Here is a 57,671-nt window from a genome sequence, read left to right on the forward strand (position 1 = left end):
TGATTTTAAAGCTAACATTAGCCATCAAATACAATGAAACAAAATCTGGTATTACATTAAAATTATGGCTTGCTCTAAAAAATCTGACGGCAAAAAACATAAGGTGGGTACTCCACTACAGTTGTAGTGGCAGCAGTATCTTTTGAATGGGGTCAGTATATGTCCAACAGGTCGCCTTTTGTTTTCATTTTTTCTCTGGTGCTAGTGGCACTTACTGGTTCGCATTCAGTTGCTAAGTCTTTGCCTGAAGGTTTTGTTGATATTCAGCAAGTCAATTCAACCATTGTGGTCGATATCCGGTATTTCAGTAGCGATAATTTTGTTGGTGAACGAATTAATGGTTACACAGCCGCAAAGGCGATAAGCACCCTGAAAACAGCAGAAGCGCTGGCTGAGGTGCAGCAAGAGTTAAGTGTTTTTGGTCTTGGGTTGAAAGTGTTTGATGCGTATCGCCCGCAGCCTGCCGTCGACCATTTTGTTCGTTGGGCTGAAGATTTATCCGATACGCGTATGAAGGAGAAATACTACCCAACGGTTAAGAAGAAAAATTTATTCCGCGATGGTTATATTGCCGCAAAATCTGGTCACTCAAGGGGAAGTACGGTTGATCTTACTTTGATTGATCTTGCTAGTGGCGAAGAGCTGGATATGGGAACCGGCTGGGATTACTTTGGAAAAGCCTCTTGGCCCAGTTCGCCTAAAAGCACTGCTCAGCAAAGAGCTAATAGAATGCTATTGCAAGCAATGATGCTTAAGAATGGCTTTAAACCGTTAAAAGAAGAGTGGTGGCATTTCACATTGATTGATGAGCCGCACCCTAAAACGTATTTTTCTTTTGCTGTGCAGTAAAAAAAGGGCACCTTCCTGGTGCCCGTAAAAAAATAACTCGTCAAATCAATTCGACACAATGAACACAATTTAGCGAAACAGAGTTGAGCGATTAAAAGTTGTAGCGAACAAGTAGTGCTAGTTCGTCATCTAGGCCTGCGTCAGAGCCAAATGCATTTTTGCTGTTTGCATCAATTTGGTATTCAGCGGCAAGAATTACTGGACCTGTGAAGTAAGCTACACCTAAAGTGGCATAAGCATGCTTAGCAGAGGAATTATCATCTTCAAGTTGGTTATAGCCAGCTAGAAGTTGGAATTGGTTGATGTCATAAGTTGCGGCAAGTTCAAGCCCCGTTGCTTCTTTAATGGTATCGTTGCTACCACCAGCTGTTTTAGCATCGGCAAATACATCGCCAGAAGCTTTTTGATGGTTACGGAACTGACCGTAGTTTGCCGCTAGGAATAGTGCGTCGTTTTCATAAGAAACAACTGCGTTAGCAACTTTGGCGTCTGCACGATCGTCAAATTTCGTTTCACCATATACACCGCTTACGCCAAGGATACCCATACCGGTATCGAAGTCATAACCCGCCATTGCCTGATAGCCGTAATCGCGATCGTAACCGCCAACCACATTACCCGCCTCGTTGCGATCTAGATTTGAATCCTGGAATTGGTATTGAAGACCAACTTGAACACCGTAGAAGTTATTGCGGTATTGGATTACATCATCCGCACGACCGGTACCATGTACACCACCATCGCCAGAGATACCATCGTAGTTACCCGCCGTGTCACCACCGTAAACCCAGAAAATATCAGTCTTACCGGTTACGTCGTAGTGAACTGACCATGCTTTACCAAGAGTGAAGTTACCAAAATCTTCGTTATCAGCGGTGATGTAGCCAAGACGGTTTGAAATATGGCTACCTTCCGAGCTGTTTGCCAGCGCATCGTATGCCCATTCGGCACGAGTACCGATATCCCAGCCACTTTCTAACGCATGAGTATAGCCAAAGTTAATACGTGATGATTGGTTACGAAGATCAGAGTCACCATCAGAGAAACGAGCACTTGCCGCCAAACGACCACCTACAGAGAAGGTGTTAGTACCATCATTATAAACTTCCAATGCATGTACAGAAGATGATGCTGCCGCGGCTGCTACTGCTAGGGCAATTAGCTTTTTGTTCATTTCATAATTCCTAATTTTATTGTGTGTAGCACCTCGTAAGTGCTTGTTTTATGTTTTATTACTTAGTTCCGTGTAGTAATAGTGAAATGATCTTAAGGAGGCGGGATTAAAGAAATATTTATGGTTAAGTTATTGAAACTTAGTGGTTTGTTTTTTGAATTTTTACATTTGTTACACTGGTTCTGGTGTGTTCGTATGGAATGAATGTAAATACACGCTCAGTGGATAAAGCTATTTTTTCAGGAATTGAGCTTTAGAATTTTTTGCCATTGAATAAGGTGATTAATCAGCCGAAATAAGAGCAGTTTAAGGTATGAAAGATGACTGTATTCTGCTTATAGAGGTTTGCGAAAGGAGTATAGTGGTGATTGGATTATCTGTAGAGCGAATCGCGTAGGTGGAGTAACCAGTTAGAAAGGCTGATGATTGAAGGGCCCTAAAACGGTCTCACTAGGTTGATTACGAGGTTAATTGGTGGGTGGTTGTTTTAAGGAAGGGGGATGTATTGAAGAGAATAGGCCGAGTTCGAAATTAAAGGGCTAACGGATTCGCTAGCCCTTTTGTGTCTGTTTATTGCTTTTCGGATAGGAAACGGATGGTGTTTGCTAAATCTTCCAAGCTGTCGTGTGCACCATTTTCTACCAGATATTTACCTTTTACCAAGAAAGCTGGCACACCCGTGATTTTTGCGTTCTGCTCAAGTTGATTGGCATTGGTCATTTGCTGGTAAACTTGCTCTTTTTGCTCATCGCTTAGATCAAATGGGCTCACAAGATCATATTGGCTGAATATTTCATCCAACTTGTTCTTGCGACTCTCTTCATCTAAATCAGCAGCTTGATCTTGGACAAAAGCAAAGAGTGCTTCCTTTAACTCAGCTGCTGGCTTACCGTTGCTCTGGATAGCGGCAGTGTAGTAAAGATAAGCAGCGTACTGGGCACTTTCGTTAAACGTGACGTGTACTTGGTCGATATCAACGTCAGCCAGTTTTTTGATTTCAGGTAGCATCAACTCCATGTTACGGCAGTGGCCACATCCGAGGGAAAACACTTCAACAACGTCGGCAATGCCTTCAGTTGGCGTTGCGACAACAGTGTATTTTTCCCCTTCTTTAGGTATTTCACTTTCACTACATCCTGTAAGGGCCACTAGAAGGAAGAGGGTAGAGGCTAAGATTTTAGTTAGCGTATTCATACTGATATTTGTATTGGAGATTAAAAAAGTAATTATGGATGAAAATGACAGGTAGGTCGCTATCTGGTGTCAATTTTGTTGTCTCTTGAGTGAAAATAATGTTGTTACAGTTGATCTTTCGTGTTCGCAGATAGGGATTTTTTTCCGAACACCTCGTTATTGACCCAACTTGAAAATAGTTTGTAGCTTGCCCTGTGCTCCATTCCCTTTACCGAAACTAGCCAATAGTGCTTGTTTGTCAGAATTGCCTGATAAGGCGCAATCAATTCGCCTGATTGGATCAAATCTTTGACCAAGCTCCAGCGGGCAATTGCCAAGCCGATACCCGAGCTCGCTGCTGACAGGGCGCTATGAAAGTCATCTACCAAGAACCGATTGTTGTCGGTGGAGGTATACTCGCCGTCGTTAAGCCACTGCATCCAATTCGAAGAATTGACGTTGTCTATCAAGGTCAAACCAGACAAGGTTTTGATCCCGGAGGACAGGTTGTGCTTGTCGGCATAGTCTGGGCTACAGATGGGAAGGATACTTTCGCGTATTACCGGCTCGGTGTGAAAGTCACTGATCCTGTCCGCATAGACAATAGCTACATCCATCGATTCATCATTAAATGTTTGCGAAATGCTTGAAGTCACTACTCGAATATTCATTTGGGGATATTGCTCGAGAAAGCTTGGTAGGGCGGGTATGAGTACTCGCGATGAGAATGAAGGAGAGGCTCCGATACGCAATTCACCACATGGCGTAGGATCTTTCAGGTCAGAGATCACATTGTCGATAACTTGATAAGACTGGCTAACGGCATCGTAAAGCTGTTTGCCTTCGGGAGTCAGCGCGATACGCCTGACACGCCGGATGAATAGCTTACAACCTATTTCATCTTCGAGTTGTTTTATCCGATAGCTCACAGCCCCTTGAGTTATACCGAATTTTTGTCCGGCTTCGGTAAAACTTAGTGTCTCAGCAGTGGCTAAGAAAAGGTAAATATTATTGTGGTTGGCACTGGCTCTGAGCATAGTCTTACGCTTCTATGGATTAATTGTATTAATTTATAGCGTACTTCTTATGATTTGTTAACCACCTAAGCATTTGAAAAACTGATGCATGTAATCACTAGATGGTAATCAAACATGCAAAAGTTATTGAAAGTTGCCGTAATCGGCGCAGGCTCAAGTTACACACCTGAATTGGTAGAAGGTCTGCTAAAGCGCGTTGAAACGATGCCAATCGGCGAGTTGTGGTTGGTCGATATCGAAGAGAGCTGGTGGAAAGCGGAAATTATTTACGGCCTGACTAAGCGTATGGTTAACAAAGTCGGTAGCAAGATGCAGATCCACCTGACATCCAATCGTGCCGATGCGTTGAAAGATGCGGATTTTGTGTGTTCACAATTTAGAGCGGGTTGTCTGGAAAGCCGTATCCGCGATGAACGCATTGCTGCCGAGCATGGCATGATTGCCCAGGAAACCAACGGGATTGTCGGTTATGCCAACGCCTGCCGTACTATTCCTGTAGCGCTAGAAATTGCTTACGAAATGGAAGAGCTTTGCCCTAATGCATGGCTACTTAATTTCACTAATCCATCGGGCATGGTGACCGAGGCCATTTTGCGCAACAGCACCACCAAAACCATCGGCCTGTGTAATGTACCGGTCAATATGGAGCGCGGTGCGATGGAATTGCTGGACGCCGACAGTGATGATTTCTTTATTCAAATTGCTGGTTTGAATCACTTGGTCTGGGCTCGTCAAATTATCCACAAAAACCAAGACAAAATGCAGTTTGTTATCGACGAGGTGCTGGCGGGCAACGACAAGATGCGCCCACAAAATATCGCACAGTTCAGCTGGTCAAAAGCCCTGCTGAAGAATATGAACATGCTGCCTTGCTCGTATCTTCGTTACTACTATGCGAGCGAAGATATTCTCGAAAAGGAAATTGCCAAAAATAGCGAAGCGGTAAACCGCGCCGATGTCGTCAAGCAGATCGAAGAAAAGCTGTTCGATGTTTATAAAGACGAAAACCTGAACGAAAAGCCGAAAGAACTCGAGCTTCGTGGTGGCCAGTATTATTCAGAGTCGGCATGTAAAATAATGAATGCCATCTACAACAACACCGGCGAAATCATGCATGTCAACACCATGAACAAGGGGGCAATCAGCGGCCTTCCGGATGATTGTGCGGTTGAAGTCAGTGCGATTATTCGTTCGTCAGGTGCACATCCACTCAGCGTCGCGGCTTTCCCAGAAGACACGCTTCGCCTGCTTCAGAGTATGAAGACGTTTGAAAGGCTGACTATCGAATCGGCGATGAAGGGCGATGTCGAAATTGGCCTGCGTGCCCTTACGATCAACCCGATTGTCGGGACAGGCGTGAAGCTAGAACGCGCACTCAAAGATACGCTAATTAAAAATGCCCACCAGTTACCGCAATTTAAACCTGAAAACTTCGAGATTTTACAGGGGTAAACATGAAACTGATCATTAATGCCGATGACTTTGGCTTAACCAAAGGGGTTAATGCTGCCATTGTTGAAGCCATAAATAACGGGGTCGTGATGTCGACGACCCTGATGGTGAATCAGCTTGGCACGGCCGATGCGATTGATCTAATCCACACACACAAGTTAGAAAGTATCGGTCTGCACGTTAATTTGACATTGGGTAAGCCCGTATCTGAACCGGGAGAAGTTAGCAGTCTGGTTGATGGCAACGGTGAGTTTCATAGCCGCAAATACCTAACGGACCATGCCGAGCAAATTAATGCCGAGCACGTTTATATCGAGGCCATGAATCAATATCTGAATGCAAAGTCTTACGGTGTCGAAATTGATCATTTCGATTCCCATCACTTTGCCGCGTTTTTGCCCAACTTGAGAGATGGCTTTATTAAGTTTGCCAACGAAGTGGGGTTGGCATCTCGCAGAGCTGATTATTATATCGATGATATACAGGCGCTTGCTGTCAAAACAACAGATAAATTCAGTGCTCAATTTTATGGTGAGCGAGCAAATATTAAAGGCTTGAAAGATACCATCCTCGAATTAAAAGGTAGCGACAAAGAGACTACCGTCGAAATTATGGCCCACCCAGGCTATTCAGACGATGAGCTTGCCAGCCTATCGTCTTATACAACACAACGTGAACATGAACTGAGTGTCCTGTTATCAGAAGAAATCAAAATCTGGTTGCAGGCACAAGAAATAGAACTCATCGATTTCAAAGGAATCAAATAATGAAAATCAACGTTTTTGGATATTTACAAAAAGTTGGACAAGCCTTGATGATCCCGATTGCAGCCCTACCTGCAGCGGCGATCTTAATGGGTATTGGTTACTGGGTTGACCCAGTAAGCTGGGGCCATGATAGCCAAATCGCAGCCTTCTTAATAAAATCCGGCGGTGCGATTCTCAAGAATATTCCAATTCTGTTTGCTGTCGGTATTGCTTTCGGTATGTCGAAGGACCGTGATGGCGCGGCGGCATTGTCTGGTTTGGTCTGTTGGCTGGTGGTGATGGCGCTGCTTGACCCGTCAACAATGGCCATGATCAAAGGTATGGATGTCGCTGATATTCCTGCTGCATTTAATAAAGTCGATAATCAGTTTGTAGCGATTATCGTGGGTGTTGTGGTCGCAGCTATCTATAACCGATTCTCTGAGACGCAACTGCCCAAGGCTCTGTCATTTTTCAGCGGTAAACGACTAGTACCTATCCTGTCGGCTGTAGCCGGTATCGTTATCGCCGGTGTATTGATGGAAATCTGGAACGGCATGTTCTCAGGCATGACCAACTTCGGCGCTTGGATGTATGCGCAAGACTCTATCGGTGCAGGCCTATTTGGCTTCTTCAACCGATTGCTGATCCCAACCGGTCTTCACCACGCGTTGAACCCTGTATTTTGGTATGACGTAGCCGGTATCAACGACATGCCAACCTTCCTAGGTGGTGCCCAATCTATTGCTGAAGGTTCGGCGCAACCGGGTGTGACGGGGCGTTACATGGCGGGCTTCTTCCCGGTACTGATGTTCGGTCTACCTGCTGCTGGTCTGGCAATGTACGTCACGGCCCACAAAAAGAATAAAACCCGTGTTGCTTCACTGGTTATCGCGGCGTCTTTTGCCTCTTTCTTTACCGGTGTTAGTGAGCCGCTTGAGTTTGCGTTCATGTTCACCGCACCGATGCTATTTGCTTTACATGCATTCTTGATGGGGCTGTCGCTGTATATCGCATCATCAATGGAGTGGATTTCCGGCTTCGGCTTTTCTGCCGGCCTGGTTGACCTGGTGCTGCAAGCGCAAAACCCACTGGCAACCAGCTGGTATATGCTGGTACCGCAGGGCTTAGTATTCGGTTTGATTTACTTTGTCACATTCCGCTTTGCGATTCTTAAATTCAACCTAAAAACACTGGGCCGTGAAGACGAGTCGGAGTTGCAGGCGGAAGCAACGCCAGTTTCTGATATGGGCGAACTTGCTAATGCTTATGTTGAGGCGCTTGGTGGTAAAGATAACCTAACGGAAATCAATGCCTGTATTACACGCCTGCGACTTTCCGTGAATGACAAGTCGCTAGTATGTGACAACAAAATCAAGGCGCTGGGCTCACTTGGCATAGTCCACGTGGGTGAAAAGAACCTGCAGATTATTGTTGGCACCCAAGCTGAGTCTATCAGCCTGCTAATGAAAAAAGCATAAGGTAGATGATGTCTAGTAACACATTTCTCCGATTACCGGTCACTCTGATGTCATCAGTGATGGGTGTTGCTGGACTGGCTACCGCAGCTAAAGCTTCTGGGATCAACGCTCTCGCACCTACCGTTTCTGCGGTAGCGGTAGGTGCCATCGTCATGCTGCTGATCTTTACTTTGAGTTTATTCGCAAGGTATAGGAAAAAAACGACGCAATATTTTGATGAAATGGCGAACATGGTAAGTCGCAATTTCCTCTCATGCGGTACGATTTCCCTGTTCTTACTTTCTGGGCTGTTTAACAGCCCAGCTCTTTGGATGCTTGGCGCGGTAATTCAAGTTCCGCTTTTTATTTTTGTCCTAGCACGCTGGGTATATGGTTGCGAAAACCTGCTAGCAACCTTTAATCCAACATTTTTGATCCCGCCATTGGCAAATGTAGTCTGCTCTATCTTTGTTCCCGAATGGTTTAAAGGGTTCGGCTACTTTATGTTTTTACTGGGTATGCTGGTTGGGGGAGGTGTTTATCTGGCATTATTGTCGCGATTAGTGAAAAAAGCATTTATCGCTAAACCTTTATATCCGACCTATTTTATTATGATGGCGACGCCGTCAATGTTTTTCTTAGGGCAGCAAACCTACGCGATTAGATTATCAGCCGTAAGTGTGGGCTACTATATCTGGGCGGTTATTGCATCGATAGCAATATTACTCAATATAAGAAAATTCATTGGGACCAACTTTAGTTTGGCCTTCTGGGCTTTTACTTTTCCGATGGCGGCATTCACGACAGCAACATACCAGTATATTTATTTAACAGGCGCTCCGCTCTGGATTGGACATTGCCTATTGGCAATAACATTTTTAATCCTGCTGAATGTTATTACGAGAACGGTTTTAAACCGAAAAGACCTCTTATTGCCGCAGTAATTATTTATTATCACTAATTATTAGTACATGGCGATAAAGCCATGTTAGAAAACCATATCAGGAGAGCACAATGCGATTGATACCACTACAAAACTGCAGCCAGGTTGGCAAGTGGGCGGCAAGACATATTGCCAAGCGCATCAATGACTATCAACCAACCGCAGAGCGTCCGTTTGTTCTCGGCCTACCGACCGGCGGCACGCCGTTGGCGACTTATCGTGAGTTGATCCAAATGCACCGCGAAGGGGATGTCAGCTTCAAGCATGTCGTTACGTTCAATATGGACGAGTATGTGGGGATCACGGCGGATCACCCGCAGTCATACCGCACATTCATGTTCGACAATTTCTTCAACTATATTGATATTCCGCTAGAGAACATCAACCTACTAGACGGTAATACCGGTGACAACGCCGCTGAATGCCAGCGGTATGAAGCTAAGATCAAAGCCTACGGAAAAATACACTTGTTCATGGGGGGAGTGGGTAATGACGGCCATATTGCTTTTAATGAGCCGGCCTCTTCGCTGGCCTCGCGGACTCGGGTGAAGACCCTCACCGAAGATACCCGTATCGCCAACTCGCGATTCTTCGACTCCGATATTCATCAGGTACCAAAATCAGCCCTAACAATTGGGGTCGGCACCCTGTTGGATTCTGAGGAAATACTGCTTTTGATCACCGGCCACAACAAGGCCCTGGCGTTGGAAGCGGCTGTGGAAGGATCGGTAAACCACCTATGGACAGTATCGGCACTTCAGCTACACCCAAAGACCGTTATTGCCTGTGATGCGCCAGCCACTCAGGAGTTGAAAGTGAAGACGCTGAGATACTTTACCGAGCTTGAAGCGCAAAGCATCGAAGGTATTTAACCCGAATCCGGCTAACGAGCAATTGTAGTTTGACGAATCTGCAATGGTAAGTTGGCCGTTCTTGCATCAGGGAGGGTTAATGGCATTTATGGCGTCGCCGTTATCGGTAACCAAACGTCGATTAACCTGCTACAAAAGTTAGAGGCGATAGAACGGAAATCTAGTTGTATGACTGTGATGATATAGTCACTATGTTTATCACTACTAACACTAAGTAATTAAGAAGAAGGATTCATGAATAAAGAGCAAAAGGATTTTCTTGAGCAGTACTTGGCCACACTCTCGCAAAGTGAGCGCGATGCCATTCCAGAGATCATTGCTGAGTATTTTTGTGCCGATGAATACAATGCTAATGAGTGTGCGAGGTTAATCAACCAGGGAATTAAGCGTGCATCTTGTAGCTTGAAAGCGGGGTATGATGCTGAGGATGAGGCGCTTCCGAAAGTCGGACGTTTATCTGTTGTGCTCAATTGGGCGCAAGAGCCGGTCTGTATTATCAAACTGAAAGACGTTTCTGTTTGCCCTTTCAATGAAGTAACTCCGGAGTTTGCGGCTCTCGAAGGCGAAGGGGATCGGTCTTACCCGTGGTGGCGAGAAGCCCATATTAAGTTCTTTTCAAAGTATGCGGCCAGTCTAGATATTGAGTTTACCGAGTTGTCCGACTTGGTGTTGGAGCGCTTTGAGAAGGTATATCCACTATAAGCTACAAAAGCGGATTAAGTCGCGAACCTCGCGGCTTGGTTTATGCACATTCTTTAATGAAAAACTGTTGAAAGAACGACAGGGTTTCACTCATAACTTGATCACGTAGTTCATCTTTTTCCATCAACAATTCGTGACGCGCAGATTCAATCACCTTTAATTGGCATTGTTCGGTAACTTCATCAAAGCGGAATTGGGCACGATTATCAACAATGGTATCGTTTCCTGCCTGCAATAATAGCAAAGGGGTTTGAAGTTTGTTGGCGTCTTGGATACAGTGTTTTGCTGCTTGCATTGCCTGCCATATCCACCGAGCACTCGGACCGCCGATGCGCAGCTCTGGATGTATTTGATACAAGTGTTTAGCCCATACATAGCGTAACTGACTTTGTGATTGGTCGTTTTGTTCAAATGGTAATTCATAGTAAGCCCTTTGCCCCAGCCCGTAATTGGGTTTTGACTGGTAGAGGTCATAGAGTTTAGCCACTGCGGGCGCGACCAAGCGCAAAGGACCCGGTATATGCATACCAAACATTGGAGCATTTAACACTGCTGCGTTGAAAACACTGGGGTGCTGCTCCATATATAATGTTGAAATTGCTCCGCCCATTGAATGCGCCAACAAAAAGCAACGGGAATAGCGTGCAGGTTGGACAACGGTATCGATGAATATCTCTAGATCGGATACATAATCAGCAAACATATCGACATGGCCAAGCTCAGGATCATCAGCGATACGACCGGATGCACCTTGACCTCGGTGATCGTAGGTATAAATATCAAAGCCTCGGGAGTAGTACTCAAAAATCACTTCCTGGTATTTCCATACGCTTTCATTTCGGCCGTTGACGATGACTACACAGTAGCGATCTTGTGGCAGTAATGTCGATTCAGTTTTACGTAGACTAATACCAAAGATCGGTACACTATGAACACCAGAAAAAATATGCTCTTGCCGTTGCTGCCACATGTGGTGAATATCGTGGCTCATTAACTCTGTAAAAACTGATTCTTTGGTGACGAAGTCCGTCGCACATAATGGTGTCATGAATCCGTCCTATGCATAGATTTTTTCGTTACACATATCGGCGCTGTTTGAAGCACCCTGATTTGAGAATGTCGGATTTAGATTTGGTTGGCTTTGAGTCGTATGACTTGGAGCTGAAAAATCCCGCCCTACGGTAGCCATAAAATAACGGCCGGATTGGTATCCCAAGTGGTAATCGTGGTCGAGTGAGTCAATGGTACTGCCAATCAGTTTTGAGCTCAGATCTTTATTTGGGTGGATCTCATAGATCGTTGCATCGTCCGGTGGATTATTTAAGAACGCTTGGGTTTGGCGGTAATTTTCTTCATGTTCGAGTAGGAGCTGGATCAAATCTGACGCTTTAGTCTTACCCAGTGCTTTGCTGATTATTGACATCCAGCAGTGATCGAAACTAGCAGTGATCGGCACGGTTCGGATGACAACAATATGTCGGAAACCTCTGTCGTAAGCTTCTTGCACCGGAATAGGGGCGCCAACACCACCATCAACCCAGTACTGTTGCTGATTCAAAATGGGCTGGCGACGAAGAATAGGGATCGCGCATGAGGCTTTTAATGCCACTTGCCAGTTATCGTTGTCGAGGTCAAAAAAGGAGGCTTGGTGATTGTCTGCCTGACATGCACAAGCCAGCACGGTTCGAGAGCGCATGTTCTCATGACCTTGATGCCAGTCCAGTGGTAAGCGGGTTTGTGTTTGCTCCAACAACCAATCCAGATCCAACCCTTCTTTACCCAACAAAAAACGCGATAAATCAAAAAAATCATGGGTCGTTGTCGCTTCGGTAATGACACGATAAGCGTGTTTTGTTTGTCCGCAAATGAAAGATGCGATATTGAGTGAGCCTGCAGATGTACCGATTAGCAGAGAGAAGGGGTTAAACTCCGCATCCAAGAAGGCATCTAGCACTCCCGCCGTGAAAATGCCACGTTGACCGCCCCCTTCCGTTACCAGCGCTATGCTGTTGGACGTCATGGGTAAATAAGACAGTGCTTCCACATTGTTTACTGCACATGAAATATGTATTCCTGTCATTGCCAGCCCCTTACCACCTTGCTGTTGAAGTCGGGCTTATCATAGCGATGTCTTAATGGTCTGAATATTTGAAACTTCGAAGCAAATGGTTAAGTAAAAATTAACAATGCTATGTGGCCGAAAGTGGAGAGGGGGAGGAGAGGTGCCTAGAGGTTGAAATTAATCGTACAGACTATGCATTGTCATCAACTCATGATTGAACAAATGGTTAATTTCAGTATGATGGCCGGCTTTTCTTGGTTCGGAGGATAACATGTTTATCGGTTTTGATTATGGAACGGCCAATTGTTCAGTTGCTGTCATGGAGCATGGACAGCCAAAGATGTTGGCTCTGGAAGGCGAAAACAGTTTTATCCCTTCGACATTGTGCGCCCCGACTCGAGAAGCGGTGAGTGAATATTTGTACCGTCACATGGGTGTGCAGCCGATAGATGAATTGGGCGAGCAAGTTCTGCGCCGTGCGATCGCTTTTAATCGTGAAGAAGACATTATTGTCGACAAAGGCGATTTGCTTTTCGGCCAAGCCGCGCTAGATCTATACCTTGAAGATCCTGAAGAAGTTTATTATGTAAAATCGCCGAAATCCTTCTTGGGTGCTAACGGTTTGCGTGATGTGCAAATCCGTTTTTTTGAAGATCTGGTCTGTGCAATGATGAGCAATATCAAGCACAAGGCAGAAACCCAGCTAGATAAAGCCATCACCAGTACCATGATTGGCCGTCCGGTTAACTTTCAGGGTACCGGCGGTGAAAAAGCCAACCAGCAGGCTGAAGCGATACTGCGTCAAGCCGCCAAGCGAGCAGGCTTTGAGCACATTGAGTTTCAGTTCGAACCTGTCGCTGCCGGCCTTGAATACGAAAGCACTCTGACTGAAGACAAAACCGTCTTGGTGGTCGATATCGGTGGCGGTACGACAGACTGTTCAATGATTCAGATGGGGCCAAGCTGGGCGGGGAAAGTAGACCGAACCGAGAGCCTATTGGCTCACACCGGCTTGCGCGTCGGCGGAAATGATCTGGATATCTACTTGGCTTTTCGCCAAATTATGCCGCAACTGGGTTTGGGCAGTAAAACCCAGAAAGGGATTGATATGCCTATCGGCCAGTTCTGGAACCCGATTGCCATCAATAACGTAGTTGCCCAAACGGATTTTTATGGCTCAGCTAACCTTGCTGTATTGAAGCAGCTACAGCGCGATGCGGCAGAGCCTGAGAAGATAATGCATTTGCTAAAAGTGTACCGTGAGACTCTGGGCTATCAACTTGTGCGTAAGGCTGAAGAGTGCAAAATTGCACTATCTGATTTATCAGCACATACATTGACGCTGTCTCACCTTTCTTCTCTACTTGAAGTTGAGGTCAGTCAACAGCAAATGGCTCAGGCAATTGAAGCACCAAGAGTCCACATTAGCCAATTGGTTACAGAAGCCATCGAGCAAAGTGGCATCAAACCCGATGTGGTTTACATGACCGGGGGCACAGCACGCTCCCCGATCTTACGTGCTTGTATCGAGCAGCAATTACCTGGGACACCGGTGGTCAGTGGTAGCTACTTTGGCTCGGTGACAGCTGGATTGGCCCGTTGGGCAGAGCAGTGCTTTAAGTAATTGTTTTGTTTGTCTTAACGAAGCAATAAAAAAGCCTGACTATCGATATGCCAACCGCTTGGTTATATTGATAGCAGGCTTTTTCTTTCAGTGAATAATTTCCGGTTTAAGGCTTCTTCACCCAAGCGCTACACCAACCATTGGTATTTACGGCTTTTCCAGGGAAAATCGCACATGGGCGCCACTCGTCACCATCACTTCCTTGAATGAGTGCGCAATTGCCACAATGTTTTTCACTGTCTGCTGCTTGGTGAACGTATTGAAGGGCTTTTGCTTGAGGATCATCCTCAGTCAGCTGGGGTAAGTCTGCTGCATGGGCCGGTTTGACCAATAGCTCCTTACCAACAGTAATACCAATGACACTGGCAAGCCCAAGTTTGAGGAAATTCCTTCTATTTGCTGTGTATTTCATATTACGACCTTTCCTATTGCTCACAAGTTTAACGACATTCATTTTTGTTATTTGTGTTGCTCTACAAGGGTAATACGGATCGCAACGCGATGTTGGGTCAAAAATGTGATGATGTTAATGAGATTGTTATATTTTGTGATTACACTTTTCGTGAGTGTTGAGTGCAATATGCTGAAAAGTGGTTGATTGATAAGTGAACAATCAAGGTTTAGTGCTGAGATAACGTACTAACATACTGAGAAATAACGCTTGATCTGAAACAAGCTTTTACAGATTACGCGAAATTAAGGGTTGCAACATTTTCTTTACAAGCGCATTATCTTGCGTCGAGTGCAGCAAGTCATAAGGATAAAAAATGGCAAATTTGTTTTTATTGGATATTGATGGGGCACTGGTAGATTCAAATAACCTAGAGCTGGATTGCTATGTTAAAGCAGTCAATGAAGTGCTAGGTGTTGAAATGGATACAGACCTGACCCAATACGCCAATCTTACCGATGCCGGAGTGTTAGACGAAATCATCGCCAAACACGGTATAGCCGAGAGCCGATCACTGATTCATCGTAAAGTAGAGAGCCGTTTCTCGGCCTTGGTTCAACAAGCAATAAAGGAATCCCCAGAAACGGTGAGTGAAGCCATGGGGGCCAAAGCGTTTTTGACCCACATAAAAGAGTCCCAAGATGCGCATATTGCTATTGCCACCAGTGGTTGGGCGTCGACAGCTAAATTGAAATTGCGTGCAGCAGGTTTTGATATTACTAATGTGACTTTCGCTTCATCTTCTGATGCGTTAAGCCGTACAGAAATTATGGCGTTGGCCGCTTTTCGTGCTAAACAAGACTCCGGTGTTGTTTTCGACCGCCGCGTTGTGTTTGCTCATGGCGATCGTAATAAGCATGCATCACAAGAGCTTGGTTATGATTATGTTGAAGTAGGTCTTACACATGGCCACCATACACATATTCCAAACCTTGCTCACTACCAGGCGGCATTTTCTCGATTGGCCTTGTCTGCATAAGGACATTCATTCCTTATAGGGATGATATTGTGAGCTGATGTGAGAATCATTCCAGATTCTCAACTCTTTGGGCGTAGTGCGGGAAATTCCGCATATAGTATAAGCAGTTATTTTCTTTTCTTGCATTCAAATTGCTATGCTAACTTTACGCCCAATGGGTAAATGGTCGATACCCTTACTTTGCACCTCGTTGTTGTTTATTTCTCTTCCTCCTCAAGCGGCCCAGGAAGATGTACCGTACTGTCACCGTTACGCTGATTTTAATTTCCCCGATTACATGGCGCTTTGGAATGAAGATGCCCCTGAGTTAACGGCCTCAACCTACTTCTCAATGCTGAATATGGCAGCAAGCAGCGCCGATAAAACGTTCTTGAGTGAGTTGCTCAGTCAAATCGGTCATACTTTTGTTATCCGGGATGATTTCGAGCAAGCTAAATACTACCTAGAGCAAGCAGAAGTGTATTTGAGTGATGCCGAGCCAAGAGCGCGAGCCTATTTCTTGAGAGAGAAAGCACGCTATTTTTCGCTGAAACAGCAGAAGGGACAGGCGACTGATTTATTACTGGAGTCGTGGCAGATTTCTGAAAGGGAACAGTATGAACAACTGGCCATCGAAACGGCGTTGGATCTGAGTGAAAACACGATTGCAGATCTTAATGAGGAGGCAAGGCAACATTGGCGTCAAACGGCAAAGCTATTAGCGGATTCAGCTCAAGATGAGCGGGCTAAAATTTGGGTAATGCAGAACCATTCACGGTTCATTTAATCGCTTTTTTACCTTTATCTCATTACAAGATGATTAGATAGAAGCCTCTATAAGTTCTATGCTAAAAAATAGCAATGATGGAACGTGGAGTAATATCGCATGGATGAAAAGTGGGTTATGCAATGGTTTAACGATGTTTGGTCTAACGCCAACAGTACAAAGTTACAGGTTTTAGCCACCGATCCTTTCCATTTTCACGTTCCTGGTGGAAAGAGTTACCTGCTTAGTCATACTGAGTACCTCAACTTTATAACGGTGTGGGGGCAGCGGTTCAGAGACGTTACTTTTCGGATTATTGACACGGTTAGCGATGACAACAAAACCGTCGTCGTTTACCAATGCCACGCTTTGTATTGCGGAGGGTGGGCAAAGATCCCGGCAAAAAAACAAAAAGTCATGATGACAGGAATGGCTTTCTTCAAACATAAAGGTGACAAAATTGTCGATTGCCGTCTTGAAGACAGTAGCTTTGATTTGTACCAGCAACTGACAAGGCGTTTGGAATAATACCAACCTACATAAATACTTGATCAACTACTTATCCAGATTGGTATAAAAAAACACCCCTCGATGATTTATTTCGAAGGGTGTTTAGTGACGGCTATTTCGTGAAACTTGTTAGGTATTGGGTGATAGCTAATTTAAAGCATCACACTTAAATAGTTTGTGCCTGCGCGGGTGGCGTATTCAGTTGTTGGAAGAACTCTTTAGTTTCCGCAATAACCACGTCACGCAGCAAGATCAAACCAATCAGGTTAGGGACTGCCATCAAACCATTCACGATATCGGCAATAAGCCAAATCATGTCCAGTTTCATAAAGGCGCCAGCGGCAATCAATACCAGGAAGAATACTTTATAAGGTAAGATTGCTTTAACGCCAAATAGGTAGGTAATACAACGCTCGCCGTAGTAGTTCCAGCCTAGAATAGTCGTAAAGGCGAAGAACATCAGGCCGATAGTAACCATCATAGGACCAATGAAGCTAGAGTCCAACCCGCTGGCAAAGGCATAGCTGGTCATCGCGGCACCCGCATAGTCGCTCTGCCAAGCACCGGTTACCACCAAAGTCAGACCGGTCATGGTACAAATGATGATGGTATCGAAGAAGGTACCTGTCATCGAGATCAAGCCTTGCTCTACACAAGAATCTGTTTTTGCAGCAGCGGCTGCCATAGGGGCACTACCCAGGCCAGATTCGTTCGAGAACACACCGCGGGCAATACCAGACTGGATAGCCAGCATGATACCGGCACCGACAAAGCCACCTGTCGCGGCATGGCCTGTGAAGGCTGATTGCACCACCAGTTGGATAGCCGCCGGGATCGCGCTGTATTGCGAGCCAAGCACAATGACACAAGCAATGATGTAGAACACAGCCATGAATGGCACAATTTTACTGGCCACTTTGGAAATCGATTTCACACCACCAAGCGTTACGACAGCAACAAGAATGGTGAGAATAACAACCGTGACTTCACGTGGGATCTCAAATGATAGATAGGCTGCATCAACAATGGCATTAGCTTGTGGGAAAGTACCAATACCAAAGCAGGCAACACCCAGTGCAAAGACAGCAAACATTCGTGCTAGCCATTTTTGTCCGGTGCCTTTTTCAATGTAATACATTGGGCCACCGAGCATTTGACCATTGGCATCGACCTCACGGTATTTAACCGCCAGTAGGCATTCTGCATATTTGGTTGCCATACCGAACAACGCTGCAAGCCACATCCAGAATAGAGCGCCTGGACCACCCATTTTAATGGCGGTCGCGACACCGACAATATTACCTGTACCGATAGTTGCAGAAAGCGCTGTGCATAACGCGGCAAAGCTGGAAACGTCACCGTCAGCCTTGTTGTTTTTATTTCCCTTGAATAGGAAGCCCAAAGCGAGGGGTAGGTAGCGGATCTGGATCAGTCCCAGACGGACTGTCAGGTAAATACCTGTACCTACTAGCAAAATAAGTAGTGGCGGGCCCCAAACGAGGTTATCAATAGTTTGTAAAAAATTATATAGTGGGTTCATTTTCTCTTTACCTTTAAACATCAAAGGAAGAGATAAAGAACAACAGTTATACCGTTGTATGGTGTATCAGAATGTTGGTGTTACTTTCTGTGCTGTTGATCTTATCTCCTCTGTCCTTTTGCCTGAGAGTTTCACCTGAATTCAGGTTTGCTCCTTCGGCGACCGACTTAACGGTTCTCTCCAGAGGCTCCTCCAACAACAGTCCATACCTTGCTCAGTGTTCAACCGAGTAGGGTGCCTGAAAGATTTACTTGCCATTGTTTGCAGTGGCTGCATACGGGATAGCGAGCTTACTTCTTCGGCGGGCTTGTACTTAGCGTTAATAGCGAGTACTTGCCACTCTCCTGCTGTCTTCATCGGAACTCAAATTTGCCCGGCCATACTAATAGATAAAAATGCGATTGTCTTCAAAAAATTCAACAAAATTTAATAGGATGGATTGACGTGCCAGAATTTTATGCGCGTATTTTCATTTGATATGGCCTTAAACTTTGTCTTCATTTGGGGGAGTATTCTAGCCCGCTAGCAATAGCCTCGAGTAACTGGTTTTGGTGATCTGCCGTAACTTCCCAAACAAAAACCCCAGCCAGTTGATTTTGTTTAACATAGATAGCCTTAGCTTTGGCCGAGCGAGGCGATTCGAATGTAATGTAGTCTTTTGATGTCGGGTTATAGAGTACAGCAGCCTCAGCGAGTTGATCGTAATAATAGAGAAATCCTTTATTGTTATTCCCAAGGAAATGGCGAGAAATATCATTGAAGCTAATAAACCCGGACTCGGTAATCGAAGAGGATAGGCCATTGTTTTTATTGGCTTTGAGTGCTTCAAGGCTAGTTATACTGGCATTATCGACCCCTTTCCATCCTCGGCCATAAAATGGGCTGCCAACAAGGATCTTTTGGGACGGAACAGATTGCTCGCGTAAGTGCTGTACCTGGCTTGAAACCGATAATCCTTCGGGGGTCAATGGTGTTTGATTTAAGTTAGTATGATGCCCGACAATGTTGCTCCATGGGCCATGGTAATCATAGCTCATCAGGTACACGGTATTTAATAATGGGCTCACTTGTGGCCAGTCGATACTCCCGTGGTGCTTTTGGCTAGCATTGTAAGTGATCGATAACTCGTAACTGTTGGGCATCTCGTTACCAAGTTTATCAAGCTCACCCCTGACATTCCGTAGCAGTTGAGTATACCCTTGCTTTTCTGATTTACGCTCAGTAAGTCCTAGCCCAGATAGTCCATACCCGCCCGGGTACTCCCAGTTAATTTGAACCCCTCCAAAAAACGGGTACATCTTTAACAAAGTACGCATGCTGCTAATCATATTGGCTTGGTATTGCTCGTTAGTAACCACGGTATGGAAAGGTTCAGAAAGCGTCCAACCACCAAGACTGGCAATGATGGTTAAGTCAGGGTTTTGCTCTTTAAGGTATTTGAGTTGGCCGAAATTACCTCGATAGTAGGCTTGGTGTGAGGTTTTGCCGCGCAGCTTGGCTTTAAGTGCCGCGTGATCATCCAACACAACCACATGCCCAATAGGTTTCCCTTCGCACCGTTTCGCCATTAATTGTTGGACTTTCTCCGGTGATTTGGTCACAGGGCCGCAGACAGCAAGAAATGAATAAACCAAGTGCGTCGCGTTGTCGATAGCCAGTTCACTCAGTACTGGGGACGATTTGTTATAGATTTGCCAATCGGGATAGTAAAGGGCTAATTGTGGTGCTTGAGCAAGGCTCAATGATGACTCAATGAGAAGATATAAAGTTATAAGTAGACGCGCCAGTGCACAACTGAATTTGCTCTGTGTCATTTATTCGCCTCTTTTCCTATCTCCAAGTGCTTTGACATGACTTGGTGATTTTTATTGTTAAATGTCAGCATAAAATGTCAGAAGTCGCTCAGTTAATGCTACTGGGTTTAAAATTTTGTGATATCAGTTGGATATGGTGTAACGCTATTAAGTGCAAATGTGTTGATATGGTCTTTTTCTTGCTAGTTACCTTAAGCGCTATAATTTTGTGGTGTGTAAGGCGAAAAAAAGCAAAAAGTAATTTTAAGAAAATGCAATACGGAATAAATTCATAGATTTTTTTAGACTTAAAATAGTATTAAAATTCGAAATTGATATAACAGACTTGATTTTAAAGGCAGATATGCGCTTTAACTTGTTGAAGTCATCGCATTAGCAGATTATTTCAAAGAAATAGCTTTAAAGTTGAAACAAATTTGCTGTCTGGAATTTTTTGGGTTTATAGACGTTAATTATCAATGTCACGTCACTTTTTTGACGGACATAAAACTATAATTGATACGACGAAGTTTTATGACAAGGAGAGTTTATACAGACTAAGCGTTTGTAATTTTCTTAATAGATTAAGGTGAAGCTGTGATATGGGTTAGTTGTAGCCACTTCGATAAAGTGGCAGAAGCGAAAGAAAACCTTAAGATGTCACATGATGTGGTGGACGTCTCACCTTTTGAGCTGTTGTCAACCATGACAGGTCAGGAGCTGATCTTCCTTGAAGTCGTAGACTCAACGTCGAATGGTTTTGAATTGTTGCAGTCGGTAAAAAGCCGCTTCCCGCAGACTAAGGTCGTGGTGGTATATCACAGTCTTGATGCCGATCTTGCTTTGAATGTCCTACGAGCTGGTGGTGAGGATGTGATTGCCGCCAACGCAACCAAACAAGAGATTGAAGCGTGTTTCAGCAGGCTTCATACACATAGTGTCGTCGCCGAGCCTGTACAAGGGTATGAACAACGTGAACTGTCAATTAGGCCCGCATTGAAGATCATCGATGAGAATATTAGCTCACCGTTGCGGGAAGAAGATCTTGCCAATGCATGCCATTATTCTCCCACCTACTTTTCTCGCCTATTTCACAATGTGATGGGTGTGACCTTGAAGCAGTATATTATCAAGAAACGGCTGGATTTAGCGTGTGGGTTACTGAGTTCTGACAGAGAAAAAATCTCCCAGATCGCTCACTCAACAGGCTTCAAGGATGTTTCTTATTTCTCTCGGGTATTTAAGAAGCACATGGGCTGCTCTCCCGGTGAGTTCAGAATGCGTAAGCATAATCTGCATACTTGATGCTATCTGCATAACCGAAGAACAACCTAATATCATGGATATTAGGTTGTTTTTGTTTCATTGAGCGGATCCCCTCAATTTATCCAACATTAAGCCGATACATCATTTCTATTTTGTTCACGACTATTTGTGACACAAGCATCACAGTGCTGGCGAAATAATGCTTATTGTGTTTAGCAGGAATAGCTACTGTGTGCATATAATTAAAAATGGGATGTTAGTTCAAAAATGTTGGTTGTGGTAAAAATGGAATGACAACATATTTCGATATTTTAGGTATTAATAAAAATACGTCTTTACCTGATGTAAAGCGGCGATATAAGCAGCTTTCAAGCCGGTGCCACCCTGATAAGGGGGGGGCAAAGTCAATGATGCAGTTGGTCAGTCAGGCTTATGAAAAAGTGTTATCAGGACATGGCCATGAAGAGGCAGTACAGACTGTCTACCTCAAATCTAATGAGCAAACCGTGATATGGCAGAAAAAATGCCAGTTGCTTGAAGAGATCAATTTGGGCCTTCAGCAAACCAATAAGGATCTGGAAAAAAGACTGAAAACTGCGCTTGAAAAGCGACAGGATAAAACGACTGCTTCAAAAGAAGAGAAAAAATATAAGCAGATGATGGAAGAAGATATGCTGGCGCTGCGTAGAGAAAATCGCCGTTTGCAATCTAAAGTGGACAGCCTTCGTCGTGAAAAAGGAAGTGAGAAGACTGAGGTGGTGAAATCTGAACTTCCGGGGCAATTAGTAGCGGCCTCGCAGAAGTTAACACCAACAGTCGTAAAGCAAATTAAAGCCATTGGTCGGAGCCGTTATTGGGCTCGTTTGGCGATGCTTGGTATACCTGTTGCTCTGCTATGGCTCGCGATGGGACCTGCGAAAGAGCCTTTGCTGGATGTATGGCTGAGCCTGAACCCCGAGCCTCAACAAGTGAGCAAACCTACGATGCGACTGCTGCATCATGATCCTAATGAGAGTGATAACCAGAACGCGACACAGGTTGATTCACCGTTGGATGCGGTGATTGAAAAAGAAGAGATATTACCCCGTATACAAATGATCAAAGATGTTGGTATATGGCAGCTGAGTAAATTTGAAAATACGGCGAAGCACTACATCAGCGTGCGTAGTGAGAAGGGCTCATATGTGATTAAAAGCTGTCAGGGTGATTTTCAATATTACAAAAACACCTTGCAGCGCTCGGGGAGGATGGCCGCCAACCTTATTTATACTCGTGATGAGCGGCATTTTGAAATCTACGACATTCCCTATGGCAATGGCTCATTTGCCCATAACTGGGCCAAGAGCAAAAGCTTACTGATTAATAATGAGTACTTCCCAAACAACAACTTTGCAAGTTCATACAGTACTTTACAACAATACTGTCAGTGAAAAAAAATGACGGGCAAGCCCGTCATTCTTCTCTTATTCATTGCCTATAATATCTGGTTCAGTGTTGGCCACTTAAATCAGCTGAGCTGCAGTTCTACATTGCGTACCGCCAAAGGTTTGTACTTCACGGCTAGCTTGAACGCAGCGGGAACAAAGTAAAACGAGACCAGAGTTGTAAGCAGGGTACCGCCTGCAATTGCCACGGCAAATGGAGGCCAGAAGCCACCACCGGCTAGGATCAGCGGCATGAAGCCACCGATGGTCGTAATGGTTGTTGAGGTAATGTGCCTAGTACAGCTCATTACGGCGACCACAATCGCATCTAGGTTGCCCTCACTCGCTTCTGGGCTGCTCTTTAGCTCGGCCAGAATGACGATGGCTGCGTTAATGGCTAGGCCGACTAGGCCGAGCAAACCGATTATCACGGTAAAGCCAAATGGGTAACCAAAAGTGGCCACTGACAGCAACCCCAACCCTGCTGAAAGTATCCCGACTAGGAAAATTACCAGGCTTAACCGGAATGAGTTGAACGACAGCACGACAACCATAACCAGCAAGGTGATGACCATAGTCAGGTTTGCCATCAGGTTACCGACTGACTCGTTACGCTCTGCCGACTCGCCACCAAATTCAATGGTGTAGCCACTTGGAATACTCGCTCGGTACTTTTCCAGTTCAGCCTGAAAATGTACCAATGCTGTTTGCGGCAGCACGCCGGCGCGGATATAGCCTTCAATCACATTGACCCGCTGTCCGTTACGTCGAGGGATCGCGCCTCGACTAGGGGAAAGAGACAGATCGGCAATGGCAAATACCGGTAAGCCAATCACATCACTGTCAGCTTTTATAGGTAGTGGCAGACTGCTCAGTTGACTCATACTTTCTCTGTTTTCATCACTGACACGAACACGGACAGGAATGGATTCTGTGGCCTCAATAATGCTGCCACTCAAACGGCCAGTGAAAGACGCTTGCAGGAGATCAGCAAGGTCTTTAAGGCTCAGGCCACTTAGCTGACTGGCTTCCTCATTCACATTGAGCCACACCTTTGGTGTTCCCGGCTGTAGGGTTTCACGGGTGTGGGTAACGTTTGGAGTGTTAGCCATGATCAAGCGGATGTCTTCGCCGATTGCTTTGAGTCTATCGAGATTCGGACCATATAGTCGGACTTCTAGAGGCGCATTGAATGGGGGGCCTTGTTCAAGCTTTCTGACTAGGATCTGCGCATTGGGCATTTTCTTATCGAGATCGGCTTGAAGGGCGGGGATCATGGTGTTGGCAAGTTGGAAATCACTTACCTTGACCATTGCCTGGGCAAAGTAGGGGGCACCTTGCTGGCGACTGGTCAAATTATAATAAAAAGATGGGATGTTTCCGCCGACAACCCAACTGACCTGTTCGACACCCTCATAGTTTGCCATGATGTTGTCAACCTGCTGGGTCGCTTCTGAGGTAGCAAAAACACTGGCCTGCGGTGGTAGGAATAGCTGTATTTCGAACATATCCCGATCCGATGGCGGGAAGAACTGCTCGGTAAGTTGCGTTGCCGCCCAAAAACCGGTGAATGGCAGGATACATACCAAACCTGCTGTGATCAGTGGGTGTTTAATAGCAAAACGAATAGAGTCTTCAAAGCGTTTACTGACTGCAGGAATGACGATACCTGCGTGGTACCAGCGCTGGCCTTGACTGGCGGAGGGTAATATACGAGAAGCAAAACCGGCTACTAGCGTATGGGAAATTAAATACGAGCCAATCAATGAGAAACAGACTGTCACGGCAATTGCCCCGACAAACTCACCGGCAGGGCCCGGCATGAGGAAAATGGGTGCGAATGCCAATACCGTTGTCAACGTCGATCCCAGTAGCGGGATCCATAAATGGTGGATTGCCTGTAATGCCGCTTCCAGCTTGGCTTTGCCTTGTTGGCGGTAGTGCTGGATGGTGTCGACCATGACGATGGCGTTGTCGACCATGATACCAAGCGCAACGATCAAACCGGTTACTGACATTTGGTTGATAGGCAGCCCTGTGAATTTCATCATCGAGAGGGTGACAAGACTGGTAAGCGGTAATGAAACCGCCACAATAATCGCTGAGCGGACCCCTAAGGTCAGCAGTAAGACCACCAGGATAATTGAAAAGCCAAGCAATAAGCTGTTGTTGAGATCAGACAGGCGGGTTTCGGTATAGCTTTCTTGCTCAAAAATGACATCGACCGAAATATTGGAAGGGATCTGTTGTTGGTATTGCTCCAACAGTTTGTTCATCCGCTCAGTCCACTGATCAACCCGTAGCGTCGGTTGCATTCGGGCAGCCACAATAATCGCAGGGTTTCCGTCTACAACGCCAATTTCAGAGGGTGGCGATGCAGCTTTGCGCTCTACCTCGGCTATGTCTTCCAATCGAATCAGGAAGCCATTGTCATCCATTGTGATAGGTACACGCCTCACTCTGTCGAGGGTATCAAGCGAATCAGAGACTTCTAAGGCAAAGCGGTTTTTGCCATTAACCAATTCACCGGCTGAATTTTTAGCATCCGCTTGATCGATGGCTTGTGACAAAGAAATGGCTGAGAGGCCAAGAGCGCTAGTTGCTGCAGGATCTAACGTGACCTGAATTTCTTCATCGGGTAGGCCATAGGTATCGACAAACTCAACACCACTCATGATCCGCATCCGGTTACCGAGCTCAATGGCATAGCGGCGTAAAGTCAGCAAATCTGGCTGGCTATCACCTTGCCAAGTGAGGGCTGTGATCATGGTAAAGGCATAGCCATGATCGCTTTCTAAATCAGGTACAGAAGCGCCAGCCGGAAGCAAAGGTGTGACATCAGACAGTTTATCTCTAGTTCTCGACCACACTGGTTCCGAATCGATTATCTCGTCATTAAGCTCGACTTGAATAACCGAAATTCCCGGTCTTGAAACCGAAGAAAGCTCTTTTATTTCTTCTAGCTGGCGTAATTCCGTTTCAATCTTCTCGGTAATGAGCGCTTCAACCCGCTCGGCGGTTGCTCCAGGGAAGTGGGTGATGATGCTAGCATGGCGGTTGTGGATCACGGGATCTTCTGCCCTTGGTAGCGTCGTGAGGGCAGAAAAACCCGCCACGACTAAGAGCGCAACAGCTAAAACCAATAGGCGGGTATTGCTAATTATGGCTTCCATCTTCATAGCACGGCCTCATCGCGTGTATTCAGAGGAAGTGGTAACTTTTTTATCGGTTGTACTGCCTGACCTGGGACTAAACGGTGAAGCCCATCCGAAATCAATCTCTCGCCAGATGTTAGCGCTCCGGTTACATAAGCATATTCAGCGTTGGCATGGAGTACCTGAATAGAACGACGCTCAACCACATGCTGGTTATCCTCATCACTCATTACAAAAACATTCCACACGCCACGAAGGCCGTCTGTCATTGCAGAAAGCGGGATCCAATATCCGGGTTTATCATGTACATCACTAAACTGTAGGTAAGCGAGTTGTCCATCAATGACTTCAGCGTTTTCAGGCAAGGCAAATCTAAGTTTGACCGTGCGTGATCCGCTGTCGACACGAGCACCGGGATTTAACAGCGTGACAGGGTAACCTTTTGGGCCAACTCGCAGATGCCAATCACTATGAGTAATCAATTTAGCAAGTTGTTTGGCGGGTACGCCGATATGAGCCTCCCTGCTGGTGGAGGCCAGTAAAGTCAGGGTTGGTGCTCCGACATTAATAACATCGCCTTTTGACACATGGCGAGCACTGATGGTGCCATCGTATGGTGCGTAGACCGTCGACTTTTCTTGTCTGAGTTGGTTGGCAGCTAAAGAAGCTGTTAGCTGGCGGTAGTTGGCACGTAGTGCATTGCGCTGGCTATTGAGGGCATCAATTTCCGAATCAGCACTAAAGCCTTTCTTCTTCAATGAATTCTGGCGCTTTAAATTCGCTTCAACTAAGTCCAGTTGAGCAGTGATTTGGGACTGTTGAGCACGTAACTCATCCGCTTGGGTGATCAAAATTTGGGTATCTAGAATAAGGAGAGGATCACCAGCTTTTACGTCGTCGCCGACGTCAGCTAAGATACGGGCCACTTTGCCGCCTAGCTCGGCGCCTAAATTCGCTTGTTGTCCGGCTTGTACCATCCCGACATACTCTCGTTCGACACTGTAGTGATCGGAAGGCGCTAGCGTAATCGTATTAACACTTAGCCGTTGGCTCATTTGCTGATCGGGTGGTGATGTCGTAGAGGTATTGCATCCTACTAGCAATACGGAACCCATCACGATACCGGCGATTGTTGTCCTTTTCATCTTGCCCTGCCTTAAGTTGTGATATCCAAATATTTGGGATATAAACTAGACTGTCCAGTCCATATGTAAAAAATAAACCATTGGAACTAGACTGTCCAGTTTGATTGTATTAAAACTTATATAGGTTTGTTAATTAAGGGTGAGCGCGTGTTGACTGCAAGAAGTGCCCAGAAAAGGGAACAAATTTTAAAAGCCGCGACAGATCTGTTCTGCGAGCAGGGCTATGGCATTAGCATGGAGGCCATCGCATTAAGAGCGCAGGTGTCCAAGCAAACGGTGTATTCACATTTCAAGACCAAGGATGAGCTGTTTGATACTTGTATTCGGGCTAAATGTACCGCAAATCAGCTAGATATCTGCTTGCTGGATGATCCCAGAGAGCCTGAACAAGTACTTGAAGACTTCGCTTGGCGGTTTCAGAACATGTTACTCAGTGATGAGGCGTTGAATACTTACAAGGCAGCGGTAAGGCAAAGCGATACTCATCCTGATCTTGCCAAGGTTTACTTGAATGCGGGACCTAGAAATACGACAGAAATGGTCGCTGGTTATTTGGGTCAGTTGGTTGACAAAGGTTTGTTAATCGATGATTTGAACTGCGCCGATGCGGCAATGCAGTTTTTATTGATGTGCCATGGCAGGGTGGTTTACTGGGCTTATCTTGGCCAGCAAAGTGAAGAATCAGAACAGGAACGCAAGCAGTACTTGAAATCATCTGTCTCAATGTTTTTACAAGGCTATAAAAGTTCCAAAGGTTGAATTTACTAAGATAAATTACTGCTATCTTTATAGATAACTTTTTTGATGAGTTTAGAGGCATCTATGAAGACATGGTACATCAAAAGTGTAGCTGTAACTGTTTGTATTTTGATGTCATTGCTTTCTGGGATGACCCATGCGGCGAAAAGTCGGCTGACAGAAATTATTGATCGCGGTGTGCTAAGAGTAGGGACTACGGGTGATTGGAGCCCGATGACAATGCGTGATCCTGCCACAAATTTTTACCGCGGCTTTGATATCGATATCACTACCGAGCTAGCCAAAGATCTAGGTGTTACGGTGGAGTACGTTCCCACTTCGTGGAAAAAATTGGTAAACGGTGTGGTGACCGACAAATATGACATGTCGGGTAGTGCGTCACTGAATATGAATAGGGCGAGATTAGCAGGCTACAGCGATACCTATTACCATTTGGCTTTTGTTCCTGTTGTGAATAAAGCCAATGCAAAACGTTTTCGTAAGTGGAGCGACTTCAATGCCTCTTCGGTCATCCTTACGACTACGGCAGGCACGGTGCAGCAAAGTTTGGTAGAAGAATTGCTGCCGAACGCCAGGAAACACGCCAGTGAGAATGCCAAACTGACCCATCAATACCTTTTAGACAATAAAACCACCGCTATTGTTACCTCAAATATTGAAGCTGCAACCTTGGTCAAACGCTACCCGCAACTCAGCGTGGCCAAGGTCGACGGTATGCGACTACCGACTCCTATCGCGATGCTATTACCTAAAGAAGATCAAGTGTGGATCAATTACGTCAACCATTGGATCGAGTTGAAGCAAACCCAAGGTTTCTTTGATCGAGTAGCGAAAAAGTGGGGCTTAGTGAAGCTAAGCGTGAAGTAGACGAGATCTTGCGAGAATGATAAAAGGCGTGGTTTACCTCATCGGGGATCAACAAAGCAGCCAGCCTGATCTGCTGGCTGCTCCTCATCTAGTCTTATGCTTCTGAAGGGCTAACGGTTGAAGCTTGAGCACTGCGCTGCCATTTTGCCAGCAAATAAACCATACAAGCTTGTAAAACAAGAGCGAAAGCCAACACGACAGGGCTTTGGATCAAACCCGCAGCAATGAAACTAACCAAAGCAATAGAGCCATTGAGCAATGCATAAGGTAACTGCGTTCTGAAGTGCTCAAATTGATCACAGCCTGATCCAGTCGAAGACAAAATCGTCGTTTCTGAAATAGGCGAGCAGTGGTCACCGAATAACCCACCAGAGAGTACAGCACCGATACAGGCATACAATGGGGCATCGATAGCAATGGCTGTCGGGATCACAAGCGGCATCATGATGGCGAATGTGCCCCAAGATGAGCCTGTCGCAAAAGAAATAATGGCCGCTAACAAGAACGCGACAGCAGGTACCAACCAATAAGGAAATCCTGCCTGTGCTTGCTCTGCAATATACGCCGCTGTTCCCAGCTCTTTCCCCACACTGCTCAATGTCCAAGCTAAGATAAGTACGATGGCAACTTGCATCATATTCCCCATGCCTTTGAGGTATACACTGATCCCATCATTGAGTTTACGTACACCGTGAAACGCCATCAGGGCAATCAAGGTAATCGCGGCAAAGAAGTAGGCACTAGATAGTGCTGCACGGAATACCGAGCCAGACACTTTCTCGAACGGGAAGCCAAGTGGTGCCAGCATCATAACCAATACCGATGCCATAACAAACAGTGGCGCGAACACAAAGGATGCTTTTGCATTTTTATGCGTAAAGGTCTGTAGGGTATCAGTACTGGCGCCAGTAATAATACCTTGCTGGGCTTTGGCTTCAGCTATGGCCATTGGGCCAAAGTCGAGCTTTTTGATTGCGACTAAAGGTACGATGAAAATAGCCAAAAATGCATAGAACTGGAAAGGAATCGCTCTAACAAAGGCTTCCCAATCAGTGATGGTGACATCCATGGCACTGAACTCTTTTTGCAGTAAGCCCATGATGTACACCCCCCAACCAATAAAAGGGATTAATATCGCAACAGGAGACGAGGTAGAATCAATGATGAATGCGAGTTTTTGACGAGACAGCTTGAGTTTGTCAAATAACGGACGAAAAACCGGACCGACAATAAGTGGCGTACCTAAATCAGAGAAGAATATAAAAATCCCACCAAACCATGATGATAGCTGTGCACGGCATTTGCTACTGATCCAGTGGGTAACCTTCGCAGCAAATGCCTGACCGCCACCGGATTGCTCCATCAAAGCAACAAAACCACCGATAAAGACCAGCAGAACAATGACGCCTGCATTGTAGCTGTCGGTGAGTTGCGGGACGAGATAGTCCTTGACCAAAGCGCCGAAGGTATCAAGTGGGGCAATGCCATTAAGCATAACGACGCCACTGAAAACACCGCCAAATAAACCGATAACAACGTTTCGTGTTGTGAGGGATAAGGCGAGGGTGATAATGATAGGTATGAGGGAGGTTATGTCTGGTTGGCCCATGTAGCGTTCCTTAGCTGTACGTCCAATATCAAAAAAGGCACAGTGAATATCAATGTTTGTTGTTTGAATATATATACAAAAGTATTGCATGTATACCTAGATGGGGAAGGTTTTACTATTTTTTATGCGATGAATAGATTGTTCTGCTCGATATATGAACAATTGAATTGATTTCTAATGCAAGCCTCCCATGGAGCCACTAGATCTTCAAAACAATGCTTGGTCTATAAGCTTATAAATTCTCGCTGAACCTGCATCTTAAAGTAGCTTGGGTATAGAGGTTTACATTAGGAAGTGATTGCAATATAAGTGTCATACAGTGCCGCTACGATGCACGGGTGTCTTGGAGGTAAGTGAAGCCCAAAGCACAAAGAGAATAAACAAGGAGAAACATGGATTTATCAAGCTACAAAGGTATCATTTTCGATATGGACGGAACGTTGGTTGACTCTATGCCAGCACACCTGGAAGCATGGGAGAAGACCTGTGCGATTCATGAGATACCCTTTGATCGCTATTGGTTTTATAACTTAGGCGGAATGCCTAGCGTGAAAATTGCCAGCGAGATCAACCGAAGCTTTCGTCAGAATTTTGATACAGAGCGTTTAGCAAATACCAAATATAAGTTTTACGATGAAATTGCCCACAAGGGCGAAGTGATTGCACCTGTGTACCAGGTCTTACTTGATAATAAAGACAGTAAGAAAGTGGCCGTCGGCACCGGAAGCCGTATGTTTAATGCCGAGCCTTTACTTGATCAAACAGGCATTCTACCGATGTTAGATGCGCTGGTAACGGCTGATGATGTGGATAACCACAAGCCCGACCCAGATACTTTCCTAGAAGCCGCTAAGCGTGTCGGTGTTGAACCGCATGAATGTGTGGTGTTTGAAGATACAGAGTTGGGCCAACGAGCCGCTCATGCTGCCGGTATGGATTGCTACCTTGTTGTTGATGGTGAAATTACCACATTGACGAAAGCATCACGTTAAAAGCCCTGTAAAAATAGGGCCATTGTTGTTTCTGACCTAGAGACATCGTTATCCATAAAGGGTATTCTTCACCGCATTGTTTGAATACCCTGTCATTACCATGAATCAACCCTCGAAAGCCTCTTCTGATAAAGCCTCACCTTCTGAACGAAAGCAGTCTTCAGGAAAAAAGCGCACCGATAATGCTCACAATCAAGAGTTCGGCATGTCTGAAACCCGCTTTTGGATCCAGCGTCTAAGTAAAACGGCTATTCGTGCCATGCACATCCTCGGCATTGCAGGCAGTGCGGGTGGGATCCTGTACGGGGTAGAGAAGTCGCTGTGGATTCATTGGTGGATCATGGCAATGGTGACAGGGCTAATTATGACTGGATTGGAAATTCGCCAATCGCGGCTATGGCTCATCCAGTTAAAAGGTGTGTTGACTTATCTAAAGCTCGGTCTGCTCAGTAGCTTTTTCTGGATCCCGCAATATAAACCAGAGTTGTTCATTATCATCCTTGTGATGTCGGTGGTTATTGCTCATGGACCGGCAGGGCTACGACATTATTCTATCTGGCATCGCCGCCGTATTGATGAGCCGAAAGGCAAAAAAAGACAAATCAACGGATAAAGTTGACACACGAATAAATAAAAAAGTCTTTTATACAAGAATTGAGACACTGTAAGTAGCAACCCGCACTACACTGATTACTAGGCATTTACCAACATGTGTTTAGGAGACCGGTTGTGAAAAACGTACTACTTGTGACTTTTTTACCCTTGGTAATAGCAGGATGTTCCAAATCTGTTGATGAGCGTGCTGATGAATTCGTTGAAGCCAGCTTTACCTTGTGTGGCTCCCAAGTTCAGTCTTACGCCCAAGGTGATGACGGTAAAATTCGCATCGTCTGTGATAACAACAGTTACTTCTCGGTTAAAGATCAAGGCACCTTGGCCTACATGCATGAGCTCAACGGCGCGTATTGCCGTGGCCAAGGCTTTTCCTCATTTCATGAGCGCAGCCGCTACTTTACCTTTATCTGTAAAGGTGAGAAGTCGTTTAATATTCCTAAATAGTGCTTATGCTGATTGGTATTAGGCCAATCTAGCTCAGTATTTCTGCAACAGTTGATAAAGCCGTTGTGGCCTACCACCGGTTTTGTAGTTAAGCACTAACTTGATCATCCCTTCCGTTTCCAGAAACTCCAGGTAGCGGCGGGCGGTGATCCGGCTAACATTCATCTTTTTGCCAATATCATCGGCTGAAAAGTCTTGTAGCTGTTCAATGATCAAAATCTGCTTTAAATTCGCCAAAGTCGTCGCATCAATCCCTTTAGGGGTGTTACGTACAGGGGTTACGGACGACTTGCGAAACAACTGGTCGATATCATTTTGGTCGACGGTTGCAGCTGTTGTCAGGGTGCGGCGATATTTTAGGTAATCTTCCAAAGCTTGGTTTACCCGCGACATGCGGATCGGTTTGACCAGGTAGTCCATCACCCCTAGTTGTACCGCTTGCTCGACTGTTGCGGCCTCGCGCTCTGCTGTGGTCATAATGAAACTACAGGTGACATTCTGGGCGCGTAGCTCACGGATAAGGGCTAAGCCATTACCGTCGGGCAGGGTGATGTCCACAAACACCAAATCGGGCTTGAAGGCGTCGAATTGCAACAGCGCATCCGCATAGCTTTCGCTAACAGCGACAACAGTGAATTGCGAATGCTGGTTGATGGTGGACTCTAGGGTATAGCTGGCGCGAATATCGTCTTCCAGCACCATGACCGTTGTTTTTGTCATAAGCGTGTTGTGATCTGTTTGTCTAAGTACAGGCTAAACAAGGTGGTATCTTGTTCAGTGCGTTCCCAGTCGATACTGCCATGGAAGTAATCGACAAGTTGGTTGACCAAGTACAGGCCAACCCCATTTTGTTGGTCGTCGTGTTTGCTGCTCACACCAAACTCTAAAATTGAATCGCTGATCTCTACCGGCACTCCAGCGCCGGTGTCTTGCACTTCGATAATGATATGCTGGTTGCGATCACTTAGATATAGCTGAATTTCCGCCTGCTTTTGTTTGCGGTTTTGCCAAGCCGCAAGTAAGGCATTGTCGATTAGGTTACCGATAATGGTGACCAGTTTTTCAGAGACGGCCTTTTCATAACTCGATAGGCAAGTATCGTCATCTAAGGTGAAAGTGACACCAAGATCCGACGCCTTGTTGAACTTGGCCATTAACAATCCGGCAATGGCACTGTCATTAACCGATGTTACAATACTGCGGATAATCGATTGATAGCTATCTGTTTCTTGTTGAATAAAGTCGACCGCTTTATCAAAGTTACCCAGCTGAAGCATTCCCGACAGCACATTGAGCTTGTTGGAGTACTCGTGGGTTTTGCTTCGTAGTAGCTCAGCATAGTTCTTGAGGTAGGTGACTTCTCGCTCCAGTTCATTCTGATCCAAGTTGGCATAGAAAACGATCACATGCCCCCGAATGCCTTTATTGTGCTTTATTGGGTAGATATCGGCGCGATAGGTATGTTTACCAATGTTGAAGTTACCTTGGTGAAAACTGTCATTCTCAGATAAAACCAGATGGCTCAAGGTCGATGAAAAAGACGAGAGCGGTTGGTTGAGGTATTCATGCGGCCCCAACTTTCCCATCGAGATCATCTTGCTGGCGCTGTGATTCATGGTGCTAATACAATGATTGTTATCGATAGCGATAATGCCATCTCGGATGCTGTTGAGGATCATCTCGCGCTCGCGAAACTTATGGACAACAATTTCGGGCTCGTAATCGAGGAAAGTACGCTTCATCTTAAACACAAACGCACTGGTGATGGAGACACCTAATAAGTAAACAATTGCTACAAGTCCGGCAATTTTGCCGAATTGCTCCATCAAAATGCCGACGCTGCGATCATACATATAGCCGATATTGACCACACCGATTATTCGATCGCCAACCATGATAGGAGAGAAGTTACGAATGGCTTTACCCAGTGTACCCGACGCAACATTGGTATGGTCGACTCCTTGGTTCAGGGTCGGATATATGTCGTCGCCGTTAAAGTGCAGCCCGATTTTTTCTTCATCAGGATGAGTCAGGCGAAAAGCCTGTTGATCGGTAACAACAATAAAAGAGGCATCGGTTTTACTGCGAATATCTTCGATGTAACCCTGTAAGTCGAACGGTTGATCATTATTTTTCGCGTCGACTGCGGCAATAACCACAGGATCATGGGCGAGCACCCGTGCCAGCTCCAAGCCTCTTTCCTCGATACCGTTAATGTGCGCATTCTGCAGCAGGTAAAAGATAAAAGTCGTGACAACAACAACGATAGAAGACGTTGTTGCAAGGGTTGTCAGGGCAAGGTAACTCTTTAGTTTCATTGAACGGGTAGATTGATTCAGCACTGGATTTGGCACGGATTATAACTGCAATAGAAGTGGAAATACTGTGCTAGATATCTTTTATCTAACGGTCTATGGATAAATATGTCGATAACACTAACCATAGAATGGAAAATGCCGGGCAGCATCGCTAACCCGGCATGAAGTGATAACTCTAAAGCGTTATTTCAGCAACTCTATAATCATGGTGGCTAATATCAACATGAAAGCACCACCGATACGTGAGGAGATCTGCGCAAACGGCATTAGCTCCATACGCTTACTGGCAGCCAGTACCGCGACATCACCAGTACCCCCCATGTTTGCCATACAAAGACCTGCGGTAATTGATGCTTCAATTGGGTTAAAGCCCATCAAGCGGCCGATAATACCGGTACCGATAATTGCACCCACAACAGTGGCTAATACCATTAGGAAATAAACAAGGCTCAGTGAATCCATGATTTGGTTAAGATCGGTATACGCAACACCAATACCAACCAGCAGGGCCGGTGTTAGGTTATCAACTACAAATTTGTACCAGCCATGTGCAGCGCGCTCAAGCTCGCGTGGCATGAAGCCCGCTACTTTAACCACAGCAACAAAGATGATCATCAGTGCGTAAGTGTGCATGCTGATCACGCTGCTGAGCATCGAGCCAACAAAGTACATAGTAATAGCCAGCAGAGCACCAACACCGAGTACATTGATTGAAATCGGTTGTTCCTCGGCTTCTTCTTGTTTCTCTTCGGCCTTACCGCGCATAAGCTGGCCGTTACCCGTTAATGATGGGAAAAATTTGCCCACTTTGTCCAACAGGCCAGCCATTACGATAGCAATCGCATTACCGATAGCCAGCGCCGGAACCATTTTAGAAAGCAGCACTTCAGCAGACATACCAGTGTTACCTGACATGATCTCTACCAAAGGCACAGCGCCGGCACCCATACCACCGCCCATAATCGGTAGGGCAATAAGCATGACTGACTCCATGAAACCGTGACCCAGTGCGGCACCGACGATACCAGCAAACAAAAAGGCACAAGCCACACCGCCAAGGATCACCGGAATGTACTTCAAAGCCGCTTTCTTAAGAACATTGGTATCCATGCCCAAGATTGAGCCGGTTACTAGGCTCGCGATGAAAAAGGAAAGAAAACCGCCACCTTTAACAAAGTTCGTAATGCTATCGGCAGTTTCTTGGGGAAGTAGGCCACTGTGGAAAATGTAGGAAGAGCCAAAAATGATAACAATGGCACCGCCACCAAAGAACTGATTAACGATAGGGGTTTTGTTACCAGCAACATTGAGGATATAGCCGACGACGGCCATTACGCCAATCGCGCCGATGATGCCGCTAGGCATATGGTTTTGCACGGTCGCAAGTAAGATCACTGCCGCAGAAAGTGCAAAAATCACATTCATCATGCGCTTATCGCTATGACTCATGGTGTTATTGGAAAACATAGTTCACCTGTTTTATATGTTGTTGTGGTTTGGGCGTAGTCTAACAACATGTACAGAGCGGAAAATTGAGTCGGGTGTTTATGTAACTATCTAGTGCTTTTGTAACTTTTGTTCATGAACATAACCCAGCCGATTAGCCCAATTGCTTTCCCATAAATAAAAAACCGTCCATGAGGACGGTTTAATAACGAAGAGTAAGGCTAGCTGAGCGATGCTAGCTTATTTTCGAACTGTAGCCAGGAGCGAGGGTTGCACTATTAACCTGATAAAGAGCTTGTGGGTTAGCCAAGGCCAACTGATAACCGACGTATTCGTGCAAGCGGCCGTCTTCACTGCAATCGACTTCCCACTTTCTTAGTAGGTAACCGGCAAGTGCGGCACGGACTTCGATAAGCAATTTGCCATCTTTCATCTCGTAGTCCAACTCAATAGCTTCAGGGTTACCCTGCTGCGGGTGAGGGATCAGTTCAACTTCGATGTACTTCTGCCATTGACGATCAGCCTCAATACGCTCTTCTGTTGTCGGCTCATCATCAAGAATCGTTACAGAGGTCACGCGGTTACAAACCACATCCATGAACTGTTCATTTTTACGGTCGAAAGAGCGAACGTGCCAGCGGTTACCTGAATCAACAAGACTGTGAGGGGCAATCACACGGCGGCTTTTACCACTAGAGGTAGAGATGTACTCAATTTCCAGCAGCTTGTTACGGTAAATACCTTCACACAGCGCCGCCATGATAGGCGTACGCGGAACGGTAAGCGAAGTTGGCGATTCACACTGGATGGGAAAATCTTGATGGCCGGAAAAACCATCACCGTAGCCTAGTGAGATCGTTGCTAGCGTCTTTTTTAAATCAAGGTTAAACAGCGGGCTGAAGCCGGGCTGTTTGTAATACTTCTTCGATCGCATGTCCAATTTGAGGTTATCCGGCGCAATCTCTTTATAAAGCGCAAAATCTCGAGTGGTAGCAGCATGGCCTACCGCAAAGCGATCGATTAAATCTTTTCGAGTGACCTCACCCAGAAAGTAAAGGGCAAAATCTATAAAAGCTAGCCGTTCACGTTGTGCTGAGCCAACAGCATTGAGCTTTGTCTCGACATCCATGTGTGTTGCTCCAGCGTTGTATGAGGTCATGTGTATTTATCCAGTACTTTTTGGGATAGGCTTAATATATACCGAAAATCAGTAGAAGCAAGGCTATTTATAAAGATAACATCTGTTCGAAGTGACCGAAGTAAAGAAAAATCAAAAGCATAATCAAAAAGCATAAATGTACTGTGCAAATAAACAGGTTTACATAATCATTATGAGTAGATAAAGTAATTGTACTTATTTTGAGTAGATGTATTCGTTTGTGGTACCTAGTCTTTTAGTGGTATAAAGCTCACTCTACTGGCGAAAAATTGCTTTGTTTTAAGTGAATTAAAAGCGAACGAGTGTTTGCTCTAAAGTCCACAAAATTTTAATGGTGAAATAATGCTGTTAATGTGGACAATACCGCCCTGAAACATATTTTTACAGTTGAAGAAAGTAACTGACGCCTTCGGTGTTTAGCTCTAGATAAAAGTCTTAAAGACTGGCTAGTTCGGACAAAATCAATAAATGGGTGACCAATCGTGAACTTGACAAGACATCAGTTGAAACAAGCATATTTGTCGTTAAATAATGGCACAGTGTGTTTGGATGACCACCTGGCACAAGGCGTGTTGGTATATGTCGAAGGGTTGATGATCAGCGAAGGGATCGAGCGAGACAGCTATTTAAGCCTCGAGACACTCACAAAAGTCAGTGCGAAAGTTTGTATGGGGTCGGCGATGCCGATTGACTTCTTTGGTTTAAAAGACACCGCATGTACTGATGACAACTTCAAACCGATTAGCCTGAAAGTGTGTGAATCCGTCATTTTGTCCAATGGCCAAATCGGCCGTCGCTGGAAAACCCTAGCAAATTTTGCAGAGCGTGATATCACCGTTGCCATGGAACTCTTACTGCTGGTGATCAGCGAACTGTCAGCCCTTGATGGTTACATAGCTGGGGAGTGTGTACCAGCGGGGATGCTGGGGGAATTTAACAATTACCAAAGCCTTCACTGTGGCACTCATAGCTACGCTTAAAAAGAATTACGCTTAACTCAAATAGTTCTTCTGATTAAAAGCAATTCCAATAATGATAATCATCACTTTAACTCACGTTGATGTAAGCTAAAGTGATGAAAATAATAAATTACGTCAATTTCATTCAGCCGGTTCTATGAAAGATAGCTTTTACCATAACAATGCTTCTCGCTTAGCCCGAGACTACCAGAAACTCACTTTTGAAGATGTACATTCCAGCTGGAAGCGCTTTTGGCCTGTTGCAGATGAAGCGGTTAAACAGCCTCGTGTTTTAGACATTGGTGCAGGCAGTGGCCGAGATGCATTGTGTTTTGCCGAAAATGGCTGTGAAGTGTATGCAGTTGAGCCAGCTGAAGCACTTCGTGAGATCGGTAAACAGTATACCCAATCAAAGGAAGTTGTCTGGCTTGACGATAATCTTCCAGAACTAAAAAAAGTCATATCTCTTGGCATTCGTTTCGACTTTATCTTGCTTTCTGCTGTGTGGATGCACATTCCCCGTTCAGATCGAAAACGCACCTTTCGAAAGCTCAGTAATCTTCTTGCACCTAACGGTAAGCTTATCATCACACTTCGTTACGGTGATTTTGATGACAGCAGGGTTAACCATGGAGTCAGTGCAGAAGAAATAGAACTGCTTGCCAAAGAGCGAGCATTGCATGTTTGCTTGAAGACAGAGCTGAATAACGATGCCATGGGGCGCAGTAGTATCCAATGGCAGACAATGGTTCTCAACCTTCCTGATGATGGTTCGGGTGATCTCACTAAAGTACGCCATATCATCGTTAATGACAGTAAATCGGCTACTTACAAACTCGCATTGCTCCGTACACTTCTCCGTATTGCGGATGCTCACCCAGGAGCGGTTTTAGACCGAACAGATGGCAAGGTTGCTTTGCCACAAGGGCTCGTTGCACTTTATTGGATTAGACAGTTCAAGCGATTGTTAGATATAGACTTTGGTGACTCGATAGGCATCCAGCAAAACAGCAATACCAATAGAGGACTTGGCTTTGTTAAGGATGAAGGGTGGCGAAAACTTAACCATTTAACAGCAGACGATCTTGCCATTGGTGCTTTATTTACTGGTGATGATGCCAAAGCGTTGCAAAAGACGATCTCAGATAGCCTAGCAACGATTAAAAGTGGTCCTGTTACCTTTATTTACCAAGGTACAAAAGACAATCGTCTGTTTGAGATGGTGAAGGCATCCAAACAGCGCAAGTCACTGTCATCCTTTTTCATCGATAGTGAATTCTTAGCGAGCTTTGGCACTTTTATCCTAGATGAAAGCCTTTGGGATTGCTTGCGTTTATACAGCAGTTGGATTGAGCCCTTGGTAGTAAACCAATGGGTATCCGAGATGAAACGCTACGAGAGCAACAAAGCCCGTGAGATAGATTTACAGACTTACCATAACTGTTTGATTTGGGTCGATGAGAAACATGATACTCGGGCTATCCGTAAAAAAGTCGATACGCTTCGTAGTTGCGGCACAGAAATCCAAAGCGTTTGGAGTGGGACCAAACTTCGTAAAGAGTTTCACGTTGACCACTGCCTTCCGTTTGCCTACTGGCCGAATAACGACAGGTGGAACTTGTTGCCAACTACAACTGGTGAAAACCTAAGCAAAAGCGATCGGGTTCCTAAGTCACACCGCTTAAGCGATTCAAAAGAGCGTATTTTGCAATGGTGGCAACTCGCTTGGCAGTCTGAGCAAGAGCAGACCCGATTCTTCGATGAAGCCGTGCTCTCACTGCCAAACCTACCGCCGCAATGTCGTAATTTCGACGATGTATTCGAAGCGATGGGTTTGCAAATCAAAGGTGTTAAGAGTCGGTTATTGGTGGGGGAGTGGTGAGACAATAAATGTACCTCTAGCTAGCCCTAAAGCACACGGGTTTTAAACTGAGCGGCAATTACAAAATAGTTAAGCAATCGCTTAATTATTAGGTGGTTGCCGTTTTTTGTTTGTTGCTTCTATGTGGTTTTTAATGACTTTATTTATCGTTTTTTGTTCCGAAAAATAGAGGCTGAAATACGATAGTGTTAAAGGGCATAAACGCTATCGCAGTAACTTTCTTTACCCATCAAAAGTACAAAATGTTTCGAATCCTAAAGATGTACTAAAAAATACGCTTAGTAGCCCAATGTTTAGTGCCCATATCAATAAATCAGGTGTTAAATGCAATAAATAGTACAAAAAACCATCATATTGCTGTATTTGAAATGTTTATCAATAGCTGTTAACCTACGCCGACATTATAAATTGTTTAGTGGTCTAAATTGTTTTTTTATCACTGGCAATTCAAAGGTGCTTTTCGTGGACAGGAAAGCATCAAAAACAAAGCGTTTAAAGAGCATTATGGATAGTGTACTAAAGAAATATAGTATCGAGACGACCGACTATCAGGTGGGTCAGGACAACATTCAGAAATGGGGTTTTGATATACATAACCCTGTCTTCGGCACCAGCGCAGGACTGATCTTAATTTTCCTCGCCGCACTTATTTTCATCGACCCAGAAACAGCTAAAGAAGCGCTGAACAGCGTGAAAAATGGGATCCTCAACGATTTTGATGTGTTCTTCATGTGGCTGACTAACTTTTTCCTTGTTTTCACTATGGGGTTGATGCTGTCACCGTTGGGTAAAATCCGAATTGGTGGTAAAGATGCCAAGCCGGAGCATTCAAGGGTTTCTTGGTTGGCGATGTTATTTGCCGCTGGTATGGGTATTGGCTTGTTGTTCTGGGGTGTTGCAGAGCCGACAGCTTACTTCACCAATTGGTGGGGCACGCCGTTCAATGTCGAACCGTATACCGAAGATGCTAAAGCATTAGCGATGGGTGCGACCATTTTCCACTGGGGTATCCACGGTTGGGCGATTTACGCCATTGTCGGTTTAGCGTTAGCATTCTTTGCCTTCAATAAGGGCTTGCCGCTTTCCATCCGCTCAGTGTTCTACCCAATTTTTGGTGACAGGGCTTGGGGTTGGTTAGGCCATGTTATCGATATTCTAGCGGTATTGGCGACATTGTTTGGCTTGGCGACATCTCTGGGTTTAGGGGCACAGCAGGCAACCAGTGGTATTAACCATGTGTTCGGTACCGAAGGTGGTATCGGGATGCAGATGGGCGTCATTGCATTTGTCACCTGTATTGCCATTTTCTCGGTGATTCGCGGTATTGATGGCGGTGTAAAACTGCTAAGTAACATCAATATGGTGTTTGCTTTTGTACTGCTGGTATTTGTGGCATACGTTGGCTTTGATGTCGTGAAAGTCTCGCTGCCAGAAACGTTCATGGCTTACTTTGGTAACATTGTTGAATTAAGTAACCCGCATGGCCGTGACGATACAACCTGGATGCACGGTTGGACTGTGTTCTACTGGGCTTGGTGGATTTCATGGTCACCATTTGTTGGTATGTTTATTGCCCGTGTATCAAATGGTCGTACGGTGCGTGAGTTCTTGTTCGCGGTGATCTTTGTACCAACGTTGATGACCATTATCTGGATGTCGATTTTCGGTGGTATCGCGATTGATCAGGTCGTCAACAAAGTGGGTGAGCTAGGGGCTAATGGCCTGACTGATATCTCGCTAACCTTGTTCCATGTTTACGATGCGCTGCCGTTTAGCTCGGTGATTTCAGTGTTGTCGATTGCCTTGGTTTTGATCTTCTTCATTACCTCGTCGGATTCCGGTTCACTGGTTATCGACAGTATTACCGCTGGTGGTAAAGTCGATGCTCCTGTCCCTCAGCGTATCTTCTGGGCAACCGTTGAAGGGGCAATTGCTGCCGCTATGTTGTGGATTGGCGGTTCGGAAGCATTGCAAGCGTTCCAGTCTGGGGTCGTTGCTACCGCCTTGCCATTTAGTTTTGTCTTGCTGTTGATGTGTGTGAGTTTGGTTAAAGGTTTACGAACTGAACGCGCCCTATACTAGATTAAGATTTTTAATGAAAAAGGCCTCAAACAGTGTTTGGGGCCTTTTTTTGTCGTTTGTCTATCATGACCATTTCAGCGTATTCTAAGCTTATTGCATCCATTGCTATGATGTTTGGCTATTGAATTGAATAGTCGAATGGCTTTGAATAAAATATGAAAAAGTTGTCTTAACGCTTTCCATAAGTAGCCATTTCATTTATGAAGAAATTTGAGTTCGTTGTTCAGGATATTTTGAGCAAGATTTACCAAGGTGTGATAACCGATAAATTACCTGCCGAGCGAGAATTGGCAGAAAGTTACTCGGTATCTCGCTTTACGGTGCGTAAGGCGCTTAACAAGCTTGAGGCAATTGGTGCTGTGTTTGTTAGGCAAGGTGCGGGTCACTTTGTGAAAGATTCTAATACTAATAACCCTCTGGTTTATAATTCGATTACCGAAAATAGCTTCGAGGAGATGTCCTATAAAAAAGTGAGCTTGCACAAAAAACTGACGGACTCTCACGATAAAAACTCGTTCTTGACCGATGAAAATGATTATATCTGGTGTATTAAACGACTGCGTTTAGTGAATGGAAAAATTGTACAGTTAGAAAGTACAAAGCTGCCTGTAAAACTGTTTACAAAAATGAATGATGATATTATCGAAAGCTCATTGCAAAACCACACACTGGATCTTGGTCTTCAAATAGACAGATATTTGACCAGCTATAAAGCGATTAATGTATCAAAAGAAGAAGCAGAGCTATTAGGCTGCAAAAAAGGTATCGCGGCAATGAAAATTACCAACCGAGGTTTTTTATCAACCGGAGAGGTGTTTATTGTTAGCGAGGTCATCGATATTGATTATCAATGCACTTATGTTATTCCGTTTAATCGCGAGAATATTAAGTTTCGAGGAAAAAAAGAATAGCCGGTTATTTCGTTAAGAAATAACCGGCTATTCTTTGATTATGTTCAGCCTCTAGTCTTGCTTACGGCGTGTGAATTGTACCGTCAGGCAAGCGGCTCTGTGTCCACTCGTGCGGGCGGTAGGTGACTGGGAAATCAGCGGCTGCTTGTACATCCATTTCCACCCCGATACCGACAGCTTCTGATGCATACAGGTAGCCTTTGCGTGGCTCTTGTGCATTGGGGAATACACGTTGGGTATTTTCTTTGTACTCCACATGCTCCTGAATGGCGGCGTTGTGCAGGTGAACATTCATGTGGGTATTCACTGCAGCGCCAATTGGGGTCATGTCTGGCGGACAGTGCCATGCGAGACGTACGCCGAATGTCTGGCATAGGTGACCCAGCTTGAGGGCAGGGGTGATACCACCAATTTGTGAAACATGGCAACGGATAAAGTCAATTCGACGGTTGATGATCAGCGCTTTCCACTCTTCTGGGTTGTTGAACAGCTCGCCCAAGCCCAGTGAAACTGATGTTTGGCTACGAATGTTATCCAACCATTCGGTTTGGCTTGGCGGTAGAATATCTTCAATAAAATAAGGCTTGTACTGCTCGACTTCTTTAGCAAATTGAACCGCTTGATTTGGGAATAAACGCTCATGTACATCATGCAGAATATGGAACTGATTGCCATATTTCTCACGCAGTAATTTGAACATTGTCAGCGTGTTTTCAGTGTACTGATCTTGGTCGAAATAAGAGCCTTCGGTAGGGTTTACTGTGGTGTGAATGTTCTCAGGCACACCACCATAGAAACCAAGCTGGCACCGAATGTGTTTGTAACCTTGTTCTAGGAAGCCATCAACAAGATCGTAGATCCCTTCCATTGTGTCGCTTGTCGCATGGGTATAGACCGGAATAGCATCACGAGACTTACCACCAAATAACTGATGCAATGGCATCTTAGCGAGCTTCGCTTTGATGTCCCATAAGGCCATATCAATACCTGACACGGCATTGTTGATAACAGGCCCATTGCGCCAATAGGCATTGACCATCATCATTTGCCACAAATCTTCAATGTTATTAGCGTCTTTGCCAACAAGCAGCGGTTTTAAATACTCATCAACCATGGTTTTCACGGCTAATGGACGCTGCTGGAACGTGGCGCAGCCATAACCTGTAACGCCTTGATCGGTATGGACGATAACAGTAATTAAATTATGACGATCAGGTTTTGTAATAATGCATTCAACATCTGTGATTAGTGTTTTTTTCACAATGAAAATCTCATCTGAGCCGGAATCTATTTTTATATATACCAATTGGAAAACGGGTATTTCAAGCCTATTTTTTCATTAAATTTAATTGGTACGGTAACTTAGCAAAATGGCGTTAAAAAACAGACCAATCATAGAAAATTAATTGTTTTAGCCCTAAACGTCCTAATTTTCGTGATTTAACTCTCAGTTTCGTCCGTTGGTTTTTTGGTTTGGTTCTATATCATTTGTTTCATCAAAGGGAACTTCAGGTGTTGAATCGTTTTTTTAGTGTGCAAGTAGATGCACTGTCTCAGGGCTTGAAGAAAAAGAAAATAAATTCGTACGGCGTGATATTCAAAGGCGAGTTATTCACTCAAATAAAATGAAGTCATAAGTGATCAGTTTTATTACCGTTTTACAAACGGTAGCTATTCCACTAGATTTCTTTTCTTAAAGAGAGTTATTTAAATATGCAAATTAGTGAGTCGATGGGTGGTTTTGGGAAAAAGACATCTGCATCATCTAAGCAGAACGCAATGACAGACAAGTTATTGCAAATGATTGATGCATTGGGTGGTATCAGCAATATTACTGATGCAACACACTGTATGACTCGATTGAGATTGAAAATCAGTGATCAATCTTTGGCGTCAGAGGAGACACTGAAAGCGATTAAAGGCGTTCAGGGCGTTGTCTTTGCACAGGGCCAAATCCAAATTATCATTGGTGTCGATGTTGAGAAGTGGCACAAGGCCCTTCAGGCTATTATGAACAACAGCGGTGCTGCTGTTGCAAGTGATGAAGATAAGGCAAAGGACAAGAGCGACGGTAAGTTGTTCCAAAATGTGATGCGTGTCGTAGCCGGTATATTCGGCCCCGTCGTACCTGCTATCGCCGGTGCCGGTATGTTGATGGGCTTGCTGTCAGGCCTTATCGCAACCAACGTGATCTCTGAAACTTCCGACACGGTATACTTCTTCCGCTCAATTTCAGTCGCTGTTTTCTTCTTCTTACCAATGCTGGTGTCATTTTCGGCAGCGAAAATGTTCCGTGTGAATGAGTATATTGCTCTTGCTGTTGCCGCGGCGATGCTTTCGCCTCAGCTTGCAGATAAAGCGGCTGCGCTTAAAGCCGTCAGCGATGCAGCCGAGCTGACAGTATTGGGTGTGGTGCCAATTGAACTGATGAACTACGGTGGCGCTATTATACCGGCAATTCTTGCAGTATGGCTCCTATCCAAAGTCACTCCGCTGGTTGATAGCATTGTCCCAACGGTTGCCAAACCGGTATTTACTCCACTGCTTGCCTTTGCGGTAACTGCGACTGCGACTTTGTCGGCGGTTGGTCCTCTGGGCATGTGGCTAAGTAATGGTGCGGGTTGGGTGGTTAGCGCTCTGCTTGAGATTTCTCCAACACTGACTGGCTTTGTCTTCGGTCTAACTCGTCCAATCACCATCGTGTTTGGTATCCACCACAGCATGACGCCAATTAGCCTTAACAACTTCGCGCTGTACGGCAAAGATTTGCTAATGCCGATTATGTGTCTGGGTAACCTAGCGATTGCAGGTGCAACACTGGCTATCTGGTATAAGCAGCGTAAAACAGTATCAAAAGAGCAGTCTTCAATTACTGCAGGTTCAGGTGTAACAGCAATCTTGGGTATTACAGAGCCTGCTTTGTTTGGTGTTCTGACTAAGTATACCAAAGCCATGTTCACGGCGAGCTTGGCGGCGGGTGTGTTCGGTGCAATCTCTGTAACCCTAGATACCCACCTAACCAGCTACATTTTGTCTTCTGTGTTCAGTCTGCCTGCTTACTTGTCAGCAGGTACGCAAAACTTCATTCAGGCCCTGCTAGGTGTATGTGGTGTGTTTGTACTTTCTTTTGTCTTAACGACGCTGTTCGTAAAGCTTGATGAAGAGTAAGAGAAACTGAAAAGTCAGCCTTCATAAAAATTTAACCTTCATTATATTCAAAACCGCGGTTAGCAATAACAGCGGTTTTTTGTGTGTGGAAAATTGTAAATGGTTTTTGCTGTTACTTGAGGCTGTCAACTTACTTTGCAAGTATGTTCGTAGGCTTAGCAATAATGATTTTTGTATAAGTCATATTAGAACGAATAACATGAAAGGGAGTTGTCATGTTGAAGATGCAAGGAAGTAAAGGGGCATTAGTATCCGTCATTTCGCTCATGTTATCGGCAGGCGTATCGGCGAGTGAACACACTCAGGGTCGTGTTCAAGGAGATGCTGCACAAGCGTGCGGTATTGAGACGAATAAAAGAGTCATAGGGCAGAAAGAAACCTTCTACTTACCAGTAGCCAATTTGAATTTTCGCTCACGGATTGATACCGGGGCTACCCGAACCTCTCTTCACGCTACTAATATCGAGATAGAAGATTTCTCGAACGAAGCAGAAGACAACATTGGTAAAATGATTAATTTCATCACAGTCAATGAACAGGGTGAAAGTGTACACATGCGCAAGAAGATCACCCATGTTCGTCAAATCCAAAACTCCCTTGGCACTGAAATGCGATATAGCGTAAAGCTGGACCTTAGCTTAGCCACTCACGACTACAGCGTTGAAGCGAATCTAAAAGATAGAAGCCTGATGTCCGACAAGCTGCTTATTGGCCGCAATCTATTGGCCTGTAATTATGTAGTGGATGTTTCTAAGGCTACGGTGTTTGGTATATAAAGCGGTAGATATTAAAAAGCACAGCCAATTCGCTGTGCTTTTTTATTGCTATCAATAAATGAGGGGGACTATTGATTAGCCGTCTAGGCCCATAAGTTCGGTGACATCCGAACCGGCTTGGATCTTTTTGCGTTCTTGATTCAGCTTGAACCAGTGCAGTGGTTTTCCGTTTGCAGCTTCATAGGTCATGGTGTCGCCTGATACGGCAAGCCATGAACCTTCTGGGATACCAATAACAGATTGGTGAGGGTTTACCACGAGGAATTCTTCGATACGCTCGTCGCGTGTTTCACCCATATGGCCTTCGATAGTCGCATCAATGTAATGAGCATTGATTTGGAATGGCACAAAGCTTAGGGAAGGGGTGATTGCAGCAGAAACAATGCACATGTCATTGGTTGTGCGGATAGTTGGCGCACTGATCACGGCACCGGCACTCCAACCCACATAAGGGATACCACGCTGAGTAACAGCCTGTTGGATAGGGCCGATAAGGCCAAGGTCATGTAATGTCTTATTCAATACCCAAGTGTTACCGCCGCTACAAACAAATGCATCTGCTTGGCGAATGGCTTCTACAGGATCTTCTGCACGGTGAAGACCGGTAACATTGACATCAAGGTGGCTTAGAGACTCTGCAACCATAGCGGTACGGTCGTCGTGGCTACTGCGGATCACTGCGTAAGGGATAACCAAAACATTTTTAACTTGCTTACGGGTAAATACGTCTGTGATCGCTGGTAGGGCAAATTCCATCACCTTAGTGTTGCCAGCAATTTTGCCATTACTTAATAGTAAGAGATCCATCATATATTCTCTTGATTGGGTAAAGAGGCTCATCATATATGAAACTATCAATAGGGAAGGTGAACAAGAGCACAGTTTTGTCCCTATTTATAGTTAAGACCTAAGTGAGCTTAACAAGTGAATTGGTAATATCATTTCTTTCAATGTCTAGCCGTTCAGTATCAATGCGTCCAATATCAATGTACCCAATTAGACGGTTGGTCATAGGTTGCTTCTAGCTGAAGTTGTGCTGCTTCTAATCGGTTTAATAATTGGCTGACTTGTTGGGTTTTACCATGTGCTACCGCCTCTCTGATTTGCTTGTGGTAGTGACGAACTTTCTGAATACATTGTTGACGCTGAAAAATGCTTCGTAAACCTTCTGCCTGATCCATGTTGCCCTCATTATTTTGCTTGTTTTTTCGTATTGGAGGTATATACCCAAGTAACATCATTGAGCCCATTGCTGAGTCTCTGAACTCTGTACGTGAAGTCTGTTGGGTATATACATTTAACCAGCAAAATAGCGGTCGTTTTTCAGGGGATTGTCAATTTACTATCAATTTATCTTTAATTTATGTTTTTATGAATAAGTATTGTTGATTAATATTTGGACAAATTTACGTGCATTCTTCAAACTTTTTCTTACCAAGAATGGAAAGTTAGATTGCACTATGTCGATGTAGACGATTTAACACTGCGGTTTAACCGAGTTGTTTGAAGTCTGTTAAATTATAAAAAAACCATTAAATATTAAATTCATCAATAGCTTATGGTGTGTTGTTTTATATGTTTTATAATCTTAAAAAAACGCCTAATTTCATTTTGTGTGCCATTGAAAATCTTTATTTCAGCATTAACTTTTAGTAATGCTGGCGATATTTCGTCATTATTTTTCTCACAATTAATTTCATATAGGGTATGGCTGTCTTCGAATTTAGGTAACTCAAAAAATGAAAACAGCACAAGTGAAAAACCGCTGGCTAATTGCGCTCGCTGCGGTAGGTATTCATATTTCCATTGGTTCAGTTTATGCGTGGAGTGTATTCTCCAATCCGCTTCATGAGGCTTTTGGCTGGGATTTACAACAGATCTCGCTGACCTTTGGTATCGCTATTTTCTTCCTTGGCGCTTCGGCAGCTGTTATGGGTCATGTGGTTGAGAAAAAAGGCCCACGCTTTACTGGTATGATTGCTGCTACTTTCTTCGGTATAGGTATTGCTGGCGCAGGTGTCGCTGTTGCGATGGAAAGCTTATACATGCTGTATTTCAGCTACGGTGTATTGGCAGGTATCGGTCTTGGTATGGGCTATGTCACGCCGGTATCGACGCTCATCAAATGGTTCCCTGACCGTCGTGGTCTAGCCACTGGTCTAGCAATTATGGGCTTTGGTTTCGCTTCAATGATTGCAAGCCCAGTTATTCAAGCACTGATTAGTGCTGTGGGTCTGTCTTCTACGTTCTATATCATGGGTGCAACATACTTTGTTGTTATGCTATCTGCATCGCTTTATCTAGAGCGTCCGCCAGAAGGCTGGAAGCCAGCTTCTATGGTAGAGACTAAAGAAAACGGTGCTGTTGCTAAGAAACCTGCGGGTGACTTGAACCAATCAAGTGCCAATGACGCAGTACGCACGCCAACGTTCTGGGGCCTATGGGTGATGATCTTCATTAACATCACTTGTGGTATCGCAATTATTTCTGCGGCATCTCCAATGGCTCAGGAAATTGCTGGCCTTACGGCAATGGAAGCGGCAACTATGGTCGGTGTTATGGGTCTTCTCAATGGTCTTGGTCGCCTGCTATGGTCTGCAGCCTCTGATTATCTGACACGCCCAAATACATTTATGCTGTTCTTTGTCATCCAGATTGCTGCCTTCTTTATGCTGCCATCGCTTTCTCACGCACTGGCATTCCAAGCTGTAGTCTTCGTTATCATGACGTGTTACGGCGGCGGTTTCTCTACGCTACCTGCTTACATCGGTGACCTATTTGGTACCAAGCAGCTAGGTGCTATCCACGGTTATGTACTTACTGCTTGGGCGCTTGCTGGTCTATCTGGTTCATCTCTAGCTGCATTTGTGCGCAACCTTACCGGTAGCTACACCATGACGATGTATATCTTCGTGGGCATCTTGACAGTGGCACTGGCTATTTCTGTTGTGATGAAAGTACACGTAGCGAAAGTGCTACGTGCTAAAGAACAAGAAGCGGTTGATGTGACCCCCGTTACTGCATAATCTGTAGAGATAGGGCAATTTTGTGACAACAAACACATTTTAATTGTCCTATCTCAATGTTGAAGTAGAATCAGTTGGTTATAAACAAGAGATTCGTCACAAGCAGTAAGTAATATGAAAGCAGTAATTAATACACTTTATGAAGCCAAGTTGGCTGAGCTTAAAGATACAATAGATGCAGACAGCGTTCCGGTTCAACTGACTATCGTTACTGTCGGTGATGATCCTGCTAGTAAGGTCTATGTGAGAAACAAGGTTCGCCTGTTTGAAGCGCTTGAGCTTCCTTGCCATCACATTATCCTGCCAGAAGACGGGACAACACAGGCCGATCTTGATGGCTTGGCTGCGAAAACCGATCACCCGATCTTATTCCAATTGCCTTTACCTAACGGTTTGGAAGCTCCAGATCTACCGGCTGCTGTTGACGTCGATGGGTTTGGTTCTGAAGCGCTCGGGCAATTGGTATTAGGGCAAAACCCAGTGCTTCCATGCACAGTGCAAGCGGCGATTGATATTATCGAGCTACATTGCGGTGAGTTTAGCTTCCCGGGTTTGAAGGTTGCTATTCTGGGTCGTAGTAACATTGTTGGTAAGCCTCTGGCGATTGAACTGATTAACCGCCAGAGTACGGTGTCGAGCTATAACAGCCGATCAGATCTAGCGGTGGTTGATTGGAATAAGTTCGATGTTATTGTGGTTGCAACTGGTTACCACGGTACATTGGATAATACTCAGTTTATTGAAGGTCAATTGATCATTGATGTGGGTATTAACCGTATTGACGGCAAGCTGGTGGGTGATATTAAACACCAAGATGGCCATCTATCCGATGCGGCGATTACACCTGTACCGGGTGGAGTCGGTCGCTTAACTTGCCTGAATGTACTGGGCAATGCAGTTAAGCTGTGCCAATCTAAGTAATTGCTTCAACAGTTAACATACCGTTGTGAAGGCGCTACGCAGGTAGCGCTTTTTTTGTGCCTGTCACCAGACACTCTGCGCCGATATACCAAAGCTGGTATATCAGCGATACAGGTAGCGTGATTGCTGCTTTTTTCATCTATTTTAGAATGTGCTCATTACTTCACTTCAGTCTGTTGGAGGCGATAAATGAGTGATTCTCGAAAGATAAGTAACATCCATTTTTATATTGTTGCTGTTGTTACGGCGTTCTTTTCTATTTTCTCAGCAGTAGTTATGACCGAGCCGGGCCAAAGCTTGAATCTGCCGCGTAGTTGGACAGTAGCGTACTACCACTACAGTGAATATTTTGTGGCTCTGAACTTAGCTATGCTGGGCTACCTTTGGTATCTGCATTCGAAAGTAAGACTGTGGACGAACCGTGCAATGCGCTGGTCTACCAAAGGCGTTATTGTATGCATGATTGCGGCTAATTTCTTATTGAGTTTATTATTTCCTCCCCAGCAAACGGATGCCGTTTATGTCACGGTTGCAGAAGCTAATAATCAGCTACGCAAAGAAGAAATTATTTATGCCGTCGAGATAAATGGTGAAGTACGAGGCTACCCGCGTTCTCACTTGGGTATCCCGCACATTGCTGGCGATAATATTGGTGGGAAAGCGGTGGCGATGACATTCTGCGGCCTGAGCAATTTGCCTGTTGTTATCGGTCAAGACATTGGCCATGGTGAAAAATCAGACCTTGGTATCCTTATTCAAACCCACAACAACTTGGTAATGGTCGATCGCAACTCGGGGGATCTTATTCAGCAAATCACGATGGAAACGGAATTTGGTGATTCCAATATCAAGCAATACCCCAATACTATGATGACCTGGGAAGCATTCCAGGAAGTCTACCCAGATGCCGAGGTGTTTATATACGCGTTTGATCGTTGGATGGATAAGGTGTTGGTTAAAGCATTTGATAAGCCCATGAAGAAGCAGTTTGACCCTGAGCGAGGAGCCATTTTTCCAACGTTGGATATGGCCGATGAGCGATTAAATGCTAAAGAGCAGGTTTGGGGTTTTGATAACGCAGGAGAGCAAATAGCCTTTACCCATGAGTTTGCCAAGAAAAACCCAGTCTATGAATTTGAAATGGCAGGAAAACCTTATGTGCTGGTATATAGCGAAAAATACGACATAGTAAGTCTCTTCAGTCTAGAAAAGGACGGGCAACGGGTGGAATTTAATGAGATTAACTTCAAGGGTGAAACAGATTCTGAGTCTGGCCGCTTGGAGCAGATACCAATGCACAACGGTGTATTCTGGATGGTGTGGTCACATTGGTTTCCAAGTACCGAGTTGATGGGCTAAACAATATGCCGGTTAAAGGTGAGGGAAGTGCAGAGAAAGAAAATGCGCTTCCCTTCTTCGTTTCCGGCTGTCTACTCCCACATTCATTCATTCATCAGCAGAGAATACCCCCCTGACCAGTTCTTCCAACCATAGGTATTTGGCGCTACGGAATTGGTTATTGTTGAAGGTTAGGGAAATTTGCATGGTTAGCTTGTCCTCTAGACCGGCAAACTCAATGAAGGAAAATTCATCAGGAGATAAGCTTGCCAACGAGGTTTTGGGGCAGATGCAAACCGCATTGTTTTCTTTGATATATCGAAGGACGTTGCTTAGGTATTGGCTTCTTAATTTGGGTTGAAGTACTGTTCCTTCTGGAAACAATTGCTGGATTAGCATGTACTGATTATTCAGGTCAGGCAAGATCAAACCGGTAATAGGGTAGTCTAGTATGGACGCAATAGGGACGCTTCTATCTGCAAATTTATGGCTGCTTTTACAAATCCCTCCAACCAATGTTGCTGCAATTGGGATTTGCCTGAGAGCTTTGGGCACATCGATAGGGTAGAAACTGATCCCGGCATCAAGTTCCTGGTTGATTAACTGGTTGACTGTCGCTGAACTGTAATTATGAATTTCAATATCGAGGTTTGGGGCCTCGTGGGTGATGGCTTCAAACAGGGCGTAACCATGGCTTTCAGAGAGGTAACTGTGCAACGCAATGCGAAATATGCCGGTTAATTCGTTTGGCTTGAAATCCTCACCTTGTAAAGTGCTGGCTAGCAAAGAGAGAGCCTTGGGAAGTTCATTCTCTAAGCCTTGCGCTTTTGGCGTAAGTTTTAATCCTCGCGGTTGGCGAATAAACAGTGGATCGTCAAAATGGCTCCGAATTTTGACTAATGCTCGGCTAACGGCGGGCTGGCTGATCCCCAAACGCTCTGCGGCCTTGCGAGTGTTCTTTTCTTGCAGTAGAACCACCAATACTTTGAGTAAATTTAAATCGAAATTGTCGAGTTGCATGTCCCGCCTAATATCATTTTTTATTGTCGGTATTAATCCTAGCTGATGCTGCTGAGAACGTTTTGTATGATAAATAGACGTTTTTGTATGGGTTAATCGATTACGTGCTCAATTGAATGCTTATTAAGGATATTTCCTTGACCATGGCTATGAGGAGGAGCAAAGTTAGCGCCGAATGTAACAGAATGTAAATATGGTCGATTATGAAAAAAATCACTCTTGCTACCTCGGCAATGGCAGCCTTGGCACTGGCTCCAACTTCAGCTTTGGCGTGGAACTACCAAGGTCACATCACGGTAGCGGAAATTGCTTATCAGAATTTGGATGACGCGGTAAAAGTGCAAGTGGATGAACTTGCAGGTAAGGCTTATCAGTCGATGCCTGAAGATGTTCAGCAGAAAATGGACAGCTTTGAAGGCGCGAGTCAGTTTGCAAAAATAGCCATGGTTCCCGATCTTATTCGTAAGGTGCCTGCTGAGCAGGTTTGGCAACAAATGGGCGAAACAATCCCTTCGACATTGAATCAGTGGGATGAAAAAGAAACAGGTGCTTGGCATTACATCAACCAAGCTTATCCGGCAACCAGCCAATGTGACTTTATTCATACTCCTAATATCAAGTTAGTTGCGACTTACTTGTTTGAAGACTACAAACAAAATCCGCAGGCTGCGAGCTTGATGTTTATGAGTCACGTTGCTGGCGATTCACACCAACCAATGCACTCGATCTCTCAAAGCCTGAGTGACAATGCGTGTGTAACGGACTTAGGTGCTAACAAGCACACCTTGGATGTACCGCAGAAAGATCTTCACCACCTTTGGGATAGCGGTATGGGAATGCTAGATAAAACTCATAATATTCATGATTTTGCTGCATCACTTCAGCTGGATTTCCCGAAAGGCAATATGGAACTAGGCAAGGTAGCAAATGTCGATCTGTGGCTTAAGGAAAGCTATGCGTTGGCTGACTTTGGGTACAGCGTCGAGAAAGACTCAAAGCCATCAAACGTGTATTACCAGAAAGGAACAGAATTGGTTAAACAGCGACTGACTCAGGCGGGTTACCGTTTGGCCGATGAGCTTAACGCAGCTTACGCTGTAAGCCACTAATGTGCTGAAATCCTAAATAATAAAATGTTGATTTATCCCAAAGGGATAACAGAATCCGAGTATATTTGATGTACTCGGATTTTTTATTTTCATTCTGAAAAGTTTCAGGACAAAATTGGTTGGCATTATGGTTCAATACAATCAGTAGTTAAGTTGTATAGGATCTATCATGAAGAAAGTAACCATACTTGACGGTGGAATGGGGCGTGAGCTCAAGCGTATTGGCGCACCGTTTTCACAACCTTTATGGAGTGCCCAGGCACTTATTGAATCCCCTGAGTATGTCTGTCAGGCGCACCAGCGCTTTATTGAAAGCGGCGCTGAAATCATTATTGCTAATAGTTATGCTTGTGTCCCTTTTCATTTAGGGGAAGCTCTGTATGCCTCTGATGGTCCACGTTTAGCTTGTGAGGCCGCTGCTATCGCTCAGTCTACTGTAGCAAAAAGCGATCGAGAAGTACGTGTAGCCGGTTGTATTCCACCTGCTTTTGGGAGTTATCGACCGGATCTTTTCAACCCCGTTGAGGCCGTCGGTATTTTTACTTCTCTTTTCTGTGTGCAAGACCCGTATGTTGATGTTTGGATCGCAGAAACTATCTCTAGCCTTGAAGAGTTTGAGGTGATTCAAGCTGTTCTGAGTGACACGAATAAACCATGTTATTACGCCTTCACCCTTGATGATACAGAAGGGGAGGGTCGGTTAAGGTCCGGTGAGCCTGTCAGTAAGGCTGCTAAACGAGTATGCGAAGTGGGCGGAGCCGGTATTTTCTTTAATTGCTCGGTGCCTGAGGTCATGGAGCAAGCGATTAAGGAGGCCAAAGCGGTTACTGATGGTTTTAATGCGGATATAGAAATTGGCGCCTATGCCAATAATTTCACGCCAATAAAGTCTGATCATCAGGCTAACGACACCTTACAGGCAGTACGAGAGCTTTCCCCGAGTGATTATGTAGGCTTTGCTAAGCGCTGGTATCAAGCTGGTGCGACGACGATTGGTGGCTGCTGCGGTATTGGGCCGGAACATATTCATGCTTTGGTAAAGTGGAGAGATGCGCTTTAAAGGAGTAATATTCAGTCATCTCGTCCACCTTTCCAAAAATGCTAGGCTTGGTATTAGTTGGTAGGCTTTAGCAGCTGACCAAGGTAGCGAACAACATGCGCCGCGTCTTGCGCTGTGGTGTTAATTTTAGCGATGATCGCATCGGCGCGCTCATCGTCTTTATTAAACATCAGCTTTACTTTTTCATTCATCGCTTGGGCATTTTCAAGCTTCTGCTTACAGTCTTCAAACAAAGCCGTTAGAAATTCCATATCGACTTCACCGCCTTTAATGAACATGTCAGCCGCAATTCGGTATACGGTGTGGAACTTGTTGGCCATGTCCTTTTGGTTTGTCTGACCTTCTTTGGCCCAGTCTTCTGCCCAACCTTTGAAGATGATGGCGATTTGAGGGTTTGGAATAATGTTTACTTGTGGCATTCGAGCTGTCCTTCGGCGTGATACTGCGATTTTAACAGGCCAAGTGTAATGGAGCAGGCGATAGGGTTAAAGGGATAGGGCGGTATATGCTTAATTTACGAGCAACTTGTGATCAGTTAATCGGGCAGATGCGTACACAAATGTATGTTTTGCATCTGCAATTTTATTGCCTTATAGATATTAGGAGTTAGTCATGAATCAACACCAAGACAAGGATCAATGGTCGATTACATCACTTCACCTATCTCAAAGTCAAAAAAGTGATCGGGTACATCGTTTAACATTAACCGCAGGCATGATTGGTACTTGTATTTTGGCCGTGATATTGGCATCAGCTCAAGCCAAAGCGGAAACACCGGCAGAATGTGGGGATTGGATGAATTACCAACTCAATAAACTTAACTCAACAGAGTCAGTACAGTTGTGTGAGCAATTCGCCGGCCAGGTGTTAGTCGTTGTTAATACCGCTAGCCAATGTGGTTTTACCCCTCAGTATGAACAACTTGAAACTGTCTATCAGCAATACAAAGATCAGGGCTTTTCCGTTATTGGTTTCCCTTCTAATGATTTTAATCAAGACAGAGGCAGTGAAGAAAATACAGCTAAGGTTTGCTATCTAGATTATGGCGTGACTTTTCCTATGATGGAGCGAACGCATGTAAAAGGAGAAAAAGCGAACCCAGTTTTTCAGGAGTTATCAAACCAATCGGGAATATCGCCTAAGTGGAATTTTTATAAATATATTATCGACCGTAAAGGTAACGTCGTTGCGGTATTCTCTAGTAGAACAAACCCTACAGATTTAGCAATGGTCGATGCTATTGAGAAAGCATTATAGCTGAAACGATGACGAACTAAATCAATCACAACCATTATTAATCATGACTACCCATCAATATATTATGATGGGTGTCAGATAGCTTCCCTTTATTATGTTACGCTGTCACCCCGTGTTTTCTATTATGATATGAGATCCATTTTTGTAAAGGAGACTATCGCCAATTTTTCCACTGCACTTATTGTCCTTTTTTTCAATTGGTTGTGTTCATTTTTGCGAGCGATATTTGTATCCATATGTAACTCTGTGCACTTGTGTCAGAAGTTGAACAAAACTCCCGTTTCATCGTCATTAAAATTGATATTTGTAACACTGATATATAAGAATAGGCTTGCTCATAAAGATTAAGTTCAAATTAAATTCAACTTTATTTTTATTCAATAATTATTCACTGAGCATTTATTTATATCAGTTGTATAGCCTGATTACGTAATCGTATTAGGGTTATCTTATATCGGAGTTTACACATGACACGCATGAACACATTAGCTGGGGCTATTGCTCTGGCCTTAATGTCATCTTCTGCATCTGCACAGCTATTAATAACGGAATATGTTGAAGGAACCAGTAATAATAAAGCTGTAGAGATCACAAATTTATCGGACTCTGGGATTAACCTCTCAAAATATAGTGTTCGATTAGCAATGAATGGTGCAAATTCATTTGGGTCAACTATTGACCTGAAAGACATTAATTTAGCCGGTGGTGATAGCTATGTACTTCACCACAGTTCAGCTGCACAAGAGATTAAGGATGTCGGTGATCAATCGTCTGGCAGTCTGAGCTTCAATGGTGATGATGTCGTTGCTTTGTTTGATGGTGATGTGCTGATTGACAGCTTGGGCCAGCTA

Annotated in this window: 51 protein-coding genes and 1 riboswitch (1 of these 52 only partly in view); of the genes, 31 read left to right on the plus strand and 20 right to left on the minus strand. The window is 44.8% G+C overall.

The window, feature by feature from the left end:
• Positions 1-126 precede the first annotated feature (126 nt).
• Positions 127-849, plus strand: a complete 723-nt coding sequence (locus tag ACVA58_RS20045; RefSeq protein WP_446512138.1) for a M15 family metallopeptidase — start codon at positions 127-129, stop codon at positions 847-849.
• 91 nt (positions 850-940) lie between these two features.
• Here ACVA58_RS20045 and ACVA58_RS20050 read toward each other — a convergent pair whose 3' ends face one another.
• The 3 genes from ACVA58_RS20050 to ACVA58_RS20060 all read right to left on the minus strand — a co-directional run bounded on the left by ACVA58_RS20050 (position 941) and on the right by ACVA58_RS20060 (position 4,233).
• Positions 941-2,023 carry a porin gene (locus tag ACVA58_RS20050; RefSeq protein ID WP_446512139.1) on the minus strand — a complete coding sequence of 361 codons (1,083 nt, stop codon included), beginning with the start codon at positions 2,021-2,023 and terminating at the stop codon, positions 941-943.
• Between the two features lie 570 nt (positions 2,024-2,593).
• The gene (locus ACVA58_RS20055) at positions 2,594-3,217 is read right to left on the minus strand and encodes a DsbA family protein (RefSeq protein ID WP_446512140.1); all 624 of its coding nucleotides are present in this window, start codon (positions 3,215-3,217) and stop codon (positions 2,594-2,596) included.
• A 104-nt stretch (positions 3,218-3,321) separates the two neighbouring features.
• Complete coding sequence (locus tag ACVA58_RS20060; protein WP_446512141.1) at positions 3,322-4,233, minus strand: LysR substrate-binding domain-containing protein; 912 nt, start codon at positions 4,231-4,233, stop codon at positions 3,322-3,324.
• A gap of 114 nt (positions 4,234-4,347) precedes the next feature.
• On the opposite strand from ACVA58_RS20060, the gene ACVA58_RS20065 reads away from it, so the two are divergent.
• The 6 genes from ACVA58_RS20065 to ACVA58_RS20090 all read left to right on the plus strand — a co-directional run bounded on the left by ACVA58_RS20065 (position 4,348) and on the right by ACVA58_RS20090 (position 10,408).
• Entirely contained in the window at positions 4,348-5,685 is a 1,338-nt protein-coding gene (locus ACVA58_RS20065) for a 6-phospho-beta-glucosidase (RefSeq protein ID WP_446512142.1), read from the plus strand.
• 2 nt (positions 5,686-5,687) lie between these two features.
• Positions 5,688-6,452, plus strand: coding sequence for a ChbG/HpnK family deacetylase (locus ACVA58_RS20070; RefSeq protein ID WP_446512143.1), 765 nt, complete (start codon positions 5,688-5,690; stop codon positions 6,450-6,452).
• Between the two features lie 5 nt (positions 6,453-6,457).
• The gene (nagE, locus tag ACVA58_RS20075) at positions 6,458-7,912 is read left to right on the plus strand and encodes an N-acetylglucosamine-specific PTS transporter subunit IIBC (protein WP_446512200.1); all 1,455 of its coding nucleotides are present in this window, start codon (positions 6,458-6,460) and stop codon (positions 7,910-7,912) included.
• A gap of 8 nt (positions 7,913-7,920) precedes the next feature.
• Positions 7,921-8,835, plus strand: a complete 915-nt coding sequence (locus ACVA58_RS20080; protein ID WP_446512201.1) for an SLAC1 family transporter — start codon at positions 7,921-7,923, stop codon at positions 8,833-8,835.
• Between the two features lie 70 nt (positions 8,836-8,905).
• Positions 8,906-9,706 (plus strand): glucosamine-6-phosphate deaminase, encoded by an 801-nt coding sequence (nagB, locus tag ACVA58_RS20085; RefSeq protein WP_446512144.1) that lies wholly within the window; start codon positions 8,906-8,908, stop codon positions 9,704-9,706.
• Positions 9,707-9,940: 234 nt separating this feature from the next.
• A complete protein-coding gene (locus ACVA58_RS20090) occupies positions 9,941-10,408 on the plus strand; it encodes an ASCH domain-containing protein (RefSeq protein WP_446512145.1) in 468 nt (155 codons plus the stop codon).
• A 40-nt stretch (positions 10,409-10,448) separates the two neighbouring features.
• Here ACVA58_RS20090 and ACVA58_RS20095 read toward each other — a convergent pair whose 3' ends face one another.
• Complete coding sequence (locus ACVA58_RS20095; protein WP_446512146.1) at positions 10,449-11,456, minus strand: alpha/beta fold hydrolase; 1,008 nt, start codon at positions 11,454-11,456, stop codon at positions 10,449-10,451.
• A 9-nt stretch (positions 11,457-11,465) separates the two neighbouring features.
• On the minus strand, positions 11,466-12,488 hold the full coding sequence (locus ACVA58_RS20100; RefSeq protein WP_446512147.1) for a patatin-like phospholipase family protein: 1,023 nt from the start codon (positions 12,486-12,488) through the stop codon (positions 11,466-11,468).
• A 253-nt stretch (positions 12,489-12,741) separates the two neighbouring features.
• Between ACVA58_RS20100 and yegD the strand changes: the two genes are divergently transcribed.
• Positions 12,742-14,094, plus strand: a complete 1,353-nt coding sequence (gene yegD / locus ACVA58_RS20105) for a molecular chaperone (protein ID WP_446512148.1) — start codon at positions 12,742-12,744, stop codon at positions 14,092-14,094.
• Positions 14,095-14,200: 106 nt separating this feature from the next.
• Here the strand turns inward: yegD and ACVA58_RS20110 are convergent, their stop codons facing one another.
• Positions 14,201-14,506 carry a high-potential iron-sulfur protein gene (locus ACVA58_RS20110; RefSeq protein ID WP_446512149.1) on the minus strand — a complete coding sequence of 102 codons (306 nt, stop codon included), beginning with the start codon at positions 14,504-14,506 and terminating at the stop codon, positions 14,201-14,203.
• Between the two features lie 355 nt (positions 14,507-14,861).
• Between ACVA58_RS20110 and ACVA58_RS20115 the strand changes: the two genes are divergently transcribed.
• From ACVA58_RS20115 to ACVA58_RS20125, 3 genes are all read left to right on the plus strand, one after another.
• Entirely contained in the window at positions 14,862-15,524 is a 663-nt protein-coding gene (locus ACVA58_RS20115; protein ID WP_446512150.1) for an HAD hydrolase-like protein, read from the plus strand.
• A gap of 136 nt (positions 15,525-15,660) precedes the next feature.
• Entirely contained in the window at positions 15,661-16,290 is a 630-nt protein-coding gene (locus tag ACVA58_RS20120; protein WP_446512151.1) for a hypothetical protein, read from the plus strand.
• Positions 16,291-16,389: 99 nt separating this feature from the next.
• The gene (locus ACVA58_RS20125) at positions 16,390-16,797 is read left to right on the plus strand and encodes an ester cyclase (RefSeq protein WP_446512152.1); all 408 of its coding nucleotides are present in this window, start codon (positions 16,390-16,392) and stop codon (positions 16,795-16,797) included.
• A gap of 148 nt (positions 16,798-16,945) precedes the next feature.
• Here the strand turns inward: ACVA58_RS20125 and ACVA58_RS20130 are convergent, their stop codons facing one another.
• Positions 16,946-18,319: an alanine/glycine:cation symporter family protein gene (locus ACVA58_RS20130; protein WP_446512153.1), complete on the minus strand. Its 1,374-nt coding sequence runs from the start codon at positions 18,317-18,319 to the stop codon at positions 16,946-16,948.
• A gap of 100 nt (positions 18,320-18,419) precedes the next feature.
• A riboswitch (glycine riboswitch) is annotated at positions 18,420-18,513 on the minus strand.
• Positions 18,514-18,816: 303 nt separating this feature from the next.
• Positions 18,817-20,133 carry a glycoside hydrolase family 18 protein gene (locus tag ACVA58_RS20135; protein WP_446512154.1) on the minus strand — a complete coding sequence of 439 codons (1,317 nt, stop codon included), beginning with the start codon at positions 20,131-20,133 and terminating at the stop codon, positions 18,817-18,819.
• A 576-nt stretch (positions 20,134-20,709) separates the two neighbouring features.
• Between ACVA58_RS20135 and ACVA58_RS20140 the strand changes: the two genes are divergently transcribed.
• Both ACVA58_RS20140 and ACVA58_RS20145 read left to right on the plus strand, forming a co-directional pair.
• Entirely contained in the window at positions 20,710-21,417 is a 708-nt protein-coding gene (locus tag ACVA58_RS20140) for a response regulator transcription factor (protein WP_446512155.1), read from the plus strand.
• A gap of 251 nt (positions 21,418-21,668) precedes the next feature.
• Entirely contained in the window at positions 21,669-22,808 is a 1,140-nt protein-coding gene (locus tag ACVA58_RS20145; RefSeq protein ID WP_446512156.1) for a DnaJ domain-containing protein, read from the plus strand.
• 77 nt (positions 22,809-22,885) lie between these two features.
• Here the strand turns inward: ACVA58_RS20145 and ACVA58_RS20150 are convergent, their stop codons facing one another.
• Together ACVA58_RS20150 and ACVA58_RS20155 are read right to left on the minus strand one after the other, a co-directional pair.
• Positions 22,886-25,975: an efflux RND transporter permease subunit gene (locus ACVA58_RS20150; RefSeq protein WP_446512202.1), complete on the minus strand. Its 3,090-nt coding sequence runs from the start codon at positions 25,973-25,975 to the stop codon at positions 22,886-22,888.
• A gap of 2 nt (positions 25,976-25,977) precedes the next feature.
• Positions 25,978-27,102 (minus strand): efflux RND transporter periplasmic adaptor subunit, encoded by a 1,125-nt coding sequence (locus ACVA58_RS20155; protein WP_446512157.1) that lies wholly within the window; start codon positions 27,100-27,102, stop codon positions 25,978-25,980.
• Between the two features lie 147 nt (positions 27,103-27,249).
• Between ACVA58_RS20155 and ACVA58_RS20160 the strand changes: the two genes are divergently transcribed.
• Positions 27,250-27,861, plus strand: a complete 612-nt coding sequence (locus ACVA58_RS20160; RefSeq protein ID WP_446512158.1) for a TetR/AcrR family transcriptional regulator — start codon at positions 27,250-27,252, stop codon at positions 27,859-27,861.
• Between the two features lie 63 nt (positions 27,862-27,924).
• On the plus strand, positions 27,925-28,728 hold the full coding sequence (locus ACVA58_RS20165; RefSeq protein ID WP_446512159.1) for a transporter substrate-binding domain-containing protein: 804 nt from the start codon (positions 27,925-27,927) through the stop codon (positions 28,726-28,728).
• A gap of 94 nt (positions 28,729-28,822) precedes the next feature.
• Here the strand turns inward: ACVA58_RS20165 and ACVA58_RS20170 are convergent, their stop codons facing one another.
• Positions 28,823-30,337: a Na+/H+ antiporter NhaC family protein gene (locus ACVA58_RS20170; protein WP_446512160.1), complete on the minus strand. Its 1,515-nt coding sequence runs from the start codon at positions 30,335-30,337 to the stop codon at positions 28,823-28,825.
• A 392-nt stretch (positions 30,338-30,729) separates the two neighbouring features.
• On the opposite strand from ACVA58_RS20170, the gene ACVA58_RS20175 reads away from it, so the two are divergent.
• The 3 genes from ACVA58_RS20175 to ACVA58_RS20185 all read left to right on the plus strand — a co-directional run bounded on the left by ACVA58_RS20175 (position 30,730) and on the right by ACVA58_RS20185 (position 32,388).
• Complete coding sequence (locus ACVA58_RS20175) at positions 30,730-31,329, plus strand: beta-phosphoglucomutase family hydrolase (RefSeq protein ID WP_446512161.1); 600 nt, start codon at positions 30,730-30,732, stop codon at positions 31,327-31,329.
• Positions 31,330-31,534: 205 nt separating this feature from the next.
• A complete protein-coding gene (locus ACVA58_RS20180; RefSeq protein WP_446512162.1) occupies positions 31,535-31,942 on the plus strand; it encodes a hypothetical protein in 408 nt (135 codons plus the stop codon).
• Between the two features lie 116 nt (positions 31,943-32,058).
• Positions 32,059-32,388: a hypothetical protein gene (locus ACVA58_RS20185; RefSeq protein ID WP_446512163.1), complete on the plus strand. Its 330-nt coding sequence runs from the start codon at positions 32,059-32,061 to the stop codon at positions 32,386-32,388.
• A gap of 33 nt (positions 32,389-32,421) precedes the next feature.
• On the opposite strand, the gene ACVA58_RS20190 is transcribed toward ACVA58_RS20185, so the two are convergent.
• The 4 genes from ACVA58_RS20190 to ACVA58_RS20205 form a co-directional block, all read right to left on the minus strand.
• Positions 32,422-33,108, minus strand: coding sequence for a response regulator (locus tag ACVA58_RS20190; protein ID WP_446512164.1), 687 nt, complete (start codon positions 33,106-33,108; stop codon positions 32,422-32,424).
• Entirely contained in the window at positions 33,105-34,706 is a 1,602-nt protein-coding gene (locus ACVA58_RS20195) for an ATP-binding protein (RefSeq protein ID WP_446512165.1), read from the minus strand. The genes ACVA58_RS20190 and ACVA58_RS20195 overlap by 4 nt, the downstream gene beginning before the upstream one ends.
• 183 nt (positions 34,707-34,889) lie before the next feature.
• Complete coding sequence (locus ACVA58_RS20200; protein WP_446512166.1) at positions 34,890-36,173, minus strand: 2-hydroxycarboxylate transporter family protein; 1,284 nt, start codon at positions 36,171-36,173, stop codon at positions 34,890-34,892.
• A 214-nt stretch (positions 36,174-36,387) separates the two neighbouring features.
• Positions 36,388-37,311 (minus strand): WYL domain-containing protein, encoded by a 924-nt coding sequence (locus ACVA58_RS20205; protein WP_446512167.1) that lies wholly within the window; start codon positions 37,309-37,311, stop codon positions 36,388-36,390.
• A 482-nt stretch (positions 37,312-37,793) separates the two neighbouring features.
• Between ACVA58_RS20205 and ACVA58_RS20210 the strand changes: the two genes are divergently transcribed.
• From ACVA58_RS20210 to ACVA58_RS20225, 4 genes are all read left to right on the plus strand, one after another.
• A complete protein-coding gene (locus ACVA58_RS20210; RefSeq protein ID WP_446512168.1) occupies positions 37,794-38,291 on the plus strand; it encodes a hypothetical protein in 498 nt (165 codons plus the stop codon).
• Between the two features lie 136 nt (positions 38,292-38,427).
• Positions 38,428-40,152, plus strand: a complete 1,725-nt coding sequence (locus ACVA58_RS20215) for a methyltransferase domain-containing protein (protein ID WP_446512169.1) — start codon at positions 38,428-38,430, stop codon at positions 40,150-40,152.
• 504 nt (positions 40,153-40,656) lie between these two features.
• Positions 40,657-42,234 carry a BCCT family transporter gene (locus tag ACVA58_RS20220; protein ID WP_446512170.1) on the plus strand — a complete coding sequence of 526 codons (1,578 nt, stop codon included), beginning with the start codon at positions 40,657-40,659 and terminating at the stop codon, positions 42,232-42,234.
• A 200-nt stretch (positions 42,235-42,434) separates the two neighbouring features.
• The gene (locus ACVA58_RS20225; RefSeq protein ID WP_446512171.1) at positions 42,435-43,145 is read left to right on the plus strand and encodes a GntR family transcriptional regulator; all 711 of its coding nucleotides are present in this window, start codon (positions 42,435-42,437) and stop codon (positions 43,143-43,145) included.
• Between the two features lie 61 nt (positions 43,146-43,206).
• Here ACVA58_RS20225 and ACVA58_RS20230 read toward each other — a convergent pair whose 3' ends face one another.
• The gene (locus ACVA58_RS20230; RefSeq protein ID WP_446512172.1) at positions 43,207-44,406 is read right to left on the minus strand and encodes an enolase C-terminal domain-like protein; all 1,200 of its coding nucleotides are present in this window, start codon (positions 44,404-44,406) and stop codon (positions 43,207-43,209) included.
• A gap of 518 nt (positions 44,407-44,924) precedes the next feature.
• On the opposite strand from ACVA58_RS20230, the gene ACVA58_RS20235 reads away from it, so the two are divergent.
• Complete coding sequence (locus ACVA58_RS20235; RefSeq protein WP_446512173.1) at positions 44,925-46,313, plus strand: PTS transporter subunit EIIC; 1,389 nt, start codon at positions 44,925-44,927, stop codon at positions 46,311-46,313.
• 215 nt (positions 46,314-46,528) lie between these two features.
• Positions 46,529-47,089 (plus strand): putative ATP-dependent zinc protease, encoded by a 561-nt coding sequence (locus tag ACVA58_RS20240; protein WP_446512174.1) that lies wholly within the window; start codon positions 46,529-46,531, stop codon positions 47,087-47,089.
• A 75-nt stretch (positions 47,090-47,164) separates the two neighbouring features.
• On the opposite strand, the gene pepE is transcribed toward ACVA58_RS20240, so the two are convergent.
• Together pepE and ACVA58_RS20250 are read right to left on the minus strand one after the other, a co-directional pair.
• Positions 47,165-47,896 carry a dipeptidase PepE gene (pepE, locus tag ACVA58_RS20245; protein WP_446512203.1) on the minus strand — a complete coding sequence of 244 codons (732 nt, stop codon included), beginning with the start codon at positions 47,894-47,896 and terminating at the stop codon, positions 47,165-47,167.
• 176 nt (positions 47,897-48,072) lie between these two features.
• Positions 48,073-48,270: a hypothetical protein gene (locus ACVA58_RS20250; RefSeq protein WP_446512175.1), complete on the minus strand. Its 198-nt coding sequence runs from the start codon at positions 48,268-48,270 to the stop codon at positions 48,073-48,075.
• 558 nt (positions 48,271-48,828) lie between these two features.
• On the opposite strand from ACVA58_RS20250, the gene ACVA58_RS20255 reads away from it, so the two are divergent.
• The 3 genes from ACVA58_RS20255 to ACVA58_RS20265 all read left to right on the plus strand — a co-directional run bounded on the left by ACVA58_RS20255 (position 48,829) and on the right by ACVA58_RS20265 (position 52,395).
• Entirely contained in the window at positions 48,829-50,115 is a 1,287-nt protein-coding gene (locus tag ACVA58_RS20255) for an L-lactate MFS transporter (protein WP_446512176.1), read from the plus strand.
• A 114-nt stretch (positions 50,116-50,229) separates the two neighbouring features.
• Positions 50,230-51,036, plus strand: coding sequence for a tetrahydrofolate dehydrogenase/cyclohydrolase catalytic domain-containing protein (locus ACVA58_RS20260; protein ID WP_446512177.1), 807 nt, complete (start codon positions 50,230-50,232; stop codon positions 51,034-51,036).
• Positions 51,037-51,225: 189 nt separating this feature from the next.
• Positions 51,226-52,395 (plus strand): DUF3179 domain-containing (seleno)protein, encoded by a 1,170-nt coding sequence (locus ACVA58_RS20265; protein WP_446512178.1) that lies wholly within the window; start codon positions 51,226-51,228, stop codon positions 52,393-52,395.
• 87 nt (positions 52,396-52,482) lie between these two features.
• On the opposite strand, the gene ACVA58_RS20270 is transcribed toward ACVA58_RS20265, so the two are convergent.
• Complete coding sequence (locus tag ACVA58_RS20270; RefSeq protein ID WP_446512179.1) at positions 52,483-53,394, minus strand: LysR family transcriptional regulator; 912 nt, start codon at positions 53,392-53,394, stop codon at positions 52,483-52,485.
• 203 nt (positions 53,395-53,597) lie between these two features.
• Between ACVA58_RS20270 and ACVA58_RS20275 the strand changes: the two genes are divergently transcribed.
• On the plus strand, positions 53,598-54,503 hold the full coding sequence (locus tag ACVA58_RS20275) for a S1/P1 nuclease (RefSeq protein ID WP_446512180.1): 906 nt from the start codon (positions 53,598-53,600) through the stop codon (positions 54,501-54,503).
• 169 nt (positions 54,504-54,672) lie between these two features.
• Complete coding sequence (locus ACVA58_RS20280; protein WP_446512181.1) at positions 54,673-55,563, plus strand: homocysteine S-methyltransferase family protein; 891 nt, start codon at positions 54,673-54,675, stop codon at positions 55,561-55,563.
• 53 nt (positions 55,564-55,616) lie between these two features.
• Here the strand turns inward: ACVA58_RS20280 and ACVA58_RS20285 are convergent, their stop codons facing one another.
• On the minus strand, positions 55,617-55,982 hold the full coding sequence (locus ACVA58_RS20285) for a hypothetical protein (protein ID WP_446512182.1): 366 nt from the start codon (positions 55,980-55,982) through the stop codon (positions 55,617-55,619).
• A 295-nt stretch (positions 55,983-56,277) separates the two neighbouring features.
• Between ACVA58_RS20285 and ACVA58_RS20290 the strand changes: the two genes are divergently transcribed.
• A complete protein-coding gene (locus tag ACVA58_RS20290) occupies positions 56,278-56,820 on the plus strand; it encodes a glutathione peroxidase (RefSeq protein WP_446512204.1) in 543 nt (180 codons plus the stop codon).
• Between the two features lie 467 nt (positions 56,821-57,287).
• Positions 57,288-57,671, plus strand: the beginning of a protein-coding gene (locus ACVA58_RS20295; RefSeq protein WP_446512183.1) for an ExeM/NucH family extracellular endonuclease. It continues 2,274 nt past the right edge of the window; the window shows 384 of its 2,658 coding nt (coding positions 1-384); it begins with the start codon at positions 57,288-57,290; its stop codon lies beyond the right edge, outside the window.

This window comes from Photobacterium sp. DNB22_13_2 (assembly GCF_052873915.1).

Excerpts from the sequence above, each read along its gene's own strand:
- ACVA58_RS20280 (WP_446512181.1), top strand. The coding sequence starts at position 54,673 with ATGAAGAAAGTAACCATACTTGACGGTGGAATGGGGCGTGAGCTCAAG.
- ACVA58_RS20265 (WP_446512178.1), top strand. The coding sequence starts at position 51,226 with ATGAGTGATTCTCGAAAGATAAGTAACATCCATTTTTATATTGTTGCT.
- ACVA58_RS20170 (WP_446512160.1), bottom strand. The coding sequence starts at position 30,337 with ATGGGCCAACCAGACATAACCTCCCTCATACCTATCATTATCACCCTC.
- ACVA58_RS20205 (WP_446512167.1), bottom strand. The coding sequence starts at position 37,311 with ATGACCTCATACAACGCTGGAGCAACACACATGGATGTCGAGACAAAG.
- ACVA58_RS20275 (WP_446512180.1), top strand. The coding sequence starts at position 53,598 with ATGAAAAAAATCACTCTTGCTACCTCGGCAATGGCAGCCTTGGCACTG.
- ACVA58_RS20090 (WP_446512145.1), top strand. The coding sequence starts at position 9,941 with ATGAATAAAGAGCAAAAGGATTTTCTTGAGCAGTACTTGGCCACACTC.
- ACVA58_RS20055 (WP_446512140.1), bottom strand. The coding sequence starts at position 3,217 with ATGAATACGCTAACTAAAATCTTAGCCTCTACCCTCTTCCTTCTAGTG.
- ACVA58_RS20270 (WP_446512179.1), bottom strand. The coding sequence starts at position 53,394 with ATGCAACTCGACAATTTCGATTTAAATTTACTCAAAGTATTGGTGGTT.
- ACVA58_RS20115 (WP_446512150.1), top strand. The coding sequence starts at position 14,862 with ATGGCAAATTTGTTTTTATTGGATATTGATGGGGCACTGGTAGATTCA.
- ACVA58_RS20080 (WP_446512201.1), top strand. The coding sequence starts at position 7,921 with ATGTCTAGTAACACATTTCTCCGATTACCGGTCACTCTGATGTCATCA.
- ACVA58_RS20220 (WP_446512170.1), top strand. The coding sequence starts at position 40,657 with ATGGATAGTGTACTAAAGAAATATAGTATCGAGACGACCGACTATCAG.
- ACVA58_RS20225 (WP_446512171.1), top strand. The coding sequence starts at position 42,435 with ATGAAGAAATTTGAGTTCGTTGTTCAGGATATTTTGAGCAAGATTTAC.
- ACVA58_RS20260 (WP_446512177.1), top strand. The coding sequence starts at position 50,230 with ATGAAAGCAGTAATTAATACACTTTATGAAGCCAAGTTGGCTGAGCTT.
- ACVA58_RS20070 (WP_446512143.1), top strand. The coding sequence starts at position 5,688 with ATGAAACTGATCATTAATGCCGATGACTTTGGCTTAACCAAAGGGGTT.
- ACVA58_RS20190 (WP_446512164.1), bottom strand. The coding sequence starts at position 33,108 with ATGACAAAAACAACGGTCATGGTGCTGGAAGACGATATTCGCGCCAGC.
- pepE (WP_446512203.1), bottom strand. The coding sequence starts at position 47,896 with ATGGATCTCTTACTATTAAGTAATGGCAAAATTGCTGGCAACACTAAG.
- ACVA58_RS20285 (WP_446512182.1), bottom strand. The coding sequence starts at position 55,982 with ATGCCACAAGTAAACATTATTCCAAACCCTCAAATCGCCATCATCTTC.
- ACVA58_RS20065 (WP_446512142.1), top strand. The coding sequence starts at position 4,348 with ATGCAAAAGTTATTGAAAGTTGCCGTAATCGGCGCAGGCTCAAGTTAC.
- ACVA58_RS20150 (WP_446512202.1), bottom strand. The coding sequence starts at position 25,975 with ATGGAAGCCATAATTAGCAATACCCGCCTATTGGTTTTAGCTGTTGCG.
- ACVA58_RS20290 (WP_446512204.1), top strand. The coding sequence starts at position 56,278 with ATGATTGGTACTTGTATTTTGGCCGTGATATTGGCATCAGCTCAAGCC.
- ACVA58_RS20175 (WP_446512161.1), top strand. The coding sequence starts at position 30,730 with ATGGATTTATCAAGCTACAAAGGTATCATTTTCGATATGGACGGAACG.
- ACVA58_RS20200 (WP_446512166.1), bottom strand. The coding sequence starts at position 36,173 with ATGTTTTCCAATAACACCATGAGTCATAGCGATAAGCGCATGATGAAT.
- ACVA58_RS20120 (WP_446512151.1), top strand. The coding sequence starts at position 15,661 with ATGCTAACTTTACGCCCAATGGGTAAATGGTCGATACCCTTACTTTGC.
- ACVA58_RS20165 (WP_446512159.1), top strand. The coding sequence starts at position 27,925 with ATGAAGACATGGTACATCAAAAGTGTAGCTGTAACTGTTTGTATTTTG.
- ACVA58_RS20135 (WP_446512154.1), bottom strand. The coding sequence starts at position 20,133 with ATGACACAGAGCAAATTCAGTTGTGCACTGGCGCGTCTACTTATAACT.
- ACVA58_RS20125 (WP_446512152.1), top strand. The coding sequence starts at position 16,390 with ATGGATGAAAAGTGGGTTATGCAATGGTTTAACGATGTTTGGTCTAAC.
- ACVA58_RS20095 (WP_446512146.1), bottom strand. The coding sequence starts at position 11,456 with ATGACACCATTATGTGCGACGGACTTCGTCACCAAAGAATCAGTTTTT.
- ACVA58_RS20180 (WP_446512162.1), top strand. The coding sequence starts at position 31,535 with ATGTCTGAAACCCGCTTTTGGATCCAGCGTCTAAGTAAAACGGCTATT.
- nagB (WP_446512144.1), top strand. The coding sequence starts at position 8,906 with ATGCGATTGATACCACTACAAAACTGCAGCCAGGTTGGCAAGTGGGCG.
- ACVA58_RS20155 (WP_446512157.1), bottom strand. The coding sequence starts at position 27,102 with ATGAAAAGGACAACAATCGCCGGTATCGTGATGGGTTCCGTATTGCTA.
- yegD (WP_446512148.1), top strand. The coding sequence starts at position 12,742 with ATGTTTATCGGTTTTGATTATGGAACGGCCAATTGTTCAGTTGCTGTC.
- ACVA58_RS20145 (WP_446512156.1), top strand. The coding sequence starts at position 21,669 with ATGACAACATATTTCGATATTTTAGGTATTAATAAAAATACGTCTTTA.
- ACVA58_RS20255 (WP_446512176.1), top strand. The coding sequence starts at position 48,829 with ATGAAAACAGCACAAGTGAAAAACCGCTGGCTAATTGCGCTCGCTGCG.
- ACVA58_RS20250 (WP_446512175.1), bottom strand. The coding sequence starts at position 48,270 with ATGGATCAGGCAGAAGGTTTACGAAGCATTTTTCAGCGTCAACAATGT.
- ACVA58_RS20100 (WP_446512147.1), bottom strand. The coding sequence starts at position 12,488 with ATGACAGGAATACATATTTCATGTGCAGTAAACAATGTGGAAGCACTG.
- ACVA58_RS20235 (WP_446512173.1), top strand. The coding sequence starts at position 44,925 with ATGACAGACAAGTTATTGCAAATGATTGATGCATTGGGTGGTATCAGC.
- ACVA58_RS20215 (WP_446512169.1), top strand. The coding sequence starts at position 38,428 with ATGAAAGATAGCTTTTACCATAACAATGCTTCTCGCTTAGCCCGAGAC.
- ACVA58_RS20195 (WP_446512165.1), bottom strand. The coding sequence starts at position 34,706 with ATGAAACTAAAGAGTTACCTTGCCCTGACAACCCTTGCAACAACGTCT.
- ACVA58_RS20240 (WP_446512174.1), top strand. The coding sequence starts at position 46,529 with ATGTTGAAGATGCAAGGAAGTAAAGGGGCATTAGTATCCGTCATTTCG.
- ACVA58_RS20050 (WP_446512139.1), bottom strand. The coding sequence starts at position 2,023 with ATGAACAAAAAGCTAATTGCCCTAGCAGTAGCAGCCGCGGCAGCATCA.
- ACVA58_RS20130 (WP_446512153.1), bottom strand. The coding sequence starts at position 18,319 with ATGAACCCACTATATAATTTTTTACAAACTATTGATAACCTCGTTTGG.
- ACVA58_RS20110 (WP_446512149.1), bottom strand. The coding sequence starts at position 14,506 with ATGAAATACACAGCAAATAGAAGGAATTTCCTCAAACTTGGGCTTGCC.
- ACVA58_RS20060 (WP_446512141.1), bottom strand. The coding sequence starts at position 4,233 with ATGCTCAGAGCCAGTGCCAACCACAATAATATTTACCTTTTCTTAGCC.